Here is a 57,671-nt window from a genome sequence, read left to right on the forward strand (position 1 = left end):
GCTGCAGCTTGCCCTTCTTTTCGATGTAGGTCTGGTCGGGCCCGTTGACCATGATGTCGGACACGTCCGGGTCGTTGAGCAGCTCTTCGAGCGGGCCGAAGCCGAGGAGCTCGTCGATCAGCACCTTTTCCAGCGCGAACTGTTCGCGCCGGTTGAGGGTGACCTTGAGCTCGGCCAGCACCTCGAGGATGATCGGACGGAATTCTTCCGACAGCTCGTCCTTGGTCAGCGTCGCGGCAGCCTCGGGATCGACGCGCTCGAGCAGGCGCGGCAGCACCTGTTCCTTGATCTTGTGGACCGATGCTTCGAACCCGCCGATCTGGCTGCTTCCATCATGGACCTGGTTGGCGCGGTCAGCCAGGCGCGCCATCGCGTCGCCCTTGTTCGGATTGTCGAACGGGTCACCTTCTCCGGGCAGCGGCGGAAACTGTTCGCCGCCCGGCGAGGCGGGCTTCGCCGCCGCGCCGCCGCCCTTCATCGGGCGCGCCACGCCGAACGACGGACGTGCCCCCGGGGTCATCCCTCCGGGTCCGTTCCTGCGTCCGAAAGCGCTCATCTCAGACCCCCAATTCCTGTAGAAATGCGCGGGGCAGGAAACCCCGCCGCCGTTCGCCGGTTGCCAGCCGGGACTATCGGCAAATGGTAAACAAGTGGGTAAAGTCGCAGCGAACCGGTGAACCGGGGCTCCGCCCGCGCAAGCCGGTTCGCGCCGAGATGCGCCTTTTCATCGGAACGCGGAAAGCTTATCGGCAAGCCTCGGTCGGGTAACGGGATTTTTCAAAAAATGTGCGGCATCATAGGCATAGTTGGCAAGGACCAGGTCGCCGACCGGCTGGTCGACGGGCTGCGGCGGATGGAATACCGCGGCTATGACAGCGCCGGCCTGTGCACCGTCGATGGCGGGCAGCTCGTCCGCAGGCGGGCCCAGGGCAAGCTCGCGAACCTTGTCAGCGAGCTCGCGGCGCATCCGGCGGCCGGCACGATCGGCATCGCGCACACCCGCTGGGCGACCCATGGCGCGCCGACCGCGAACAACGCGCATCCCCACGCGACGGCGCAGGTCGCCCTTGTGCATAACGGGATCATCGAGAACTTCCGCCCCCTGCGCGACGAGCTGATCGCCGACGGCCGGGTCCTTGAAAGCGAGACAGACAGCGAGGTGGTGGCCCACCTCGTCAGCCGCGAGGTCGAGAACGGCGCTTCCCCGGAAGACGCGGTCAAGGCGGTACTGCCTCGCCTCCGAGGCGCCTTTGCGCTGGCCATCGCGTTCCGCGACCGGCCCGACATGCTGATCGGCGCGCGGCTCGGCTCCCCGCTGGTGATCGGCTTCGGCGAGGGGGAAACCTACTTCGGGTCCGACGCGCTCGCCCTCGCGCCGCTGACGCAGCGCATCGCCTATCTCGACGAAGGCGACTGGGCGGTGATCACCCGCGAAGGCGCGCAGGTTTACGATGCCGCCAATTCCCCGGTCGTGCGGGAGATCACGACCTCGGGCGCGTCGGCCGCGGCGGTCGAGAAGGGCAATTACCGTCACTACATGCTCAAGGAGATCTACGAGCAACCCACAGTGGTGGCGCAGACCCTCCAGAGCTACATCCACCAGGCGGAAAACCGGATGGCGCTGCCGCAGATCGATTTCGACCTGTCGGCCATCCGCCGGGTGACTATCGTCGCCTGCGGCACCTCCTACTACGCCGGCATGGTCGCGAAATACTGGTTCGAGGCGTTCGCGCGCGTGCCGGTGGACATCGATTTCGCATCCGAGTTCCGGTACCGCGACCCGGTGCTGGAGGAGGGCGGCCTCGCCCTGTTCATCTCGCAAAGCGGCGAAACGGCCGACACGCTGGCGGCGCTGCGTTACTGCAAGGCGGCCGGACAGACGGTGGCAGTCGTCGTCAACGTGCCGACCAGCTCGATGGCGCGCGAGGCGGATCTCCTGCTGCCGACCCATGCCGGCCCCGAGATCGGCGTCGCCAGCACCAAGGCGTTCACCTGCCAGCTCGCCGTGCTCGCTGCCCTCGCCGCGCATCTCGCGGTGAAGAAGGGGCGCATGGACCGGAACGAAGAGCACGAGGTCGTGCGCCATCTGCTCGAAGCGCCGGCCGCGCTCAATGCCGCGCTCGATCATGACGATGATATCGCCGCGATGGCGCATCTCGTCGCCCCGGCGCGGGACGTGCTCTATCTTGGACGCGGGCCGGACTTCCCGCTCGCTCTGGAAGGGGCGCTGAAGCTCAAGGAGATCAGCTACATCCACGCCGAAGGCTATGCCTCAGGCGAAATGAAGCACGGGCCGATCGCCCTTATCGACGAGGCGGTGCCGGTCATCGTTCTCGCGCCCAGCGGGCCGCTGTTCGAGAAGACCGTATCGAACATGCAGGAAGTTCGCGCGCGCGGCGGCAAGATCGTGCTGATTTCCGACGAAGAAGGGTTGGCCGAGGCGGGCGAGGGATGTCTTGCCACGATCGCCATGCCGCGCGTCCATCCTCTGATCGCGCCGCTGGTCTATGCCGTTCCGGTGCAGTTGCTGGCCTACCACGTGGCCTGCGTCAAAGGCACCGACGTCGATCAGCCGCGCAACCTCGCCAAGTCGGTGACCGTGGAATGACCGATCGATATGGTCCGGGAATTTCCATTCGATAGTTAATCCCGGGTTAGCGGGGCGCACCCGTTTTTCCCATTCCACTGCCGTGGTTTACCGGGCTCTAACCTTTGCCGCGCTAATGCCGCGGAGTGAACGAGCCGAAACTTCCTGTGCCCGCGGCGCCCGCAGAGATGCCACTTCTGGCCGTCCTTGGTCTGCGCGACCCTGAGGGGAGCGACTGGAGCCGCCTGCGCGGGCTTCAGTACGCGCAGCTGACCCGCACCCAACGCTGGCGAATCGTCGTCCACGCAGTGTGTGCCATTCTCACCATCGCGCTGTTCGCGGGCAAGGCGCCGACCTTGCTGCTCGTCACCTTCGTAGCCGCGCTGCTGGGGTCGATGGTCATCACGCTCCGCTCCAATCACGGGGTCAGCACCAGCGAGCGGCCGCGCGTGACGCGCGCCGAGCTGGACGAGAAAGCCCGCGCGGCGGCCTGCGTCGCGGTGGCGTGGTGCATTCCCATGCTGGGCTTCGCAAGTTTCGCCGGCGACGCGGAAAGGGCCGGGCTCGGCCTGCTGATCGCGGTGCTGCTCGTCGGGTCCTCGCTCGCGCTCGGGGCTGCCCCGCTCGCGACCATCATTTTCGGCGCGATCACCGGCTCCGTCACCATCGGCAGCTTCCTCTGGTTCGGCCAGTTCCCGCTGGCCCTGGCGATCGCGATGCTGCTGGTGACGGTGACTTACGGGGTCGCTTCGGTGGCGCGCCTTCACCTCGCCGCGTGCCTTGCCGAGGCGGGGGTGGCGGAGCAGAGCGAAGTGGTCTCGCTGCTTCTGCGCGAGTTCGAGGAAAACCAGGCGGACTGGCTGTGGCAGATCGATACCAACCGGATGATCCGCGGCGCGTCGCCGCGCCTGGCCTATGCGCTTGGACGCCCGGTCGAGGAGGTCGAAGGCAAGCCCTTCCTCGAGATGATCGCGGGTGAAGCCTGGGAAACGGGACAGTTCCCCGCCTCGCTGCACGACCTGGCCGAGCGGCTGAAGCGGCGCGAGAGCTTCTCGAACCTGCTGGTCAAGGTGGCCATCGGCCGCGAGCATCGCTGGTGGGAGCTTTCCGGTACCCCGATGCTCGACGATAACGGGGCCTATCTCGGCATTCGCGGCGTCGGTTCCGACGTTACCGAACAGCGCGAATCCAGCGAGAAGATTGCCTATCTCGCCCGCTACGACACGCTCACCGGCCTGCCCAACCGCCTGATGCTGACCGAGGCGCTGGGCGACGCGCTGCGCTATGCGGAACAATGGCGCACCCGCTGCGCGTTCCTGATGATTGATCTCGACCGGTTCAAGGCGGTCAACGATTCGCTCGGGCACCTGATCGGTGACAAGCTGCTTGCCCAGGTGTCCGCCCGCCTCAAGGCGCTGATGGGCGAGAACGAGCTGTGCGGCCGGCTCGGCGGCGATGAATTCGCCATCGTCATCCGCGATGCCTCTGAGCGCGGCTGCGTCGAGCGGGTGGCGAAGAACGTCATCGCGCGCCTGTCACAGCCTTACGAAGTGGACCACCACACCCTCTATGTCGGCGCATCGGTCGGTTCGGCGATCGGCCCGCGCGACGGCAAGACCGTCGAAGAACTGATGCGCAACGCCGACCTCGCGCTGTACCGCGCGAAGGACGACGGCGGCAACGAGCACCGCAGCTACGAGCCGCTGCTTCATGCCAACGCCGAGGAGCGCCGCCAGCTAGAGTTCGCGCTGCGCCAGGCGCTGGAGAGGCGTGAGCTGGTGCTCAACTACCAGCCGGTGGTGGACGCCACTTCGGAATCGGTCGTCAGCTTCGAGGCGCTTGTGCGCTGGAACAGCACGGACCACGGTCCGATCAGCCCGGGCAAGTTCGTCCCGATCGCGGAGGACACCCGCCTGATCGTGCCGATCGGCACCTGGGTGCTCGAGCAGGCCTGCCGCGAGGCGACCCGCTGGCCCGAGCACGTCCGGATCGCGGTCAACGTATCGCCCGAGCAGCTGTTCGAGCCCGATTTCGCCACCACGGTCGTGCGTGCGCTTACCGCCAGCGGGCTGGAGGCGCGCCGCCTCGAGCTGGAAGTCACCGAGAGCATTTTCCTGCGCGATGCGAGCGTCGCCCGCAGCTCGCTGGAGCAGGTCATGGCTTTGGGCTGCACCGTCGCCCTCGACGATTTCGGAACCGGCTATTCCTCGCTCGGCTACCTGCGCAAGATCAAGTTCTCGACCATCAAGGTCGATCGCAGCTTCGTGACCGGCGCGGCGCAGGACAGCAAGGAAAGCCTCGCGATCATCCGCGCGGTGGTGGCGATGGCCGAAAGCCTGGAGATGTCGACCACGGCCGAAGGCGTCGAGAGTGCCGAGGAAGCCGACATGATCCGCCGTCTCGGCTGCACCAAGATCCAGGGATATTACTTCGGCCGTCCGATGCCCGCCGAGGATGCGCTGCGGTTGTTCCGGCGCAGGCCCGCGGTTCCGGAGCGGCTGCGCGCCTGATCGTTCAGGCGGCGACCAGCGCGTTCACCGCGCTTTCGAACAATGCGCGCCCGTCGGTGCCGCCGAGCTCAGGCTCGATCGCGCGCTCCGGGTGCGGCATCATGCCCAGCACCGTGCCGCTGTCGTTGAGAATGCCGGCGATATCGTGCTGCGATCCGTTGCAGGCGTCGAGGTAGCGGAAGGCCACGCGTCCTTCGCCTTCAAGCCTGGCGAGCGTCTCGGCATCGGCGAAATAGTTGCCGTCGTGGTGCGCGACCGGAAGGCTGATCGTCTGCCCTGCCTCGTAGCCGGCAGTAAAAAGCGACTGGCTGGTTTCGACCCTCAGTGGCGCCGCGCGGCAGGTGAAGGTGAGCTGCGCGTTGCGCATCAACGCACCGGGAAGCAGGCCGGCTTCGGTGAGGACCTGGAACCCGTTGCACACGCCGAGCACCGGCACCCCGCGATTGGCCGCGGCGACGACTGCGCGCATGATCGGGCTGCGGCTCGCGATCGCTCCGCAGCGCAAGTAGTCGCCATAGGAGAATCCACCCGGAACGGCGATGAAGTCGAGGCCCGAGGGCAGGTCGCTGTCGCCGTGCCACACGCGCAGCGCGGCGGAACCCGAGACCTTTTCCAGCGCCACTGCCATGTCCCGGTCGCAATTGGAGCCGGGGAAGGTGATCACGGCCGCGCGGAACGCCATCACGCGGCCTCCAGCTTCTCGATGCGGTAGTTCTCGATCACCATGTTGGCGAGCAGCTTGCGGCACATCTCGTCGAGCGCCGCGTCGGTCGTCTCGTCCGCAACCTCGAGATCGATCTCGCGGCCGATCCGGACGTCCTCGATCCCGGCGAAGCCCAGGCCTTCGAGCGCATGATGGACGGCGCGCCCTTGGGGATCGAGCACCCCAGGCTTGAGGCTGACGTGAACGCGGACTTTCATCGGACGGGCCCTTGGTTTGGCGGCGGGGAACCCGCGCAGCCTATGGCGAATACGGCGCAAAGGAACAAGGGGCGCGCGTCATTGTCTCGGGGCGGGTAGGGCCAGCACCTCGACGGCAGCGCCGAGACCGAGGTAGCGCGCTGCGGTCGCCTGCAATTCGATCGGGTCGATGGAGCGGATGACATCCTTTGCCGCAAGGAAGCGGCCGATCCGGAAACCTTCGCTCTGAGCCCGCGCGGCAAGCTGGAGCCAGCCCGCGTTGCTCTTGAGGGCGTTGTCGTAGGATTCCAGCAGCGGGTGGCGCGCGCGTTCCAGCGTGTCGTCGCTCACCGGCTCACTCGCAAGGCGCGCGACGACCGAGGCGATCGCGGCTCGTGTCGCATCGAGGTCGGCCACGTCGACCGAGGCGGTCAGCGCGAACGTGCCGTAGCCCCGCCAAGCCCGCGAGGGTGCGCTGCGGACACCGGGCGAATAGGCCTTGCCCAGCTTTTCGCGGATCTCTTCCGTCAGTTCGATCTGGGCCACGCGCTCGAGCAGTTCGAGCCGCTGGACCTCCGCCGCGTCGCTGTCGTCCGTCGTGGGCCAGGTCAGGCGCACCAGCGCCTGGTCGGGCTCCCCGGTATGGAGGACGCTGCGCGGGGCCCGGTCGGCGGTGAAGGGCCGGTCGCGGGCATCCTCGCGCGGGAGGAAATCCGGTTCGCGGGCGGGGAGGGCGCCAAGCGTCTTGCCCACCAGGGCGATGGCTTCCTCTTCGTCGAGGTCGCCGACCAGCGCGAGTTCGATCGCTCCCCGCTCAAACCGGTCTGCGAGCGTATCGCGCAGATCGGCATAGCGCAGTTTCTGGTAGGCGATGCTCGGCTGGACCGTGAAGCGCGGGTCGTCGTCCGACAGGATCCCGCCGATCGCGGCATCCAGCGCACTCGCCGGCGTCGCGTCCTTGCGCAGGAACCAGTTCGCCATCTCCCGCCGGTAACGGACCTCTCCTTCGCGGCGGAAACCGGGATCGGTGAGGGCGGCGGCCAGCAGGTCGAGCTGCAGCTCCAGATCGCGCGGAGTGGTGATTCCGCCGCTGACGAAAGTGTCGGCCCCGGACGCCAGGTTCAGGGAAACCGAATGGCCGGCGAGCAGCGAGGTCAGCTCGTCCTGCGAATGCTTGCCCAACCCGCCCGATGGCAGGCTGCCGACCATCGCGGTGGCCAGCGGGCGCTCGGCAGTGGCGAGCAGGTCTCCGCCATCGAGATTGAGCTGGAAACGAATGCGGTCGGCTTCCAGGCTGGTGCGTTTGAGGTTGAGCCGCACACCGTTTGCGAAGCGCACCTCGCGGATGCCCGTGCGCGGCTCGACCGTGTCTGCGACGACCGTGCCGGGGGTGCCGAATTCGGTATAGGCGAAGGAGCCGGTGGGGGCGGCAGTGGGAGCGGATATCTTTTCGGCCATCAGCTCGTCCCACGCGGCGCGCAGGGCCTTTGCGCCCCCCTCGGGCGCGACCCGGCCCTGGAAGCGGATCAGCGGATCGTCCAGCGGCGCGGCGTCGGCCCTGAGCGCAGCCAGAACTGCCTCGGGGGTGATCGCCGGGGCGAATTCCTCAAACCGTTCAAGCGCGCTCCTGGGGGTGGCCGGCACCAGGTCGTTATCGAGCAGCTGCTCGACAGCGTTTACCAGGACGGCGTTGCTGCGCGTGTCTGCCGACCGCGCGGCGTTCTCCTGCGCTTGCCGGTTTCGCGCGACCTGCTCGGCCATTTCGGCCGGCGAGAACCCGTAGGCGAGCGCGCGCCGCCACTCGCGCACCGCTGCGACCAGGCCCTGCCGCCACTTGCCATCGAGCGCGTCGACGATGAAATTGGTCGCGCGCCCTTCCTTGAAGATGTGGCCCGTCCCGAAACCCGCACCGCGGTAGGGCGCATCCTCGCTGCGGGCGATCGTCTCAAGCCTCCGGTTGATCGCCGCATAGCCGATCCCTTCGAGCAGGTTCTGGCGCCGCTGTGCCACCGTGTCGGGTTCATCGGTCCACGGCGAGAGACTTGTCACGGTCACTCGCTCTGACAGCGCCGGGTCGAGGTATATGTCGGTTTCGCCGCGGCGGCCCAGGTTCACTGGACCAGCATCGGGCTCCGCTGGCGCGGGCGGGCCGGACCAGTCGCCGAAACGGGCCCGGATGGCGGCTTCCACCTGCGGCACGTCGATCGCGCCCACCACCACCAGCACCGCGTTCGACGGCACGTAGGCGCGGCGGTAGAAGCCGCGCAAGCGGGCCGCGTCGGCCGCCTGCAGCGTCTCCTCCGTGCCGATGGGCAGGCGCTGCGGGTAGCGCGCACCGGGCGCCACGAACGCCCACTCGTCCTCGGTCTCCTTGAGCGCGTAGTTCGTCCGGTCGCGCTTTTCGGCCAGCACGACGCCGCGTTCGCGCGCGATGGCCGCGTCGGACAAGGTCAGCTCGCTCGCAGTTTCGCGCATCAGCATCAGTGCCGTGTCGAGAAGCTTCGGATCGGCACGCGGCAGGTCTAGCTTGTAAGTGGTGCTCTCGAACCCGGTCGAAGCGTTGGTGTCTGCGCCGAAAGCGAGTCCCTCGCGCTCGAGCAGCTTCACCATCTCGCCCTCGGGCACATGAGCCGAGCCATTGAAGGCCATGTGCTCGACGAAGTGCGCGAGCCCGCGTTCTTGGTCAGTTTCCTCGAGCGAGCCCGAGCCGATCCGCAGGCGGACCAGGACCGTCCCCTCCGGCGTATGGTTCTCTCGCAGGACGTAGCGCATCCCGTTGGGGAGCGTCCCGAAGGTGAAAGCCGGATCGACCGGAACGTCGCTCGTTTCGAAGGCCCAGGCGGGCGGGCCCGACTGTTCCGCGTGGGCCGGGTAGGCGAGAAAAGCCGCAAGTACGAACAGGATGGTGCGGTGCATCCGCTCTCCTTGCCGCGACATGCTGAACCGGGCAACAACCGCCCTGATGAACCTCGACCTCGTGTACAATCCGGCCGCTGGCAGCTTTCGTCCGGCAAGGCTGGCGGAGCTGGTCCGCGCGTTCGAGGGACGGGGAGCGACGGTCGCAGCCTTGCCGACCGCGGCCGAGGGCGTGCGCCTTTCGGGTTCGGCCGACCTCGTGTGCGTCCACGGCGGCGACGGGACGCTGCGCGACACCGTGCAGGCGCTGGGTGCGCGCGCGGGGGAGGTGCCGCTGTGCATCGCGCCGGCGGGCACGATCAATCTCGTCGCGCGCGAACTCGGCTATGGCCGCGATCCGGAAGCGCTGGCGGAACAGGTCATGGCGGCATGGCGGCGGGGCCCTGAAACCTGGGTCAGGGCACCGCTTTATGCCCTGGGCGACCTGCCGGTCGTCTCATGCCTGTCCATCGGGCCGGACAGCCACGCCGTCGCGCGCGTTTCGTCCGCGCTCAAGCGGCGGATCGGGCGCTTCGCCTACGTGGTGGCGATGCTGCAGGTCCTGCGCCAATGGCCGCGCCAGGCGATGGCGCTGTCGGGCGAGCTGGCCGATGGCACCCCCTTCACCTGCGAGGGGGCGGCTGTGATCGTCAGTCACGGCGCGCTGTTCGCCGGACCTTTCCGATTGTCGCCCAACGCGGCTCTCGCAGCGGATTCGGTGGAACTGATCGTCCTCAACCGGCCTTCGCGACGCGGGGTCGCGCTGTTCACCGCGGCGGCGTTCGCGGGCTGGCCCCTCGACCGCCTGGGCCTTGCAACCTTCCGCAGCGTGCGCCGGGTGGCGTTCGACCGCTGCGTTAGCCCGGTACAGGTCGACGGCGATCACATGCCCGATTGCGCCTATGCCATCGGGCCGACCGGGATGACGCTGCGCTACGTGATCTGAGCGGTCACTTTTTCGGCTTGGGAGACGTCCGCAGGCGCGAGCGGTGGGCGCTCATGTCGAATACCTCGCCCGGCGTGTTGTCGTCCTGCAGCAGGCCGAGCCGGCGGGCGACTTCCTGGTAAGCCTGCTCCTCGCCGCCGAGATCGCGGCGGAATCGGTCCTTGTCGAGCTTTTCGCCGGTGGCGATGTCCCACAGGCGGCACCCATCGGGGCTGATCTCGTCGGCCAGGATCGTGCGGCTGAAATCGCCGTCCCAGATGCGCCCGAATTCGATCTTGAAGTCGATCAGGCGGATGCCGATCGCGGCAAACATGCCGCACATGAAATCGTTGATGCGGATCGCCATCGACGAGATGTCCTGCATCTCTTCGTGGCTCGCCCAGTTGAAGCAGGCGATTTCCTCCTCGGAGACAAACGGATCGCCCAGCGCGTCGTCCTTGTAGCAGTATTCGATCAGCGTGTGCGGCAGCGGCTCGCCTTCCTCGATGCCGAGGCGCTTGGTCAGCGACCCGGCGGCGACGTTGCGCACGATCACCTCGATCGGGATGATCTCGACCTGCCGCACCAGCTGCTCGCGCATGTTGAGCCGGCGGATGAAGTGCGTCGGGATGCCGATGTGCGCGAGCCGGGTGAAGACGTGCTCGCTGATCCGGTTGTTTATCACGCCCTTGCCGTTGATCGTGCCCTTCTTCTGGGCGTTGAAGGCGGTGGCATCGTCCTTGAAGTACTGGATCAGCGTGCCCGGCTCGGGACCTTCGTAAAGGATCTTGGCCTTGCCTTCGTAAACCTGGCGGCGGCGGGATGACATGGTGCGCTTCCTTCGGGAGCCGTGAAATAGACGCGCGCCGGCGGGCGGGTCGCGGTGACGCGCGCGGCCGGGGCCGGTGGCGGGGGCCATAGGCAAAAGCCGGTGCGAAAGCAATTGCGCGGGGCGGGCGCTTCCGGCGGGAGCGTCAGACCGGTTCGAGCGCGTAGCCTGCCGATCGCAGGGTGCGCACCGGGTCCTCTGCGCCAGGCACCGCGATGGCCACGCGAAGGCGCCGGATGTGAACGTCCACGGTCCGCTCGCTGACGTCGCTTTCGCGGCCCCATACGGCGTCGAGCAACTGGCTGCGCGAGAACACGCGCGAAGGATGCTCCATCAGATGCTTGAGCAGCCGGAACTCTGTCGGTCCGAGGCGGAGCTGGCTGCTGCGCCGTTCCACCCGGTGCGCGACCGGATCGAGGCTCAGGTCCCCGACGACCAGCGTCTCGCCGGCCAGCGCGGGCCGCACGCGGCGCAGGACGGCGGCAACCCGGGCGAGCAGCTCGCGCGGGGAAAACGGCTTGGTCAGGTAGTCGTCCGCGCCCGTCTCGAGGCCGCGCACCCGGTCTTCCTCTGCCTCGCGCGCGGTGAGCATGATTATCGGCACCCGCGCGGTTGCCGGGTCGCGGCGCAGCCGGCGGCAGACCTCGATCCCGCTGGTGCCTTCGATCATCCAGTCGAGGATGACGAGATCCGGAGTCTCCTCGGCAGCGAGCATGAGCGCCTCATCGCCATCGGCGGTCGCGCTGACCTCGTAGCCTTCCTGCTCGAACCGAAATTCGAGCAGTTCGGCGAGCGAGGCGTCGTCCTCGACCAGCAGGAGCCTGGGCGCGGGCATGGCTCAGGGATCGGGCGGGTAGGTGCCGAGAGCGGCGAAGTGGACCATTTCGGCGACGTTGGTCGCATGATCGCCGATGCGCTCGAGATTGCGGGCGATGAACAACAACTGGGCAGCGGTGCTGATGGTCGCCGGGTTCTCGACCATGAAGCTGACGAGGTTGCGGAAGATGCTGTCGTAGAAGGCGTCCACCTTGTCGTCGCGCTCGATCACCTCGAGCGCGAGGACCGGATCGCGCGCGGCGAAGGCGGTGAGGACGTCATGCACCATCGATGCGGCGATGTCGGCCATCGCGGGAAGCAGAGTCATCGGTTCGAACGGCCCGCGCCGGTCGATGCCGCCGACGCGCTTGGCGATGTTCTTGGCGTAGTCCCCGATCCGTTCGACCACGCCGCCGATCTTGAGCGCGGCGATGATCTCGCGCAGGTCATCCGCCATCGGGGCGCGCAGGGCGATTGTGCGGATCGCCAGCGCATCGACCTGCGCCTCCAGCGCGTCGAGTTGCTTGTCGCGCGCGACCACCCCTTTGGCAAGCTCCTCGTCGCCCTTGATGAGCGCCTGCATCGCCTCGCTGATCGAAAGCTCCGCCAGACCGCCCATCTCCGCGATCAGGCCGCGCAGGCGGGTAATGTCCTCGTCGAACGCCTTGACGGTGTGCTCAGCCATGATCAGCCGTACCTTCCGGTGATGTAGTCCTTGGTCCGCTCCTCGCGGGGATTGGTGAAGATGTCAGAGGTGTGGCCGTATTCGACCATCTTGCCCAGGTGGAAGAACGCGGTCCGCTGCGACACGCGCGCGGCCTGCTGCATCGAGTGGGTGACGATGACAATCGCGTAGCGGCCGCGCAGCTCGTCGATCAGCTCCTCGATCCGGGCGGTCGCGATCGGATCGAGCGCCGAGCATGGCTCGTCCATCAGGATCACCTCGGGCTGCACGGCGATGGCGCGGGCGATGCACAGGCGCTGCTGCTGGCCGCCGGAAAGCGCGGTGCCGGAATCGGACAGCCGGTCCTTCACTTCGTCCCACAGGCCGGCGCGGCGAAGCGATTTCTCGACGATGGCGTCCAGTTCGCTCTTGCCTTCGGCGAGGCCGTGGATGCGCGGGCCGTAGGCGATGTTCTCGTAGATCGACTTGGGGAACGGGTTGGGCTTCTGGAAAACCATCCCTACTCGCGCGCGCAGCTGCACGACATCCATCTTCGACCGGTAGATATCCTCTCCGTCGAGCTCGATGCAGCCTTCCACCCGCGCGCCCGGGATGGTGTCGTTCATCCGGTTCAATGCGCGCAGGAAAGTGGACTTGCCGCAGCCCGAGGGGCCGATGAAAGCGATCACGTATTCGCTGTGGATGTCGATCGAAACCGAATCCACCGCCTGCTTCGCGCCATAGAACACCGACACGTCGCGCGTGCGCATCTTGGCTTCGGGGGAGGGATTCGTCTCGGTCACCATTTCTTCTCGAACTTGTTGCGCAGGTAGATCGCCACCCCGTTCATCAGCAGCAGGAACAGCAATAGCACGATGATCGCCGCGCTGGTGCGCTCGACGAAGCCGCGGTCGATTTCGTCCGACCACAGGAAGATCTGCACCGGCAGCACGGTAGCCGGATCGGTGAAACCGCCCGGCGGCGTGGCGACGAAGGCGCGCATGCCGATCATCAGCAGCGGCGCCGTTTCGCCCAGCGCGCGGGCCATGCCGATGATCGTGCCGGTGAGGATGCCGGGAAGCGCCAGCGGCAGGACATGGTGGAACACCACCTGCACCGGCGAGGCGCCCAGCGCCATAGCGCCGTCGCGGATCGAGGGCGGCACCGCCTTGATCGCGTTACGGCCCGCGATCACAATCACCGGCATCGTCATCAGCGCGAGCGTCATGCCGCCGATCAGCGGTGCAGAGCGCATGTGGGGGAACAGGCCGAGAAACAGCGCGAGACCGAGCAGGCCGAAGATGATCGAAGGGACCGCTGCAAGGTTATTGATCGACACCTCGATCAGGTCGGTCCAGCGATTCCGCGGCGCATATTCCTCAAGGTAGAGCGCTGCCAGCACGCCGATCGGGAAGGCGAGGGCAAGGGTGACGATCATCGTCAGGATCGACCCCTTGAGCGCGCCCCAGATGCCCACCTGCTGCGGGTCGGTCGCGTCCGAGCGCGCGAGGAAACCGCTGTCGAAGCCGGTAGCGAGCTGGCCCTTGGCCTCGAGCGAGCGGGCAAGAGGTTGCAACTCGCGGTGTCCGTCGCCGCGCAGGGCTGCGGCGAGGCTCTCTGTCACAGGCAGTTCGAAAACGTGGCGGCCCTGTAGCAGCGAGGGGTCGGCGGCGATCTTCTCCGCGACGATCCGCCACCCCTGCGGATTGATCTCGCCAGCCGCCGCCTTGCCCAGCGCACGTTCGGCGCTGAACGAGACGACATCCGCCAGGCCTTGGCCCTCGAGCGCGCGGACGATGGCGTCCGTGTCGGAAACGCCAGCAGGCACATTGAGCGCCACCGAGGCAAAATCGACCGGCACCTGCAAGGTGGCGCGCTGGAAGCCGCCGATGCCGTTGAAGGTCATCGTCGCGAGCAGGAACACCAGCACCGCCACCGAGAACAGGATCGCTCCCAGTCCCGCCAGCCTGAACCGTCGCTCGGCCGCATAGCGCTTCTTCAGCCGCGCTTCGAAGGCGGGCGAGCGGGTGGTGCCGGTGCTATTCATATGCTTCCCGGAAGCGCTTCACGACACGCAGGGCGATGAAGTTGAGCGTCAGCGTCACGAGGAAGAGCACGAACCCGAGCGCGAAGGCGCTGAGCGTCGCGGGGTGGTCGAAGCTGCCTTCGCCGGTCAGCATGGCGACGATCTGGAAGGTGACGGTCGTCATCGATTCGAGCGGGTTGGCCGACAGGTTCGCCGCCGCACCCGCGGCCATCACCACGATCATGGTCTCGCCGATCGCGCGGCTGACCGCGAGCATCACGCCCGCGACGATGCCGGGAAGCGCCGCAGGGACCAGCACGCGGCGGATCGTCTCGTTGGTGGTCGCTCCCATCGCCAGGCTGCCGTCGCGCATCGACTGGGGCACGGCGGCGATGGAATCGTCGGCCATCGAGGAGACGAAGGGGATGATCATGATGCCCATGACGAGGCCGGCTGCGAGCGCGCTTTCGCTGGAGGCGTTCGCCACGCCCAGCGATCGCGCGACATCGCGCACTAGCGGGGCGACCGTCAGCGCCGCGAAATAGCCGTAGACCACGGTCGGCACGCCGGCGAGAATCTCCAGCGCGGGCTTGAGCCACTTGCGCCAGCGCGGGCTTGCATACTGGGTCAGGTAGATCGCGCTCATCAGGCCGAGCGGAATGGCGACGATCATGGCAATTATCGCGCCGATGTAGATCGTCCCCCAGAAAAGCGGCAATGCGCCATAGCGGCTGGGATCGACCGCTTCGGCGCGGGCCATCGGATCGGGCGCCCAGTGCGTGCCGAACAGGAAGTCGATCGGGCTCACCATGCCGAAGAAGCGGACGGTCTCGAAGACCAGGCTGATGAAGATGCCGAGGGTGGTCAGGATCGCCACCAGCGAGGCAAGCACCAGCGCGACCATAACCGCGCGCTCGACCCGGGTGCGGGCAGCGAAGTCCGGCTTGAGGCGGAGGAACGCCCATGCGCCGCCCGCAAAGGCCGCGACCAGCAGGGCGGCGAGGCCGATCGCCTCGAACCGGCCGATCGCCGCGCGGAAGGGCTCTATCAGCGCACGCGCGGCGGGGTTGAACACTCCTGGAGCAGCACCGGTCGCCGCCGCCCGCGCTTCGGCGAGCATGGAATCGCGCAGCATCCCGAACGGCGGCAGCGACGCGGCCGCCGGGTCCGCCAGAACCGACTGCAGGACGAGTTGCGGCATGACCGCGTTCCATACCAGCGCGACCAGCAGCGCGGGCACCAGCACCCAAAGGGCCACGTACCAGCCGTGATACCCCGGCAGCGCTGCGAGCCGCACTCCCGGATCGGCGCGGCGGAAACTCCATGCGCGCGCGCGTGCCGCCAACCATGCGGTCAGCCCCAGCCCGAGGGCCAGCAAAAGCAGCAGGCTCGGCGACATCGCGAGTGGACTTAGCTTACTTCAGCCCGGTTGGCGAAAGCGGAGTGAAGCTCTTTGCCGCTTCGGCGCTCTTCGCTTCGACTTCGGGAGTAGCGGCGACGAGGCCGATCTTCGCCAGCGGCCCGTCCTTGGCCCACGACTTCGCCCATTCGCCCACGAATTCGCGCAAGCCGCGGATCGCGTCGAGGTGCGCGTTCTTGACGTAGATGAACAGCGGCCGCGCGCCCGGGTACTTGAAGCTGGCGATGTTGTCGTAGGTCGGTTCGACCCCGTTCATCGTCAGGCCGTTGAGCTGGTCGAGATTCTCCTCGAGATAAGAATAGCCGAACACGCCCATCGCATCGGGATTGCTCTCGATCTTCTGGACGATGAGGTTGTCCTGCTCGCCCTGGTCGACATAGGCGCCGTCGTCGCGCACTTCGGTGCAGACCTGCTCGTGCTTGTCCTTGTCGCTGTCCTTCAGCGCCTTCATTCCGGCATCGGCGTCGCAGCCCTTGCTCAGGATCAGTTCCTTAAGCGCGTCGCGCGTGCCCGAAGTGGAAGGCGGGCCGTAGACGAGGATCGGCTTGGCCGGCAGCGAGGGATCGACGTCTTTCCAGGTCTTGGCGGTCTGCGGCTTGCCATACGGGTTGGCCGCGAGGGCCTTGTATACGATCTCGGGGGTCAGGTTCATGTCAATCCCGCCCTTCTTCGAGGCGAACGCGATCCCGTCGAGGCCGACCTGGATTTCGGTGATGTCCTTGACCCCGTTCTTCTGGCACTTCTCGAACTCGCTGGCCTTCATCCGGCGCGAGGCGTTGGCGATGTCGGGCGTGTTGGCGCCCACGCCCTGGCAGAACAGCTCGATGCCGCCGCCGGTGCCGGTCGACTCGATGATCGGCGAGGCGAAGCCGCTGTTCGAGCGGACGAAGTTTTCCGCCACCACCTTGGCGAACGGATAGACGGTGGAGGAACCGACCGCGCGCACCGAATCGCGGGTGCCTTCGCTCGTGCCTCCGCCGCCACACGCCGCCAGTGCCACGGTGCCGAGCAGTGCAAACAGGATGTTACGGTTGCGTGTCATGAGAAACCCCTTTGGTTTCGCGCTAGCTAGCGGCCCTGTGTTACAGTTTGACGACACGATCGTGACGGCGGCATCCGAAAAAGGGCGGATGTGCGTCAGGAGGCGATGGGGAGCCTTACGGTCACCGTCGTCCCTTCGCCAACACGGCTGGCTATATCGAGTCGCCCGCGGTGCCGTTCGACGATGTGCTTGACGATTGCGAGCCCCAGACCCGTGCCCCCCGCCGCGCGGCTGCGGCCGGGATCCACGCGATAGAAGCGACGCGTAAGGTGCGGGATGTGCTGCGAGGGGATCCCGTCGCCCCGGTCGCGCACTTTCAGCACCGCCATCCCGCGCCCGTCGTTCTCCACCTCGACCGTCACCTCGCTGTCCGCCGCGCCATACTTGAGCGCATTGTCGACGAGGTTGCGGACCAGCTGCTCGAGCTGCTTCGGGTCGCCCAGCACCGCAAGCGGGGCGGCTTGTCCGCCCAGGCGCAGGCGGTCGTGCCGCGCGGCCCCTGCGCTGTCGCGGGCAGCACGGCCCGCGAGTGCGACGAGATCGACATGCTCGCGCGGCTGGTCGTGCTTTTCCGCTTCAATCTGCGAGAGCGACATGAGGTCCGCGACCAGCTCCTGCAGGCGCCGGGCCTCGCGCAGGACGATGCCGAGGAAGCGTTCGCGCTGCTCGGGCTCGATCGTCGCGCTCTTGTCGATCAGCGTCTCGACATAGCCGATGATCGAGGCGAGCGGGGTGCGCAACTCGTGGCTGGCGTTGGCGACGAAATCGGTGTGCGCGCGGCTGATGTCGATCTCGGCGGTGCGGTTGATCAGTTCGACCAGAGCGAAGCGGTCGCCGAACGGCTGGCGCGACATCTGCCAGCTGCTCTGCGGCCCGGTGAGGCCCTGGATCGTCGCGCTGCCTCCGCTTGTCCTGTTCAAAAGGTCGACCGCTGCCGGATGGCGCAAGGCGACCCGGGCGTCCTGGCCTATGATGTGCGGCCCCAGCGTCTCGCGTGCGCCGGCATTGGCGACGATCACGCGGTTGCCGTCGAGAATCACCGTTGGCAGGCCGGAGTGTTCAACTAGATCACGCATCCCTTCGGGTGTGAGCGCGATGCCGACGTCCGTCCGGGCGGCCGTTGGCGCGGGCGGCGGTTGCACCAGCCACAGCGTCGCCAGCCAGACGAGGACCGTCGCGGCAGCCACAAGCAAGCTCGTGCCGGCCAGCGCGAGGCCGATTCCCGCCACCACTGCGATGAGGACGCCCGCGAGAGGCAGGGTGCGGCCTTGCTCCATGAAGGGCTGCCCTAGCCGCGCCGGAACCGGCGGGCCAGCGCTATCCGGCTTCGCGCTCGAGCTGCTCGCTAGCTTCCAGCCAGCGCGCCTCGGCGTCCTCGAGCTCTTTGGAGACGGTCGCCTTGCGCCGCGCCAGCTCACCCATGGTCAGGGGGGCTAGCTCGCCGTGGTCCGCCTGCGGCTCCCACATCGCCCGGTCGATCGCGCTGGCCTGTTGCTGCAGGCGGGCTACCGTCTTTTCGGCTTCCAGCACCGCGGCCCGTGCGCGCTTGGCGGCTTCGCGGTCGCGGCCCTTGCCTTTGACCTTCTTCGCCGGACGTCCGTCTGGATCCGCCTTCGGCTGGTTACGGCCCAGCACGAAGTCGATGTAGTCCTCCATGCTGCCGGGGTATTCGGCGGCCGTGCCGTTATCGACGAGGATCAGCCGGTCCGCCACGAGCTCGACCATGTGCCGGTCGTGGCTGATGAGCAGGACCGCTCCCTCGTAGTCGTTGAGCGCCTGCACCAGCGCCTCGCGCGCATCGACGTCGAGGTGGTTGGTCGGTTCGTCGAGTACCAGCATGTGGGGCGCGTCGCGGGTGATCAGCGCCAGCGCAAGCCGCGCCCGCTCGCCGCCCGAAAGCTTGGCGACTTCGGTCGTGGCGCGGTGCCCCGAGAAGCCGAAACGGCCGAGCTGCGCGCGGACGGCGGCGGGCGTGCGCCCCTCCATCACGCGGTTCATATGCTCCAGCGGGGTGGCGTCGGAGGCCAGCTCCTCGACCTGGTACTGGGTGAAGTAGCCGACCTTGAGCTTGCCCGAGACCTGCATCTTCCCCTCCATCGGAGAAAGCTGCGAGGCGAGCAGACGGGCGAGCGTGGTCTTGCCGTTGCCGTTGCGGCCCAGCAGCGCGAGCCGGTCGTCGGGGTCGATCCTCAGGTTGAGACGCCGCAGCACGGGCGTGTCGCCATATCCGACCGCAGCGTGATCGAGCGTGATCAGCGGCGGGCGCAGCTCGTCCGGGTTGGGGAAGTCGAAGCTTAGGCTCGGGTCTTCCATCAGCGCGGCGATCGGCTGCATCTTGGCCAGCATCTTGGCACGCGACTGCGCCTGCTTGGCGGTGGAGGCGCGGGCGCTGTTGCGGGCGACATAATCCTGCAGGCGTGCCCGCTGCGCATCCTGGGACGCCTTGGCGGCGGCAAGCTGGGCGGCGCGCTCGGCCCGCTGCCGCTCGAAGGCGTCGTAGCCGCCCGAATAGACCGTGAGCTTGCCGCCTTGGAGGTGGAGGATCGTGTCGACCACGTTGTTCAGCAGGTCGCGCTCGTGGCTGATGACGATCAGCGTTCCGTCGTAAGCCTTCAGGAAGCTTTCGAGCCAGAGCGTCGCCTCGAGATCGAGATGGTTCGAAGGCTCGTCGAGCAGAAGGATGTCGGGCGCGGAGAACAGCAGCGCGGCGAGGGCGACGCGCATCTTCCAACCACCGGAGAAGCTGTCGAGCGGCTGCGCCTGCATCGCCTCGTCGAAGCCGAGCCCGCCGAGGATGCGCGCCGCCCGCGCCGGGGCGGTGTAGGCGTCGATCGCCATCAGGCGCTCATGCACATCGCCCAGGCGGTCCGGGTCCTCGCAGATCTCGGCTTCCGCCAGCAGGGCGGTGCGCTCGACATCCGCCTCCAGTACCGCTTCGAACGGTGTCCGAGAGCCGCTGGGGGCTTCCTGCGCGATGTAGCCGAGCCGGCTCCGGCGCGGCATCTCGATGCTACCGTCGTCGGGTTCGATCTGGCCGATCAGCGCCTTCATCAGGGTCGACTTGCCCGCGCCGTTGCGGCCGATCAGGCCCACGCGCGCATTCGTAGGGATTCCCGCGCTGGCATCGGCGAGGATGGTATTGCCGCCGAGGCGCACCGTCAGGTTCTTGATCGTGATCATGGCGACGCGCCCCTAGCAGCCCGTGCCCTTTCACCCAACCGGCGAATAGGACATGCGCTCAGACGGTTAAGCTGGCGCGGAAACGCGGCTTGAGGAGGGCGATGGCGGCGGCGAGTAGCGCGGCGAGCAGCGCCACCGCGAACACGCTGCGGTAGCCAAGCGCGGCGAGACCGAAGACCTGTGCGACCTGAGGAATGGCCAGCACCGCCGCATTCACGCCCATTGTCACGCCGAGGATCACCGGCAGAGCACGGTTGCGCGCCTTGACGTGGCGGCCGAAGGAGCGGTCGGCGAGCACGAGGATCAGCACCGCTACGACGAGGCCCGCGAAGCAGGTCGCGCGCAGGAGCGGTTCAGCCATGCGGGACGCGGTCGCCCAGGCTCCCAGGGCCAGCACCAGCGCCAGCGCAGCGCTGCCCTGCGCCGCCGCCCAGATCGCCATGCCACGGGTTACGAGCGGGCTGTCCTGTGCCCGCGGGGGCCGTGCCAGGACGTCGTCATCCGCCGGCTCCGCTTCGAAGCCGAGCGAGCAGACCGGATCGATCACCATCTCGAGCAGCGCGATCAGAACGGGCCCGAGGATGATCGGCCAGCCGAGCAGCAGGGGCGCGATCGCCAGGCCCGCGATCGGCAGGTGCACCGCGAAGATGAAAACCGCTGCCTTGCGGATGTTGTCGTAAATCCGCCGGCCGAGCGCCACCGCGCTGACGATCGCGCCGAAATCGTCGTCGAGCAGGACGATGGCCGATGCCGCGCGGGCGACGTCGGTACCGCGCCGCCCCATCGCGATGCCGATGTGGGCAGCCTTGAGCGAAGGGGCGTCGTTCACCCCGTCGCCGGTCATGGCGACGACTTCGCCGGCGGCCTTGAGCGCGCGGACGATCCGCAATTTCTGTTCGGGCATGACGCGTGCGAACACCCCCACTTGGCCGATGCGCCGGGAGAGCTCGATGTCGTCGAGCGCCGTGATCTCGTCGCCCGACATGGTTTCGCCAGCGCGAATGCCGGCCTGGTCGGCGATCGCCCGGGCGGTTGCCGGGTAGTCTCCGGTGATCATCACCACCCGTATGCCGGCGTCCTGCAACTGCGCCACCGCGGCGGGGACCGCCCCGCGGATCGGGTCCGCCAGCCCCACGAGCCCGCGGTAGGCGAAGGCGAAGCCGTGCTGCGAGTCCGGCAGGGTGCCGGGAGGCGCGCTCCCCTCGGCCAGGGCTAGCACGCGCAGGCCCCGCGCGGCCATGTCGCTTGCCATGCGCTCCATCTCCCGCCGCGCTGCGGGTTCGAGGTGGCACAGGTCCGCGATCGCCTCGGGAGCGCCCTTGGCGGCGACTACCATGTCGGGCTTGGCCTCGTTCGACCAGACCTGCGACATCGCCAGGAGTCCGGGCGCCAGCGGATAGAGCCGTTCGGCCGACCAGCCCGCGCCCCGGTGATCATCGAGGGACGCGCCCGGGTGCTTGCCTGCCAGGTCGTGCAGCGCCTTTTCCATCGGGTCGAACGGCTCTGCCTGACTCGCCAGCATGCCGAGGGTCGCAAGCCGCACGTGGGCATCGGAGGGAAGGTGCGTGGCGGGCGTGGGGCGATGGCGCTCCCCGCCCGGCAACCAGAGCTCCTCCACCTCCATCAGGTTCTGGGTCAGGGTGCCTGTCTTGTCGGTGCACAGGACTGTCGCCGCGCCGAGCGTCTCAATGGCCGAACCGCGCCGGGCGAGCACCCGTGCGCGCGACATGCGCAAGGCGCCGATCGTCATGAACAGCGCGAGGACGACCGGGAGTTCCTCCGGCAGGAGCGACATGGCAAGCGCGATTCCTGACAGGATGGCAGCCAGCCAGTCGCCGCGCAGGAAACCGAACAGGAGCACTGCGGTCACGCTCAAGACGATGCCCGCAACGGCGAACCAGCGCACCATCCCGCGGGTCTGGGCGATCAGGCGCGGAGTTTCACTCTCAAGGGTGGCGAGCGACTTGCCGATCGCGCCGATGCGGCTGCGGGACCCGGTCGCCGCGACTTGCATCAGCCCGGTTCCGCGCACCGCGAGCGTGCCGGAGAAGGCATAGGGCAGATTGTCGCCGCCGGGGACGGGAGGCGGTGCGATGGTCGACGGCTGCTCTGCCGCGACCTTGGTCACCGGGACGGACTCGCCAGTGAGGAGCGCTTCATCGACTTGCAGGGCGTTTGCCTCGACAAGGAATCCGTCGGCGGCGATCCGGCTCCCTTCCGCGATCTCCAGCAAGTCGCCGCGCACGATCTCGCGTGATTCGATAACCACTCGCCGTCCGTCGCGGATCACGGTGGCGCGCGGCATGGCCAGGTCGCGCAGCGCCTCGACCGCCCGCTGTGTGCGCACTTCCTGGACCAGCGAGATAGAGATCGTCAGGAGGACGAAGACGAGCAGGATGATCGCCTCGCCCGGATCGCCGAGCAGCAGGTAGATCGCGCCGCCCGCCAGCAGCAGCAGAAGCATCGGCTCGCGCAGAACGCCCGCGAAGATCGCGAGGGCCGAGCGGTGCGAAGCGTCGGGAAACTCGTTGGCCCCATCTTGCGCAAGACGCGCAGCAGCCTCCGCTGCGGTCAGGCCGGGATGTCCAGGCTCGCTCATCCCAGCGTGCGCGCCAGGTCCTGCCGGAACGAAGGGTGCGCGATCTCGATCAGCGCCTCGGCGCGCTCGCGCAGGGATTTGCCCTTCAGGTCGGTCCAGCCGAATTCGGTGACGACGATTTGCGTGTCGTTGCGCGGCGTCGTAACCGGCCCGGTCAGCTGCGGGACGATGCGCGAAACCGTGCCGTCCTTCGCGGTCGAGGGGCAGCAGATGATCGACTTCCCGCCTGCCGATGCCGCGGCGCCCCGCACGAAGTCGAGCTGCCCGCCCGATCCGCTGTACTGCCGGCCGGTTACGTGTTCGGAATTGCACGCGCCGCTGAGATCGACCTGCAACGTCGCGTTGACCGAGACGACTCCCGGATTCTTGGCGATGTGGCGCGGGTCGTTGACGATGTTGACCGGCGCGGCGTGGAAGGACGGATTATCGTCGAGCAACTCGTAAAGCGCCGCGTCTCCCATCGCGAAAGTGAACACGCTGCGTCCCGGATAAGTGACCTTTCGCCAGTTTGTGACCGCTCCCGAACGGACCAGCGCCGCAAGGCCGGGCGCCAGCAATTCGGTATGGATGCCGAGATCGCGCCTGTCCTGCAGCAGGGCGCAGACCGCGTCGGGGATGCCGCCGATGCCCATCTGCAGGCACGCGCCATCCCCGATCATCCCGGCAACGGTCTGTGCGATGGCGCTTTCTTCCGGGGAGGGCTGGCGCGCTTCGATTTCGGCTAGCGGAATCGAATGCTCCACGATCGCATCGACTTCGGAGATGTGCAGCATCGCGTCGCCGAACACGCGCGGCATGTGGGGGTTGACCTCGACGATCAGCCGCTTCGCGCTGCGGGCGGCGGTAGAGCCGTAATCGTTGCCGACCCCGAAGGTGAACCAGCCGTGCCGGTCCATTGGCGATACGGTGACGATGAACGTATCGAGCGGCACCCGCTCGCTGAGCAGACGGGGCGCTTCGCTGAAGGCGACCGGGACGAATTCGATCGGAGGGGCTTCTCCGCGTGCCTCCGCCTCGCGCATGATTGCCCGCTCCACGCGCGAGAGGAACATGCAATGCGGGCTGATCCGGTCGAGCAGGTCGTAACGCAGCACCGTCCGCGCCGCATGGTCGAGCGAATGGAAATACCATAGCTTGAGATCAGCGACTGCCCCGGCTTCGACCCGGTTGGCGAGCGCCTGAAGAAGCGCAGGTGGCTCGGCCACCGCCATGCCCATCGCGATGTGCGCGCCCGAGGGGATCGCGGTGACGGCCTCCTCGGCGGTGACGAGCTTCAGGCGGTATTCCTCGTTCATGAGCAGTCCGGTGGGCCCTCCCGCATCGCCGCGCACTGGGGAACTCTACTTAAGGCAGACGCGGCAGGACAGGGGCGTCCGTATCATTCCCGATGGGGGGAGGCTGCGGCCCGTTCTATCGGCGGACGATGGATACGGATTTCGGGAGCCATTCGATGAACGTGCAGTCATGCGGGCAATTGCGTATCGTCATCACAGGCGGAGCCCGCGGCATCGGGGCGGCCACGGTTCGCCTGCTGGCCGAGGGCGGAGCGAAAGTTCTGGTCTGCGACGTGCTCGACGGCGAGGGCGAACAGCTTGCAGCCGACCTGGGAGACAATGTCCTTTACCGCCATCTTGACGTCACCAGCGAGAGCGAGTGGGCGCCGGCCGTGGCGTTCGCGCAGGAGCGGTTCGGATCGCTGAATGCGCTGTTCAACAATGCCGGCGTGCTCGGGCTGGGCAGCGTGGCCGAGTGCAGCGCGGCAGATTTCCGCCGCATCGTTGAAATCAACCTCGTCGGCGCATTCCTCGGCATCCGCGCCTGCGCCCCCGCGCTGAAGGAGGCAGGCGGCGGAGTGATCGTGAACACCTCGTCGATCGCGGGACTGCAGGGCTATGCCAACCTTGCGCCCTACGTGACGAGCAAATGGGGTCTGCGCGGGCTCACCAAGGCTGCTGCGCTCGATCTCGCAGCCGATGGGATCCGCGTGCTGTCGCTGCACCCGGGGCCGATCCATACGCCGATGACTGCGAACATGCCCGAGGAAGTCGCCGCCGCGCAGCCTATTCCCCGCTTTGGCGAGCCCGAGGAGGTCGCCCGGATGGTGCGCTTCATGTTGACCGAGGCCACGTATTCGACCGGCAGCGAGTTCGTAGTCGACGGCGGGGCGGTAAGCGGTCAGGTGCTCGCGCTCGAGCGAAACGGCGGCGGTCGGTAGCTTTCACCAGGACCATAGAGGATGACCCTTTCCCTTGCCGTTCACGGCGCCGCCCGGACCGTAACCGGCTCCTGCATCGAACTCATCGCAGGAAAGTCACGCATCTTGCTGGAATGCGGCCTGTTCCAGGGCTCGCGCTCGCTGGAAGCGCTCAACCATGAACCGTTCGATTTCGATCTGAAAGGCATCGACGCCGTGGTGCTGAGCCACGCCCATATCGATCATAGCGGCCTCCTGCCGCGGCTGGTGGCGGAAGGCTTCACCGGTGCGATCTGGTGCACCGTGCAGACCGCCGACCTGCTCGAATTCATGCTCGCCGATGCCGGGCGCATCCAGGAGTACGAAGCCGAGCGGCGCAACCGCCGCCGCGACCGGGCCGGGGAGACTCCGTTCGAGCCGATCTATACCGAGGAAGACGCGCTGGCTGCCTGGCGCGCCGCGCGCCCCGTGGCGCTGGAGGAATGGTTCGAACCCGCCCCCGGTTTCCGCGTGCGCCTGTGGAACGCGGGCCATATTCTCGGCTCCGCATCGGTCGAGGTGGAAGCGGAAGGCGTGCGCCTGCTCTATTCGGGCGATCTGGGGCCGGAGAACAAGGCGTTCCATGCGCATCCTGCATCCCCGGCCGGATTCGATTTCGTCATCTGCGAAGCCACTTACGGCGACCGGATGCGCGAGCGCGTATCCATTGAGGATCGGCGGCGGCTGCTCGAAGGCGAAATCCTCGCCGCCCGCGCACGTGGCGGCAACCTGGTGATCCCCAGCTTCGCGCTGGAGCGCACCCAGGAACTCCTGCTCGACATCGCCACCCTGTCGAGCAGCCAGCGGATCGGGCAAGCGATGGTGTTCGTCGATTCCCCGCTCGCCAACCGGGCCACCGACGTGTTCCGCAAGTACGCCAGTGAGCTGGAGGACACGGGCGGGCGCGACATCTTCGGCCATCCATCGATCCGTTACGTGAATGACGTCGCCGAATCGATGCGGCTCAACACCCTCTCGGGCGCGATCATCCTCGCCGCCTCTGGCATGTGCGAGGCGGGGCGCATCCGCCATCATCTGTTCTACAATCTGCCGCGGCCGGATTCGACGATCCTGTTCGTGGGCTTCCAGGCCGAAGGTTCGCTCGGCCGGGTGATCCTCGAGGGAGCAAAGCGCGTGCGCATCTCGGGCCGCGACGTGCGCGTGCGGGCACAGGTGCGCCAGATCGACAGTTACTCGGCCCACGCCGACCAGGCAGGGCTGCTCGATTGGCTGCAACAGCGCATCCCGATCGCGGGCAGCCTGTTCCTCGACCACGGCGAAAGCGCTTCTCTCGAAGCCTTGCGGCGCGAGGCGCAGAGCCGCGGTGTCGCACAGTCCATCATCATCCCGGAGAGTTGGGCGAGCGGTACGAGCTCCGACCCGGGGAACCCGCGCGGCGCACGAAGACGGGCCTGCCCGAGCGCCAGCAGGCGGTCGGGCGCGATTGGCAGAACAGCTATGCCGATCTCGCCGCGAACCTGAAGTCGCGGCTGGCGTCGATCCGCGATGCCAAGGCGCGCCAGAAGGCGATCGCAGAGATGCAGAAGGTGCTCGACAGCTACACCGAGTTCAGAAACGGCAGGAAGAAGGCTTGAGACCCGTCAATCGCCTGCGCCGGATATCGGACCGAGCGCCCGCGCGATACCTTCGGCGAGTGCGGACGAGACGTCTATCGCATTGCTAGGGTGCGCGATCGTATTGGTGCTGACGACCCGCCCAGCGCCTGCGGCCCGGAGTTCCTCGTAGCTCTCGCCGGCAAAAATAGGGTGCACCACGGCACAGACCGGGTCGTTGAAGCCTCTTTCGCGCAGCAGCCGCACCGCCTCGATCAGGGTCTTTCCACTCGAGGCAATGTCATCGACGATTACCGGTGTTCCAGTCGCAAGTTCGTTCAATCCCGCTGGGTCGATCGTGACCGAGTACGGTCCGCTGCGAACTTTGCGCAGGATGGTCGCGCGGCCTCCGGCGGCCTGTGCGATGCGCCCGGCCCACTGCGCGCTTTCCTCGTCGGGGCCGACGATCACCGGATTTTCCACCTCACGCGCGACCCAGCCCGCAATTGCCTCGCTCGCGCTCACCGCGACGGCAGGTATCGAATAGACCCCCGCAAGATCGGGCAGGCGGTGGAGGTGCGGGTCGGTCGTCACCAACCAGTCGAACCGCGCGGACAAGACCTCGCCGAAGATCGCCGCGCTCACCGCTTCGCCCGCCCTGAAGGCAATATCCTGCCGCATGTAGGCTAGATAGGGCGCGACCAGCCCGACCGAGCGGGCGCCCTGCTGCCGCGCGGCGCCGGCGGCCAGCAGCAGCGGCACGAGCTTGGCGTCAGGGCGGTCGAGGCTGCACAACAGCGCGACGTCCCGGCCCTCCACCGGGGATAGCAGCCGGACATGAGACTCCCCGTCCGGGAAATGCGACAGCGCCAGTTCGCCCAGCGCGTCAGCGGTGTGCCCCACCAAAGCCGTAGCAAGGCCGGGCGCGGCGGACAGCTCGAACAGCAGCATCGTCATGCTTCTGTAAGTTGCAGGATGCGCGCGTTCGCGGCGGCGAATTCGAGCGCGTAGGCCAGTTCGCCCGGTGTTTCCGCGTGAACCGTGAGCAGCGGCTGGCCCCTGGAGATTTCGTCACCCAGCTTGACGTGGATGCGCACGCCCGCCGAAGCGGCGGCAGGCGCTCCTGCGAGCTTGGCCAGCTTGGCCAGAAGGCGGTTGTCGATCGACGCGAGCCGGCCCGCCTCCGGGGCGACAAGATCGTGGCGGAGCGGGGCGACCGGCGGCTCGCGGAAGCCCCCTTGCGCGGCGCAGATGGCAAGGAATTTGCGCAGCGCGCGTCCATCGTCGAGGATGGACGCGGCAAGCGTCTGCCCGGCTCCCTGTTCTGCCGCGCCGCCCAGCTCCAGCAATTCGCCTGCCAGAAGGAGCGCACGCGTGCGCAGGTCGGCCGGAGCGGAGTTCTCGCAGCGCAGTACCGCCAACACGTCGTGCGCCTCCAGCGCAGGGCCAATCCCGTTGCCGACCGGCTGCGAACCGTCTGTGACGATCGGCCGCACATCGAGCCCCACTTCCTTGCCGACCAGCGTGAGGAATTCGCTCAGCTGGCTCGCGTCTTGTGGGCTGCGGACCTTTGCGGTGGGGCCGACGGGAAGGTCGATCAGCACGTGGGTGGATCCCGCCGCCAGCTTCTTCGACAGCACCGAGGCGACGAGCTGGGCCGAACTGTCGAGCCCGACAGCGCGTTCGACGCGGATGATGATGTCGTCCGCCGGGCTGAGGCCGACATTGCTGCCCCAGACGACGCATCCTCCCTCGCGCTCGACGACCTTGCGCATTGCGGCAATGTCGAGATTGACCGGCGCCATCGTCTCCATCGTGTCGGCCGTGCCGGCCGGCGAGGTGATCGCGCGGGAGGAGGTCTTGGGTATGGTCAGGCCTGCCGCGGCGGCTATGGCCACGAGCAACGGGCTGGTCCGGTTGGCGGGCAGTCCCCCCACGCAGTGCTTGTCGACGATCTGGCGGCCGGGCCAGGTCAGGCCCTCGCCCACTTCCACCATTGCCCGGGTCAGCGTGACCATCTCCCCGAAATCGGCCTGGTGGCTGGAGAAGGCGGTGATGAAGGTCGCCAGCTCGACATCGGAATAGCGTTCGGTGGCGACGTCGCGGATGATCGACCGGATCTGGTCATCGTCCAGCCGGTGACCGTACACTTTGGCCCGCACCGCGCTCATCGAGGCCACCGGAAGCGGATGGCGCAGATTTACCGGCGTGCCGTCCGGAACGTCCAGGTGTGACCATACATCTTCCGACAGCCCGACCTCGTGCTCCCCGATAAGGCCGTCCGACACCTGGTACATCGTCGCAAGCGCGCTGCGTCCGCCGGCCACCAGTTCCACTTGCGCCCGTGCGGTGAAGCCCACTGATCGCGCGATGGGACAGTCGGCATGGAGCAGCACGATGGGCTCCTGCTGTGTTTCGAGCCGCAGACGGCGCGTGCGCAGCACCACCGAGGATTGAACCGCGTCATGCATGGACGATCCTTCCATCGAGCAACTCGATCCGCCGCGGGCACTGCGCGGCGATGTGCGCGTCGTGCGTCGAGATAAGGAAGCTGCTGGAAAGGCTGTCGTTTATCGAACGGATGAGGGCCATGACCTCGTCGGCGGTCTGGCGGTCGAGATTTCCCGTCGGTTCATCCGCCAGCACCAGCACCGGGTCGTTGATCAGCGCGCGCGCGACCGCGACGCGCTGGCGCTGTCCCCCTGACATGGCCGCAGGCCGGAAATCGCGCCTTTCGGCCAGACCCATCGCGTCGAGCAGCTCGCCAGCCTTCGATCGCATCGGCGCGGTCTCGCGCCCGGCGGCGGCCGCGGCGGGCATCATCACGTTCTCGATTGCGGAGAGGTCGGGCAGGAGGTGATGGAACTGGAACACGAAGCCCAGGTACTTGCTGCGAAATTCGGTCCGCTCCGCTTCGCTGGCCTGCATTAGGTCGGTCCCGAGCATTTCGTGGCTTCCCCCTGAAGCGCGCATCAGGGTGCCGAGGATCGACAGCAGCGTGCTTTTGCCTGAGCCGGAGGGACCGAGAAGCGCGGCCATCTCCCCTTCCGCGAGCTGCAGGTCGATGCCCTTGAGCACCAGCGTCTCGGCTTCGCCATCGCCGAAGCTCTTGGTGAGCCCGCTCACGGTGAGGATGGTCCCGGCGCTCACGTGCCGATCGCCTGCACCGGATCGATCCGAGCGGCGTTGCGCGCGGGGAGGATCGAGGCGAGGACCGCTGCCAAGGTGGTCAGGCCGATGGCGAGCAGAAAATCGCCTTGGCCGCGATCGATCGGCAGCCCGCCGCTGGCGACTTCGGTGACAGGCGGAAGCGGGAGCAGCGCAAGCCAGGCCGCCAGCGCCCCGAACAGCGCTCCGACCAGGCCGATCAGCGTTCCCTCGAAAACGAAAATCGAGACGACCAGGCTCCGGCTGGCGCCCATTGCCCGCATGATGCCGATTTCCGCCTGCCGCCTGACGATCGACAGCAGCATCGCGCTGGCGATGCCGACCACGATGGTGACCAGCGAAAACGCCTTGATGATCGTCCCGGTGCGCGCTTGCGCATCGAGACCTTCGAACAGCTGGCTGTTGTCCTCTGTCCAGGCCGTAGCCTTGAGCCCGGTCGAACGGCGCAGGCGTTCGGCGACGGCAGGCGCGGCGGTCGCCGGCGCGACCTTGATTTCGATGCGGGAGATGCCGGTCGAAAGGTCGAACAACGCTCGCGCGGCGGTGAAGTTCATGTACACCGCCTGCCGGTCCGCGCTGGCGATGCCGAGGGCGAAGATCCCGCCGATGCGGAAGCTTCGCGCGCGGCCACGGTCGGAATTCAGCCGCACCACCTGCCCGACGCGCAACCCCAGATCGCTGGCAAGGCGGCTGCCGATAAGGATGCCGTCCGCCGGGAGATTGCCACTGCCCTCGACTATCGCGTCCCCGATGTCGGCAATGACGGAAAGCTTGCCCGGCATCACCCCGATCACCCCGACGGGGGCAACTGCCTGTCCGCGCTCGACAAAAGCCGATCCGCGTATCTGCGGGGAAACCGCGGTCACCCCGGCGGTCTGCTCGATGATCGGCACGGCTGGCTGCCAGATGGCAATCTGCTCGCGCCGGCCGAGGTCCTTCTGCACCGCTACGTGGCTCTGCGCCCCCGCAACGAGCGCTACCGGATCCCGGTCCGGCATCTCCAGCACGATGTGCGGGATGCTGCCCACCGTTCGCAAGGTGAGCAGCGTCGCCAGGCCGCCGATAAGCGCGCTCATGAAAATGAACACGCTGACGCCCAGCGCGACACCAGCCATGAGCAGCGCAGTCTGGCCGGGATGGGACAGCAGGTGGCGCACGGCCAGCTTGGCGGCGTAGCGGTTCACCTCAATCGGCGATCCGCACCCGTTCGCCCGGGCTGGCGGCTTCAGGATCGGCAAGAACGCGCTCGCCCGCCTTGAGCCCGCGTGTCACGACCACTTCCTCGGCCGGCCAGTCGATGAAGGCGATGGGACGCGTGGTCACGACCCCGTCCTCGTCAACGACCCTTACCGCAGGCGCGCTCCCGGCCTGGACGATGGCGCTGCGCGGGATTGTAATCGCGTCCTTGCGCCGCTCGATCACGAGATTGACTGTCACGGTGAGGCCCGATGGAGCCTGCAGCGGGTTGTCGGTCAGCGCGATCCGCACTTCGCGCGCGCCGGTCGCCGGATCGACTCGCGGCGCGATGGTCAGCACTTGCCCGCGAAATTGGCCGGGTTGTCCGGTAACGTCGATCACTGCTTCCATGCCGGGGCGGATGTCGGCGGCGTAGATCTCGTCCACTTCGGCGGACACTTCGGGGCTCGCGAGGTCGGCGAGATGGTAGATGACGCTCTCTGGCCCGACGGTCTGGCCGGGATCCACTGGACGGTCGAGGATCACGCCGGAGAACGGCGCCCGCAGCACCCGCCGGTCGCGCAGTTCGCGGGCCTGGACCACCGCCGCGCGCCTTCGCTTCAGCTCGCGCTCGCCTTCTACTACCGCGAGCCGCCTGGCCTCGACCTCCCGCTTCGCCGCGAACTGGCCCAGCGCCTCGAAGCGTGCAAGATCACGCCGGGCCTGTGCCACCGTAGCCTGCTGCGTCTGCACCGAAGCCTCCGCTTCGGCGATCGCAGCCGTCTCCGGGGCGTCGTCGATCCGCGCCAGGACCTGGCCTTCCGCAACGCGATCGCCCACGTCGAAAGGCAGCAGGACTAGCTCTCCGCCGAGGGAGGGGCGCACGTCGATCTCCAGCCGGGGGCGAACCCGCCCGTTGACGGCGAGCACCCGCTCGGCTGGACCCCGCTTCACCAGGAGCGCGCGGACCTCCTTGTCCCGCGGGATCAACAGCCAAAATGCCCCCGCAGCCACGGCCACGGCGACAATCACGACCAGCAATTTGCGCAATACCGCGGTGTTCATCCGGCGGCACCTTATCAGGTGGCGGCCATCTCAATAGCGCAAATTCGCAAACCTCTTCGACCGGGCAGGACCGATTTACGCGGCGGCGGTTGTTTCAGGCTGCCGCCCGCGATGAGACTGGGGGATTCTACTGATTTCCTCGCGCCCTGCGGAGCTTGAACGTGACCTTCTCGCGAAGGGCAGCCTCTCGATGCACGATACCGAATTCCAACCCGAAGCATCCGAAGGGGCGCTGGCCTTCACGGGGCAGGATCTCACCAAGATCTACCGCACCGGCGAAACGGAAGTGGCAGCGCTGCGTGGGGTGGACATGTCGATCGTGGCGGGGGAGATGCTGGTGCTGCTGGGCCCGTCCGGCAGCGGCAAGTCCACTTTCCTCAACATCACCGGGGGGCTGGATCGCCCGACCTCGGGCAAGCTGTTCTACCGCGATCTGGAACTGACGGCGCTTTCGGAGCGGGAGCTGACGCGTTTCCGGCGCAGGCACGTCGGCTTCATTTTCCAGTTCTATAACCTCATTCCCAGCCTCACCGCCGAGGAGAACGTGCGGCTGGTCACCGACATCGCCGAAGCGTCGATGAGCCCGGCCGAGGCGCTGGCGCTGGTCGGGCTGGAGGACAGGGCGGCCCACTTTCCCGCCCAGCTATCGGGAGGAGAGCAGCAGCGGGTCGCCGTCGCGCGCGCCATCGCGAAACAGCCTGCCGTGCTGCTGTGCGACGAGCCGACCGGCGCGCTCGACAGCGCCACCGGCGTGCGGGTGCTCGAGGCGATCGAGCAGGTTCATCGCGCGCTTGGGACGACGGTGGTCATCATCACTCACAATGCGGGTATCGCGGCAATGGCTCACCGGGTGTTCCATTTCCGCGATGGCGACATCGTACGCATCGAGGTCAATCAAAGCCCGGTCGAACCGGGCGGGATCCAGTGGTGAGCGCGCTCCATCTCAAACTCTTGCGGGATCTGTGGAACCTGCGGGGACAATCGTTCGCCATCGCAGTTGTCCTCGCTGCCGCGAGCGCGACTTTCATATTGTCGCTGGGCGTTCACAGGTCGCTCGTCGAAACCCGCGACGCCTACTATTCGGCGAACCGGTTTGCCGAAGTCTTCGCCGACCTGACCCGCGCCCCGCGCTCTGTCGTCGAACGGGTCGCCCAAATCCCGGGTGTCCAGAGAGTGGACGGCCGTATCCGGCAGTATGCGACGCTGGATTTCCCCGGCCGGGTCACGCCCGCGCGGGCATTGATCAACTCGATCGACGAAACCGGTCGCGACCGCCTCAACCTGCTGACGCTCAAGGAGGGGCGCCTGCCACGGCCCGGGGCCAGCAGCGAAGTGGTGGTCGACCAGACTTTTGCAGAGGCAAACGGACTGCGGCCCGGCAGCGTGCTCGGCGCGCAAATCTATGGCCGTCGCGAACAATTGCGCATCGTCGGCATCGGCACGGCGCCCGATTACATCTGGGCGCTGGCGCCCGGCGATCTCACCCCGGACGAGAGCCGCTTTGGCATCTTCTGGATGGGCTCGCGCGCTCTCGAGGGGCTGACCAACCGGACCGGTGCTATCAATTCGCTGGCGCTGACGGTCCAGCGCGGAGCCTCGATCGACGACGTGATCCGCGCGGTGGACCACCTGCTCGCGCCCTACGGAGGGACCGGCGCCTACACTCGCAAGGATCACATATCGCATGCCTTCCTCGAGAACGAGCTGACCCAGCTGAAGGTGATGACGACGGTGATCCCGCCGGTGTTCCTCCTGGTTGGAACCTTCCTGGTCTACATCGTGCTCAGCCGGCTGATAGCCACGCAGCGGACCCAGATCGGCCTTCTCAAGGCGCTCGGGTACACCGACCTGGCGATCGCCGATCACTATCTCGGCTTCGCGCTGGCGATCTCGCTCCTCGGAGCCGTTCTGGGCGGGCTGAGCGGCATCTGGCTGGGACGCCAGATGACCGAGCTTTACGGCCAGTATTATCGCTTCCCCTTTCTGACCTACCACATCGCGCCGGAGGTGATCGTTGGCGCTTCGGCGCTCTGCGTCCTGTCGGCAGGCCTCGGATCGCTCGGCGGATTGCGAACCGCCTCCCGTCTTACGCCTGCGGTCGCCATGTCGCCCCCGCCGCCCCCGACTTACCGGGCGGGCCTGGTCGAACGTCTCGGAAGGGCCGGCGAATTCAGTCCGATCGGGAACATGATCGCGCGTCACATCGCTCGGTGGCCGGGCCGTTCGGCAGTCACCGTGTTCGGCGTGGCGCTCGCGGCAGGATTGCTGTTCGCGACCATGCAGTTCCTCGATTCGAGCCGCGCCATGCTCGACGGATTCTTCTTCCGTGCCCAGCGGCAGGACATCACGGTCGGCTTCACCGAGCCGCTCAACGAGGCGGCCCTGCACGAACTTAGGCAGGTTCCCGGCGTCCTGCGAGTGGAGCCGGGCCGCGGGATCCCGGTGCGGATGGCCTCGGGCAATCACACCATGCGCACCGTGATCGAGAGCAGTCCCGGGGATGGCGTGCTGTCAGCCCGGATCGATGCCGGCGGATCGGAAATCCGGGTCCCTCCGGCAGGCCTGATGCTGAGCCGCCGGCTCGCCGAAAAGCTGGGCGTAAGCGCGGGCGATCATGTCAACGTCGAGCTTCTCGGCGGACGCCGGACTGCCCGTCCCCTCCCCGTCGCCAGCGTATTCGACGAATTCGTCGGGGAGCGCGCGTACAGTTCCACGGCTACCGCGATGTCGTTGGCGCGCGATGCGTCGCCGGTCGGCATGGCCCTGCTGCGGATCGACCCAGCGATGAGGGATAGCGTGATCGAGGCGCTCAAGGAGATGCCTCGGGTCCTCGGCGTGACCGAGCGGGCGGCGGCGCTGGAAAAGTTCGAGCAGGTCATCGACGAAAACATCTTCACGATGCTGTTCTATTACATCACCTTCGCCTCGGCGATCGCGGTGGGTGTCGTCCATAACAGCGCGCGCATCCTGTTTTCCGAACGGGCTCACGAACTCGCCACGCTTCGTGTGCTCGGTTACCAGAGCAGCGAGGTGGGGCTGGTTCTGATGGGCGAGATCGCGTTCCTTATCGTGGCTTCGGTGCCGCTTGGCTGCCTGCTCGGCTATGGACTGGCGCAACTGATGACCGCGATGTTCAGCTCGGACCTCTTCCGCCTTCCGTTCGCTCCCCTGCGTTCGACCTATGGCTGGTCGGTCGTCATCGTCCTCATCGCAGGCGTGCTGACCGCGCTGGTGGTACTGCGGCGGGTGTTCGGCCTCGACATGGTCCGTGTCCTGAAGGCGAGGGACTGATGGCTGGCTGGCTCAAGCGCTGGCGCTGGGCGGCGCTGGTCGCGGCGCTCCTCGTGGCAGGCTTTGCATACGCGTTCTGGCCGCAGGCGCAGACGGTGGACGTCGCTACGGTCACACGGGGCCCCCTGGCGGTCGGCGTTACGGACGACGGCGTGACCAGGGCGGAGGATGTCTACATCGTTTCGGCTCCGGTGACCGGGTATATTTCGCGGGTCGAGGTGGAGGAGGGTGACCTGGTCGCCAAAGGGCAGGTCATCGCCCGCATGGCGGCGGCGCCAACGCCCCCTCTCGATCCCCGCAGCGTGCGCGAACTCACGGCCTCGATAGCGTCGGCGGAAGCGGCAAGGGCTGGAGCGGAGACCGCGCTCGGCCAGGCGCGGCGCGACCTTGCCCGCGCGCAGGAGCTCTCCAACCGCGGGTTTCTGCCCCGCGCGCAGCTCGAGGCGGCGCAGACCCGGGTGGCCAGCGGCCAGGCACTTCTGGCGCAGAGCCGTGCCGAGATCGCGCGCCTGAAGGCGCTGCGCGACACTGGAGGCGGCGTTGCTTCCGGCGCGGCGGTCGCGGTGCGCGCTCCGGCGAGCGGCGCAGTGCTGTCCCTTCTTTCCGAAAGCGAAGGGGTGGTCCTCGAAGGAACCCCGATAGTCACCATCGGCGATCCGCGCCGGATAGAGGCAGTGATCGACCTGCTTTCACGTGAGGCGGTGCGGGTCAGTCCGGGAGACAGGGTGGAGTTCACCCAATGGGGCGGTGACCGGCCGCTCACGGGCCGCGTCGACCGGGTGGAGCCCGCGGGCAAGCTCAAGGTATCGGCCCTCGGCATCGAGGAGCAGCGGGTTAACGTGATCATCCATTTCGATCCGGACTCCGCGGTCAGGGCCGCGCGGCTGGGCCACGGCTACCAGCTCGACGCCACGATCATTCTGTGGAGCAGCGCAGATGCCTTGCGAGTGCCCATCGGCGCGCTGTTCCGCAATGACTCGGGCCGCTGGAGCGCATTCGTGCTGGACGGCGGACGTGCCCGGCAACGGGAAGTCCGGATCGGCCATATCAACGAGGATTTCGCCGAGGTGCTCGGCGGATTGAAGCAAGGCGACAGAGTGGTGCTCAATCCGGGCAGTTCGATCGAGGACGGCAGCCGGGTGACCGCGCGCTGATCCCGGCGCGCGGCGGAAACCCCGGGTTTCGCTATCTCTGTATCGTCGCGTCCCCGGCAGCCGCCCGGGCCGAACCGCGCGAGTTTCTTTGCCACGGCCAGCATCCCTCGATTTCCGTTTCGAGCGAGAAGCTCAGGAAAGTCCGGATGACGATCACTATCGCCAGAAGGCCGACGCTCTCGAAGGTCAGAGGGGCGGTGATAGTGCCGATGATGTCCGCCCCGACGAGGAGTTCGAGGCCAAGCAGGATGCCGCGTCCAAGGTTCGCGCGGTAGCGCTCGTACGCGCTGCGCCAGTCGGAATTCCGGCCGTCGCGGACGAACCACGCACTCGCGAGGGCCACGCCGGCGAGAATGATGAGAACGCCGCCGATCTCGAGGCCCCGCGCCAGCCACTCGATATATGAATGGACCTGCTCCATGCTTCATCAAGCGTGCGCTGGAGCGGAATGTTCCGCGCGGAATGACTGCCAACCCGGCAAGCGGGACTGCTCTCTGGCCGCCAATTCACGCCCTCTCGAAACTTTCCGGGGCCGCCGCGCATTGGTTTTTCAGGCGCGCCGGCAGGGCAGGCAAGGGGGTTCATGGAGCAACAGGCACTCGTCATCGCCCTGGTGGGTGTGCTGGGCATCGGCGCGCAGTGGATCGCCTGGCGCACCGGCTGGCCGGCGATCGTGTTGATGCTGGCCGCCGGTTTTCTCGCCGGCCCGGTGTTGCACGTCTTCGACCCTCGCGCCGCGTTCGGCGAGATGCTCACCCCGATGATCTCGCTCGGCGTGGCCCTGATCCTGTTCGAGGGCGGCCTCAGCCTCGACTTCCGCGATCTGCGGGAGGCGGGCGATGGGGTCTGGCGGCTGTTCCTGTTCGGAATCCCGCTTGGCTGGCTGCTGGGTTCGGTCGGGCTGCATATCGCCGGGTTGGTGTGGCCCGTGGCGATCCTGTTCGCCGGAATCCTCGTGGTGACGGGTCCGACAGTGGTCATTCCGCTGCTTCGACAGGCGAACATCCAGCCGCGCCCCCGCGCCATCCTGAAGTGGGAGGCGATCGTCAACGACCCCTTCGGCGCACTGTGCGCCGTGATTGCCTACGAATATTTTCGCCTCTCGGGAAATGGCCAGACCCTGTTCGAGGTGGTGCCGCCGATGATCGTCGCGGCGGTGCTGGCAGGAGCGCTCGGCTACCTCGCCGCGGCGGCCATCGCCTACCTGTTCCCCCGGGGGCTGGTGCCTGAGTTCCTGAAGGTGCCGGTGCTGCTCGTGGCCGTTATCACCGTTTTCGTCGCCGCCAACCTGATCGAGCATGAGGCCGGTCTTATCTCGGTGACGATCATGGGCGTTTCGCTCGCCAACATGAACGTGCAGTCGCTGCGTTCCATTCATCCGTTCAAGCAGAACGTCGCGCTGATCCTGGTTTCCGGGATTTTCATACTGCTCGCCGCGGGATTGAAGTTCGAAGAGCTTCGCTATCTCGAATGGCGGTTCGGGCTCTTCGTCCTGGCGCTGCTTTTCGTCATCCGCCCCGCCACCGTCCTCCTGAGCCTGCTCGGCAGTTCCGTGCCATGGAACGAGCGGCTGTTCCTGGCCTGGATCGCCCCGCGCGGCATTGTGCTGGTGGCGATAACAGGCCTGTTTGCCCTGCGCCTGACCGAGCTGGGGTACTCCGATGGCAACATCCTGGTCGGACTGAGCTTCGCGGTCGCGGTGACGACCATCGTCGCCCACGGCTTCACCATCAATCCGGTCGCGCGTTTGCTAGGGCTGAAGGGTACTGCCCGGCCCGGCCTGCTGATCGTGGGGGCAACCGACTGGACGGTGGCCCTCGCCAGGCAGATGTGCGAGCTGGACACGCCGGTCATGGTGGTGGACTCGAGCTGGGAGCGGCTTGCTCCGGCTCGGCAACAGGGTCTCCCGTTTCACCACGGTGAAATCCTGAACGAATCCACCGGCCACGATCTGGACCTGTCGGGCTTTCAGATGCTTGTCGCGGCCACCGATAACGAGGCTTACAACACCCTCGTCTGCAACGAGTTCGCCCACGTCCTGGGGCGCGATGCCGTGTACCAACTGGGCGATGAAGGCGACGAAGGCGATCCCCGCAGCCTGCCCCAGTCGCTGCGCGGACGGGCGCTTTTCCGGTCCGGGCTGGGGGTGGAGGAAGTGGACGAGCGCCAGCGCCAAGGTTGGGCATTCCGCAAGACCCGCCTCAGCGACCAGTTCGGCTTCGAGGACGCCAAGGAAGCGCTTCCCGAAGCGAACCAGATGCTTCTGCTGGTCAAGCCCAACGGCAACCTGCGCGTCTTCTCTCACGCTTCCCAGCCGACGCCGCAGGCCGGGGACACGATCGTGTCGTTTTCGCCGCCGCAACCGCGATCTTCTCCAGTCGCGAAGCAAGACCCTGACAATGGGAAGACCAGAAAGCAGGTGCAGACGATATGAATCCGCAAGCCTTGATCCGCATGCTCGCTTGCGCGTTGATGGCAGGCGCTATGGCCGGGTGCGATCGCGCACCCGATCCTTCGCCCTCAGAGCCCGCCCGAAGCGACGCCACCCCGGCGCAAGAAGCCAAAGCCTCGATCATCCGGCCCGATGTGGAGCCCCGGGCCGAGCCTGCTCCGGCGCTGACCCCGCTGAAACTGAGCATCGGATTCGGCGATGGGGGTTCGGAATTGTCCGAGGCTGCGATCGCCTCCCTCGAGGAGGCGCTCGCTTCCCGGCAGATGAAAGCGGGCGGGCGGATCACTGTCGGCGGGCATAGCGACTCCGCCGGCAGCGACGCCGCGAATCTCGACGCTTCCCGCAAGCGCGCCGAGGCGGTCCGCGGTTGGCTCGTCGCGCATGGCATAGCCGAAGATCGGATCGCGATCGTCGCCTTCGGAGAGCAGAACCCGGCCGCGCCCAATGCACTCCCGGACGGCCAACCAAACCCGGCCGGGCGGGCGATGAACCGGCGGGTGGAGATCGAGGTCGCGGTGGCCGGCGAACAGGCGCCGCCGACACCGGCAGAAACCGGAACGCTGATCGACGAGCTTGCAGAGTGAGGGCAGGCCGTCGCCATGCAGAGCTGGATGAATAGTGGTGCCTCGGGGCGGATTCGAACCACCGACACTGCGATTTTCAGTCGCATGCTCTACCAACTGAGCTACCGAGGCAGGCACTGCGCGCCGGACCATCGGGGGCCGGGCGGTTGGCGAGGCGGCGCTATGGCCAAGGGCGCGCGCCTTGGCAAGTGGTCAATGCGCTTGCTTCAATCGCGCGGCGCGATGTCCAGCGTGCGGTCGATCTCCTGGGGGTCGGCCGGCGGGCCGGGCACGGCGTAGCTGTCGGAGAACCAGCGGACGAGATCACGGTCCTTGCAGCGGGTGGAGCAGAACGGTGCATGGGCTTCACTGCGCGGCTTGCGGCAGATCGGGCAGGGGCGTTGGCTGGCGGTCATCGCGCGACGATCTGGGCATGGCCCGCCGCCAGCGCAAGCGACGGATCGGCCGAAGTGCGCACTTCACGGCCCGTGCGCCGCTCCAGTTCAACGAGCCAGGGCTCGGCGAGCGTGGCGATCACGGATGGATTCGCGTTGAGTTCTAGCGCGCCGGCCCCTTCGAGCGCCTCGGCACGGCGCAGCAGCATCCTGGCCGCGGCCCCTGCCGGCTCGAATCGAAGGCGATGGAGCAGCGAGGGGCCTGCCTGCCGAGCGACGACCTGCACGAAGCCGAAGCCGTTCATCGCGGTGCGCTCGTGGTCCCATTCCCCCAGTGCCGTGCTAAACACCGCATCCACCGCCTTGCGGTCATCGCGCGCCGCGAGAGTCGGGAAATCGATGCCGATCGAGCCGGAGAGGTCGAACCGGCGGATCGCCCCGGCCAGCGGCGGGATCGCCGCCAGCGCGAGTGCGCGCGGAGGAAGCAGGCCGTCGATATCGACCAGCGTCATGGCGGGAGTGGGCGCGAACGTGAGAGTACCCCCCGTGAAGGGAACGATGCCGTCCCACGCTTCGCTCCAGATCTCATCCCATGCCCCATCCGGAAACCGGCGCACCACTGTTGCTCCAGGCAGGCTATTCGCGAGCATGGGGGCGGGGCGGGGCTCGGTTGCCGAGGGACGCGCTTGTGCCGGCTTGCCGCGACCGCGTTCGCGCAGCGCGGCGCGCGTCACTTTCAATCGAAGGGTAGCGCCTTCGCTGGCGCTGCTGGGCAGGCGATCGACTACGGCTTCCTCGCCGCATTTAAAGCGGGCACGGCCACGCGGCGCGCCGGCTACCCGCTCGACGAGCACGGCATCGGCCACCATCCCCGCCTCTAGGGCACCGGGCCAGCGCATCCGTGCGGCGATCGCGCGCCCTGCGGCATAAAGAACCGCGCGCTCCTCGCCGATGCCCTGCTCGACGAGCCAGCCAGCCGCGCTCTCCTTCACGGGATGGCGAATCCTGCGGCCCTGAGCAGCGCGCGGGTTTCGAACAGCGGCAGCCCGACGACCCCCGAATGGCTGCCGCCGATCCACGCGATCAGCCCTTCGGCGGCACCCTGAATGGCATAGCCGCCCGCTTTGCCGTGCCACTCGCCGCCGGCAAGGTAGGCCGCGATCTCTTCGGGCGAGAGGCGCTTGAAGCGAACCTGTGTCTCGCTGAGCCGCTCGCGCATGGTGCCGTCGGGCGCGCGCAGGGCAATGGCCGAAAGCACGCGGTGGCGGCGGCCGGAGAGCAACTCGAGGCACTGGCGCGCAGTCGCCTCGTCCTCCGCCTTGGGCAGGATGCGGCGACCGGCCGCGACAACCGTGTCACCCGCCAGCACGAACGCGTCCGGACTGGCCGCGGCCAGCGCCTTTTCGCGCGCCATTCGCACCGCGTAGTCGCGCGGCAGCTCAGCCTTGCGCGGCGTCTCGTCTATGTCCGCCGGAGCGACCGTCGCTTCGCGCAGCCCCAGGCGGGCGAGCAGCTCGCGGCGCCGCGGGCTGGCGGATGCGAGGATGAGATCGGGCATTGCGCCCGCTTCTTACTGCGGGCCCGGCCCGCCGCGCCCCGGCATGAAGCGGTAGGTGATCCGCCCCTTGGTAAGGTCGTAAGGCGTCAGTTCGACCAGCACTTCATCGCCCGTCAGCACGCGGATGCGGTTCTTGCGCATCTTGCCGGCGGTATGACCCAGGATTTCGTGACCGTTTTCAAGCTCCACCCGGAACATCGCGTTGGGCAGCAGCTCAACCACTTTCCCACGCATTTCGAGGAGTTCTTCTTTGGCCATGCGGTTTGTCGATATCCCGGTCGCTGATCTTGAATTGGTGGCGCCCCATAGACGCCGCCGCGGCAAAAGGGAAGCGTGACGCCGGTCAGCTGCGGGAAAGCTTTGCGCGACAAAAAGTTACCCGAGCGCGACTTGCCCCCGACGCTTGCTTCGGCAAGGCAAAAGGCCGGGGAGGGAAAGTTGAAGATCGTTTGAAAAGGAAGAACTTGTCCGTGCGTCGCCTCCATCCCGTTTCGCTCGCCGCGCTCGCGCTGACTGCCCCCGCCTGGACCGGCACCGCGCTGGCGCAGGATGCGCCCGCGATTGCGCAGGCCGATGCTCCCCCGGTCGACCAGTCTCCCGGCGAGGGCGAGATCGTGGTGACCGCCACCCGCTTGCCCGGGCAGGTACAGACCGACAGCCCGCCGATTCTCGAACTGGATGAGCAGCAGGTCGCGGCCTACGGCGCGGCTTCGATTGCCGACCTTGTCGCGCAGCTCGCGCCGCAGACAGGCTCGGGCCGCGGGCGCGGCGGTCGGCCGGTTTTCCTCGTCAACGGCCAGCGGGTATCGGGCTTCCGCGAATTCAGCCGCTTTCCGCCCGAAGCGATCCGCAAGGTCGAAGTGCTGCCCGAGGAAGTCGCGCTCCAGTTCGGCTATCCGCCCGATGCGCGGGTTATCAACTTCATTCTCAAGGACAACTTTGCCTCACGCACGATCGAAGCGGAATACGGGATGCCCACGCGTGGCGGCACCAGCACCGCGCAGGGCGAGGCATCGCTGCTCACCATCAACGGCCCGCGCCGGATCAATGGCAGCGTCGAGTACACCCGGACCAGCCCGCTGACCGAGGCGGAGCGGGGTGTCATCCAGACGCCGGGCACCGATCCGACCGTTCCCGGTGACGCAGACCCGGCGGACTACCGCACTCTCGTCGCGCGCGACGAGAAGGTGGAGGCCAACGCGACTTTCACCACCGGCCTGGGCGAGATGGGCTCGGGCAAGCAGTTCACCCTCAACGGAAACGTCACCCGTGACGTCCGAACCTCGCTCTCGGGCCTCGACACGGTGCTGCTGACATCGCCGTCGGGGGACCAGGCGCTGCGCACGCTCGACGCCGATCCGATCAGCCGGCGCACTACCACCGATACCTATTCGCTTGGCAGCACGTTCAACGCGCCGCTGGGCGACTGGCGCTATTCAGGCACGCTCGACGCCAGCCGGACCGACAGCGACAGCCGGCGCGACCGGCGCCGCGATACGGCGGCGCTGGCCGCAGCGGCCGCAGCGGGCACGCTGGCGATCGACGCTCCGCTGCCGTCGGTCGCGGACGCCGGGTTCGACCGGACGCTCAGCCGCGTCTGGTCGGCTTCGCAGAAGAATACTCTCGCCGGGTCGCCGCTGATCCTGCCGGGCGGGGAGGTGAACGTCACCCTCGATGCCGGGTACGACTGGACCCGGATCGAAAGCCGCGACAGCCGCGCGGCGCTGGGCGAGACGCAGCTCACTCGCGGCGATCTCAACGCCGGGGTCAACCTCAACCTGCCGATCGCCAGCATGCGCGAAGGGTTTCTCGATGCCATCGGCGACCTTTCGCTGAACCTGGGGGCGGGGATCGACCACCTGTCGGACTTCGGTACGCTGACGGACTGGAACGTGGGCACGACCTGGAAGCCTGCCGAGCGGCTCGCGCTCAAGGCCAGCTACATCCAGCGCGAAGTGGCACCAGGCCTGAGCCAGCTGGGCGGGCCGGTGATCCTCGACGTCAACGTTCCAGTGTACGATTTCACGACCGGCCGGACCGTGCTGGCCAATGTCACCTCGGGCGGCAATCCCGATCTGCTGGCGGAGACCCAGCGCGACTTCAAGCTGTCCGCGAACTACGATCTCGACTGGTTCGACCGGACCAACCTCGTCGTCGAGTACTTCAGCAACAGGTCGAGCAACACGACCGAGGCTTTCCCGCTGCTCACCCCGGCGATCGAGGCGGCGTTCCCCGACCGCGTAACCCGCGCATCGGACGGGACCCTGCTGGCGATCGACCGGCGGCCGGTGACGTTCGCCGAGCGCAGCTCTTCGCGCATCCGCTACGGCATCAACATGTCGGGCAAGCTGGGCAAACCGTCGCCCGAAGGCGAAGGCCAGGGACGCGGCGGCCGATTCGGCGCCATGATGGGCATCGCGGCGCCTTCGCAGCCGGCGCCCGCCAGCGGCACCGGCGGCGGGTTCGACCCGGCGCGCTTCGGTGAGATGCGGACCAGGTTCTGCGCCGCGCCCGAGGGTCAGGCGCCCGATCTGTCGGGGCTGCCCGAGAGGATGCTCGAACGGCTGAAGGGAGAGGACGGACAGATCGATCCCGCCAAGGTAGCCGCGCTCAAGGCCCGCTTCTGCGCGGCCGACGGGGGCGGAATGCGGACGTTCGATCCGGCTCGCTTCGCCGCGCTGCGCACCGCGCTTGCCTGCGGCGTCGAGGGCAGCAATGCCGATCCGGCGACCTTGCCGGCGGAAATCGCCGACCGGCTCAAGGGGCCGGACGGAACGATCGACCCGGCACGCCTCGCCGAATTCCGTAGCCGCATCTGCGCGCTGCCCGCGGACGGCAGCGGCGGGACCGGTGGGCGCGGGGGCTGGCGCGGCCGGGGCGGGCAAGGCTCGCCTTCAGGGGAGCAGGCCGCGGGCGGCGGACGACAGTCTGGCGGCGGAGGCGGCTTTGGCGGGCGCCGGGGCGGCGACGGACAGGGCCGCTGGAACCTCTCGCTCTACCACACGATCGAGCTGCGCAACCGGGCGCTCATTGCCGATGGCGGACCCGAGCTCGATCTCCTCGCCGGCGACGGGCTGAGCGATGGCGGCGTGTCGCGCCACAAGGTCGAGCTGGAAGGCGGCGTGTTCCGCAAGGGCCTGGGCGCACGCTTGAGCGGCAATTACCTGTCGGGCACCACCGTGCGCGGAAGCGGGTTGCCGGGATCTAGCGACCTGAAGTTCGGCGATCTCGCGACGTTCGACCTGCGGCTGTTCGCCAACCTCGAGCAGCAGAAGTGGCTCACTGGCGGGGGCGAACCAGGCTTCTGGAAGGGCGCGCGGCTGAGCTTCCGCATCGACAACCTGTTCGACGCGCACCAGCGCGTGACGGACGTGAACGGGCTGGTTCCCCTGCGTTACCAGCCCGGGCTGATCGATCCCGTGGGACGCCGGTTCGAGATCGAGTTCCGCAAGATGTTCTGATTTTTCAATCCTGTCGCATCCTTACAGCGATTCTCCGCGCGGCGGCTTTACATCCTCCGCGCGGAGGGGGAATCGCATGGATCCGATAGCATTGGGGTTGATCGCGGCGGCGGCCGCCATCGTGGCGCTGGGGTGGTGGCTATATCGCCGCAAGGTTGTCGCCGCCGAATTGGCCGCGGGAACCTGGAGCAGCGTGCCGGGCACCATTCACGAAGCCTCGGTCAGGGAAGATGTGACTTGGGACGCGCAGAACGAGCGGGTCTCCGAACTCATTCCGGTCGTGCGCTATGCCTACAGCGCGAACGGGCGCGAATACGAAGGCGACCGCGCGTTCCTGTCCCGTGCCAAGTTCGACAGCGACGCTGCCGCCAAGGCCTGGCAGGGAACGTGCAAGCCAGGTCCCGCGACAGTATGGTTCGATCCGGCCGATCCCGCAAAGAGCGTGTTGCAGATCGACCGTCCGTCCAAAGGCGGATTGTTCGTGGCCGGCGTGTTCGCAGTTATTCTGGTAGGGGTGGCGCTGGCGCTTTAGCTGCGGCTAAAGCGCGTCGCCTGCCGCGACGCCGCTCGCCCAGGCCCACTGGAAGTTATAGCCGCCGAGCCAGCCGGTCACGTCGACTGCCTCGCCGATCGCGTAGAGCCCGGGCACGCGGTGCGACGCCATTGTCCTGGATGACAGTTCGGCGGTGGAAATGCCGCCCACCGTGACTTCGGCCTTGGCGAAGCCCTCGGTGCCGGTTGGATGGAAGCGCCATCCGGCAAGCTGCGCCTCGGCGGCATTCAGCGCCTTGTCGGTTGCGCCGCCCAGTTCCGCGAGCGGCGGGAGCCGGTCCGCCAGCGTCGCCGCGAGGCGCTCCGGCAGGGCATCGCGCAGTACGCTGCGCAGCATCGTGCGCGGAGCGGCGCGCTTCGCCTCGGTGAGCCATCCCGGCGCGCGGCCGGGCAGGAAATCGATGGCCACTGCCTCGCCCGGTCGCCAGTAGGAGGAGACCTGCAATATCGCCGGTCCCGACAGGCCGCGATGGGTGAACAGCGCCGCCTCGCGAAATCTCGCCTTGCCCACGCTGGCGACCACATCGGCCGAAACGCCCGACAGTTCGCGGAACAGCACGTCGCCGCCGCCCAGCGTCAGCGGCACCAGCGCCGGGCGCGGCTCGACCACCTTGAGGCCGAAGCGGCGCGCCAGGTCATAAGCGAACCCGGTCGCGCCCATCTTCGGGATCGACGGGCCGCCGGTGGATATGACGAGCGCGGGCGCGGTGTACTCGCCGATGCGGAAGCGGCCGTCGCCATGCTCCACTTCGCCGACGTCCACGCCGCAGCGCACCTCGACGCCGCCTTTCTCGCACTCGGCAAGCAGCATGGCGACGATCTGCCGCGCCGAGCCATCGCAGAACAGCTGGCCGAGGGTTTTTTCGTGCCATGCGATGCCGTGGTTCTCGACGAGCTGGAGGAAATCGCCGGCCGTGTAGCGGGCGAGGGCAGACTTCGCGAAATGCGGGTTGGCGGAAAGATATCGGTCAGGCGCAGTGTGCAGGTTAGTGAAGTTGCACCGTCCGCCGCCGGAAATGAGGATCTTTTTCCCCACCGCCTCCGCGCGTTCAAGCACAACCACTCGCTTGCCGCGCTGGCCGGCGCGCGCGGCGCACATCAGGCCGGCGGCGCCTCCGCCCAGAATGATCGCATCGTATTGCACGCGCGGTCCCCTACCCCTAGCTGCGGGATATGTCGCGCGCTGAAGCCGGAACCCCCCACGATCCCCGCGGCAAGGAACGCTTCAACGAGGATCGTGCGACCTACACCGTCAAGGGCGCCGGCGCGCAGCCCGATCTGGAGGCAGGCGTCGCCGCGATCCGCGAGACGGTCCGCACGCTGAAGCCCAAGCCCGGCGTGTACCGGATGCTCGATGCGCGCGGTGAGGTGCTCTATGTCGGCAAGGCGCGCAGCCTGAAGGCCCGGGTGGCGAACTACACTCAGGTCAAGGCGCTCTCCAATCGCCTTCGCCGGATGGTCAGCCAGACGAGGGCGATGGAAATCGTCGTGACCAATTCGGAGGCCGAGGCGCTGCTGCTGGAAGCGCAGCTTATCAAGCGCTTCCGTCCGCCCTACAACGTGCTGCTGCGGGACGACAAAAGCTTCCCCTTCATCCTCCTGCGCGCCGATCACGCATTTCCGCGCATCCAGAAGCACCGCGGCGCGCGGCGGTCCAAGGGTAACTACTACGGCCCCTTCGCCAGCGCCGGCAGCGTCAACACCACCATCAACGCGCTGCAGAAGTTGTTCCTCCTGAGGAGCTGCACCGACAGCTTCTTCGCGCGCCGCGACCGGCCGTGCCTGCTCTACCAGATCCGCCGCTGTTCTGCCCCTTGCGTCGGGCGGGTGGACGAGGCCGGCTATGCCGAGCTTGTCCAGCAGGCCAAGGACTTCCTCTCGGGCAAGTCGGCGGCGGTGCAGAAGAAGATCGAGACGCAGATGGCCGAAGCCGCCGCCAACCTCGATTTCGAGAGCGCCGCAATGCTGCGCGACCGGCTGCGCGCCGCGACTGCGATCCAGGGCAGCCAGGCGATCAACGCGCAAGGGGTGGGCGATGCCGACGTATTCGCGCTCGCCTCCAAGGGCGGGCAAATGGGCATCCAGGCGTTCTTCGTGCGCGGCGGGCAGAACTGGGGCCACCGCGCGTTCTTCCCCAGCCATATCGAGGGCGAGAGTGAGGAGGACGTGCTGGCCGACGTACTCGCGCAGTTCTACGAGGAAGTGCCGCCCCCGCGCACCATCCTGCTCGACCGCGCGCTGCCCGAGCAGGACCTGCTGGCCGAGGCGCTGTGCGAGGCGACCGGCCACCGGGTGGACATCAGCGTCCCCCAGCGCGGCGACCGGCGGCGGCTGCTCGCCCAGGCCCAGCGCAACGCGGTCGAGGCGCTGGAGCGGCGCCTCGCGGAAAGCGGCACCAAGGCGAAGATCATGCGCGAGCTCGCCGAGTTTCTCGAGCTGCCCGAGCCGCCCGACCGGATCGAGGTGTACGACAACAGCCACATCCAGGGCGACAAGGCGGTCGGTGCGATGATCGTCGCCGGGCCCGAAGGATACCGCAAGGGCCAGTACCGCAAGTTCAACATCCGCGCCGCGCAGACGAACGACGACTTCGCGATGATGCGGGAGGTGATGACCCGCCGCTTCGCCCGCGCGCTGGAGGAAGACCCGGACCGCGACAGCGGCAACTGGCCGGACCTGGTGCTGATCGACGGCGGCAAGGGACAGATGTCGAGCGTGAAGGACGCGCTCGAGGAGCTCGGCATCGAGGACGTGAACCTCATCGCCATCGCCAAGGGCCCGCACCACGGGCGCGAGGGGCGCGAGGTGTTCCACTTCCCCGACGGGCGCGAGAAGACCCTGCCGACCAACTCGCCGCTGTTGTTCTACCTCCAGACCCTGCGCGACGAGGTCCACCGCTTCGCCATCGGCGCCCACCGGGCCAAGCGCAGCCGGGCCATCACCGCCTCACCGCTCGACGAAATCCCCGGCATCGGTCCTGGCCGCAAGCGCGCGCTGCTGCTCGCATTCGGCACAGCGGGTAAGGTGCGGGCGGCAGCGCTGGAAGACCTGAAACGCACCCCCGGCATCAGCGAGGGCGTGGCGCAGAAGATTTATGATTTTTATCATCCGGCGGGGTGAGGGTAGGCCTTCGGGCCTACAGGCCTTGGCGAAGAGCGTCAGCGTTCTGCCAAGCGAATGATTTTCCTACAGGTCCGCGCCCCGCTAGGCTCGCATCGGCTCCTTCATACCGTCGATCGTCCCGCCCCCCGCGCCGCGCAATGGAGGGTGCGTTCTTCCGCATGATGCGCGTGCCCGGGAGGGCTGTTGGCGCGTCGCCGAGTTTCAATACAGGACAGTGGTCCATGTGGTCCGCGGTTCAGGCCCGCGCTTGCGAAACTGAACAAAAGGGCGCCGGATCGCTCCGGCGCCCTCCCTTGGTGATATCCCCGGACCGGGAAAATCAGGCCTGGCGCGTGCCCGACATCGGCATCGATCCGAAGGCGCCGGCGTTGACCGAGCCGGTCAGCGTATCACCGTCGACGGTGGCGCTGCCTTCCAGCTTCATCGGCATCGGCACGGTCATGTTCATCGTCCAGGTCAGCTTGTTGCCGTCGATCTTGCCGTTCTCGACGTCCATGCTGCCCATCGCCCCGGCGTTCTTGCCGGTGAAGGTGCCGTCTCCGTTGTCGGTGACGGTGAACACGCTCTTCTGGTCGCCCATCGGGGTCTTGGTCACGCAATCGTAGCTGCCGGCAACTGACATGGGAGATCCTCTCTCTGTGAAACGGTTTATTCGACTGTCGCGGTTTATTCCCCGCTACTGACACCGGTGTCAACGGGCAGGTACGTGATCGGCAGGCCCAGCTTCGCGAGCTGGCCGTCGATCACCTTGCGGTCGCCCACCACCACGATCGTCAGGTCGTCCCCGCCGAGATACGTCCTGGCCGCGGTATCGATCGCGCCCGTCTTCACCGCGCGGTAGGTCTCCGGCAGCTTGGTGTAGTAGTCGTCCGGCCGCCCGCGCGCCTGCAGGTCGAGCAATGCCCGCAGGACCTGTGCGTTCGTCTGGAAGCGGTTGGGCAAGCCGCGGATATTGCCATCGGTCACGCGGTTGAACTCGGTCGCGTCGACGCCTTTGCCGCCGCCAGCGAACTGGCTCATCGCGTCGAGGATCAGGGCGATGGAATCACCCGTGCGGTCGGACTGGACCGGCGCGCTCAGGGTGAACAGTCGCTGCCCTTGCGGAGCGGTGACCCCGGTGCGCACCCCGTAGCTCCAGCCTTTCTCCTCGCGGATCAGCAGGTTGAGCCGCGAGAGGAAGCCATCGCCGAGCACCTCGTTGGCCAGGTCGAGCGATTCCAGGCCGGCGGTCCGGCCCGTCACGGGCAGCAAATGCCCGGCGTAGATGACCGACTGCGGCGAGTTCGGCCGGTCGATCACGACCAGCCGCTTCTGCCCCGAAGGGGTCGGAGCGGTCAGATTCTTGGCAGGCGCTGCGCCCTCCGGCGCCGTCCACTTGCCGAAGGCGCGCTCGAGCTGCGGGAGGAGCTCGGCCATCGCGACGTCGCCCACCACCGTGATCCGCGCGGTATCGGGACGGAGCCAGCGGCGGGCCTCGGTCGCGAGGCCCTCAGCGGTCACTTGCGAAACCGCCGCGGTCGTTCCGAGCGCGCCGACCGTGCCGTAGGGGTGGTCCGGCCCGTAAACGAGCGGAGCCAGCGCCCGCGCGGCAAGACCCTGCGGCGAAGCCAGCTGCTGCGAGATGTCGGCCAGCCGCTGGTTCTTCAACCGCGCCACGTCGTCCGGGCGGAATGCCGGGTTCAGGACGATGTCCGCCATCAGATCGAGCGAAGGCGCCAGGTTGGCGGAAAGCGCGGACAGGATCACGTCATCATAGTCGAGCGAAGTGCCGGTCGAAATATCCGCGCCCAGCCGTTCCTGGTCCTCGGCGATGCGGGTGGCGTCGCGGGTCGTGGTGCCTTCTTCCAGCGCCTTGACCATCAGCGAATGGACCCCGGCGCGCGCCGCGCCATCGGCCGCGTAGCCCGCATCGAAACGCAGATCGACGATGACCTTGGGGATCGCGGTGCGCCGGGCGAGCTGGACGGGAATGCCGTTGGAAAGGGTCGCGCGTTCGATAGCGGGGAAAGTCAGCTCTCCGACGTCCGCGACGGGCGGAATTGCGATCGGCGGCGATTTCGCGATTGGCGGCGCGGGTTTGCGGGCATCGGGCGCGGGGGCGGGAAGGGTATCCTCATCGCCCCAGCCGCCCATCTTGGCGCCATCTTCGGTCCGCGTGCCGGGGACGACGGCCAGCTTGAGCGGCGGGCGCGTCAACCAGCGCTGCATGGCGTCGCGCACCTGGGCCGGAGTCAGCGCGGCAATGGCCTCGAGCTGTTTCTTGTAGTTTGCCGGATCGTCCGAATAGAGCAGTCCCTCGGCAAGGGTCGCGCCTTTCCCTCCGAAACCGCCGACTTCCTCGAGCGCGCCGATCTGGCCGGAAACGATCTGGGTAGCTGCGCGAACCACTTCATCGGCGGTGGGGCCGGTGGCCACGAAGTCGCCAATGACCTTCTCGAAGGCTGCTTCCGCCGCGGCACGATCGATCCCCGGCTTCACGTCCAGATCCGCCTGGAGGAAGCTGAGCTTTTCATGTTGCTGGTTTCCGGCCGAGACGCGAACCGCCAGCTCGTCACCGCGCACCAGTTGGTTGTCGAGACGCGAACTCGCCAGACCACCGAGAATGTAGAGGCCAACCGCCAATGCAGGCGCATCGGCATCATTGATGCCAGGGCCGGTCCAGACGCGGCTGATCCGGGTCACGGGAACCTGGTCGGTCATTTCGCGCGTGACCGGCGCGGATAGTGAGACGACCGGCGCTTCGACTTGCTGGACTTCGGGGCCGCGGGGAATGTCGCCGAACCACTTTTCAACCTTTGCGCGCGCGGTCGCGGTATCGATGTCGCCGGCAAGCGCCAGAACCACGTTGTTCGGGGCATAGTTGTCCCGGAACCAGGCGCGCACGTCGCTCAGGCTGGCGGCGTCGAGATCGGCCATCGAGCCGATCGTCGAGTGACGGTACGGATGGCCCACCGGCAGCAGCCCGTCGCCAATCGCATATTCGACCAGCCCGTACGGCTGGTTATCGCCCTGGCGCTTTTCGTTCTGCACCACGCCGCGCTGCTTATCGAGCTTGTCCTGCGTCACCGCGCCCAAGAGGTGACCCATCCGGTCCGCCTCCATCATCAAGGCCCGGTCTAGCGCGCCGGTAGGCACCGTCTCGACGTAGTTGGTGCGATCGTACCACGTCGAACCGTTGGTCGAGGTCGATCCCGCAGCTTCGAGCGGAATGTCGAAGTTCTCGACGTTTTCGCTCCCGCCGAACATCAGGTGTTCGAAAAGGTGAGCAAACCCGGTCCGCCCACGTGGCTCGTTCTTCGAGCCGACGCGGTAATAGAGGGTGACGCCGACGACCGGACTCTTGCGGTCGGTATGGACCAGGGTGGTCAGGCCATTGGCGAGAGTGAAACTTTCGTACGGTATCGAAACCTGGTCGACGAGTTGCGCAAGTGGCGCCGCGCCCGGCGCCGCGACCGGAGCAGGCGCGGTTGCGGCCAGCTCGGGCGCCGGTGCGGTGGCGCAGGCAGCGAGCGCAAGCGCGAGCAGGCTGGTCGAAGCGAAACGAGCGATCATGTTGGTCCCCAGACAAAAATTCGGCAGAGCGATCGGTTGTCCGACTAATTTCAATCGGCGCGGTGAGTCACGAGCTTTCGACTAACGGCATTCGCCATCGTATCAGCGCGGGTGAAATGGACCGGCTTGAGCTTGTGCTGGATGAACAGGCCCGCCTGATCGGTGAAGTGTACGCTGCCGGGCCGGGTCGTGGCGGCCCCGAAGGGCTGGATCGACCGGCTCGCGACCGGCTTGCCGGGTGCCCACTCGATGAACATGACGAAGCTGTCCCCATGCTTGACCTTGAGCCGTCCATCCTCGTCGACGTCCCACAAAGTCGATGCGCGCAAGGTATCGCTGCCGCCGTCGAGCGGAAGGTCAACCGCAAATCGCCCCGGACCGCGGCGGAGGCGGAGGATGTCCTGCAGTGGGGGATCGAGGCGGCCAAAGTGCTCCATCAGGTGCGCACTTGCCGTGTCGAGCAATTCAAGCGGAGGAGTCGGCGGCTTGCCCGAGTAGTCATCGCCCATCGGCTTGCGCATGACCAGCACGGCCAGGGCATCGGCGGCGCCGGCGCCATCCGCGTTGAGGTCCCAACTGGCCATCAATCGCTGTGCCGCCACGAGGCGGGGATTTCCGCGAACGTCCAGCGCTGCGATCCCGTCGAGCACCTTGCCTACGTAACCTGACCGCTCGTAGCCGGTATCGTACTTGATCCGCTGGAGTTCCGCCCGCCCGATGGGGTTCGTGCCATCGAGCAGCTTCTCGGCGCGGTAGGCGCGGTTAGTCATGCGCTGCTCCACGCCCATTTCGGGTGAGGCGCTGGCAGGCGGCAGGTTGCTACTCTTGCCCGCGGCGACGAACGGGGTGTTGTTCGAATTGAACACGAAGCCGGATGCCGGGTTCACATAGTGCGGAAGGCGATCGAACGGCACCAGTCCGCGCCAGATAAGATCGCTGCGGTCGCCCGGCAGGATGCCGCGCCAGTCGGGGCCTTTTTGCCGCTGCGGGATGGCCGCATTGTACCAATAGGCGATCGTGCCGCTTCGGTCGGCATAGATGAAGTTGGTCGATGGAACCGCCTGGCGGGCAAGGATACCCTCCCATTCGTCGTAAGTTCTCGCGCGATTGAGCGCGTAATAGGCGTCGAGAGTATCCAGCCGCCCCATCCCGCCATAGCGGAAAGCGAATGCGCCGCGGTCGTTGATGATGACGGGGCCGTGGACGCTGCGATAAACTTCGCGGCTGACCGGCAGCACCAGGGGGCCGATGCGAACCGGCAGCAGCACGGCCTTCTTCTGGAGCGGCAGCCACTTGCCGTCGAGGCGATAGCGGGTGCCGCTTGTGTCGAGCGACAGCTTGTACACGTCGACCATGTCGGGCTCGTTGACCGTGTTGGTCCAGCCAAGGTCTTCGTTGTGGCCGAGGAAGGGGAAGGGGCTGCCCGGGAAGGTTGCGCCCGCAAAATGCCAGCCTTCGTCGCTTTGAACCACCAGTTCGTACCACGCCACGCCTCCTTCCCATGGCTGGTGGCTGTTCGAAACGAGACGGGTTACTCCATCATCGGAGCGGCCGGGGGCGATGGCGAAGGCGTTGGAACCGAGATTTGCTGCGCTCTCGCGGCCGGGCAGCGGACTGGCGTTCAGGCGCGGGCCGGGATCGGGCAGCAGTGTCTCGCCCTTCACCAGCGGACCGATGACATTGTTAAGTCCGAAGAAGAAGGGCTGGCGCAACGCAAAGCCGGTTGCGATGTCTTCTCCATTAAGCGGGAAAAGGCCGCCGAGCCGCACTTCGCCAGGATGCGCCGCGGCATAATCGTTGAGACCCGTGGCGTAGGCATCAAGCAACGCGCGGGTGCGCGGTTCGAGTTTCGCATACTGGCGGTTCACGGTTCCCCGCGCATCGAGCAGGGCAAGGACGTAATCGAACTGTGCCCCGTCCTGTCCGGCAAGCGCGCCATAACGCCCGCGCGTCATCGCCGCGACATCCTGCAGGGTGCGGAAATCGTCCTCGGCGTGAGCCTGCGCCACGCCGTACGCCACGTCGGCGTCGGTCTTGCCATAGATGTGCGGCACACCCCATTCGTCGCGCACGATCTCTGCTGTATAAGCGTGCGCGGGGGGAGCCTTGCCGGCCCGAGCGAGCAGCGGTTCCCACACCATCAGGCCGACCAGCGCTGCCAGCGCCAGCAGCAGCACGCCGACCGCAGCGCGGATTGCCCATGTGCGCATTGCGTATTTCTCCCGTCCCACAACCGCCATAGCGGGCGGGAAAATCGTTGCAACCGGGCCTTGCCGGGGGGTGGGCTGCGACCCACCTACTTGAACAATACACCGGCAAACCGGGAAAAAATTGCCAGCGAGGGTTGTGTTGCATTTGCGCAACACCATCTCGGACGGGAAGAGTGAGGGAGCAGTCATGAATCTCGAAAAGTTCACTGATCGCGCAAAGGGTTTCATCCAGAGCGCGCAGACAGTCGCGATCCGCATGAACCACCAGCGGATCACCCCCGAGCACATCGCCAAGGCGCTGCTCGAGGACAGCGAGGGCATGGCCGCCGGCTTGATTACCCGCGCCGGCGGCAACCCGGCGGTTGCCGTGCAAGGCATCGACGCGGCGCTGGGCAAGATCCCGGCGGTGTCCGGCGGCGGTGCGCAGGCGACGCCCGGGCTCGACAATGATGCGGTGCGTGTGCTGGACCAGGCAGAGCAGGCGGCGACGAAAAGCGGAGACAGCTACGTCACGGTCGAGCGGATGCTCCTTGCCCTGACCCTGGCGACGACAACCGCGGCCGGCCAGGCCTTGAAGGCGGCGGGCGTGACCACCCAATCGCTTGAGGCGGCGATTACCGAGCTGCGTGGCGGACGGCAGGCGCACTCCGCCAGCGCGGAGGAGAGCTACGACGCGCTGACCAAATATGCCCGCAATCTCACCGAGGTCGCGCGGTCCGGCAAGCTCGACCCCGTGATCGGCCGCGACGAGGAAATCCGCCGCACGGTGCAAATCCTTGCCCGGCGCACCAAGAACAACCCCGTCCTGATTGGTGAACCCGGCGTCGGCAAGACCGCGATCGCCGAAGGCCTGGCGCTGCGCATTGCCAATGGCGACGTGCCGGACAGCCTCAAGGACCGCAAGCTGATGGCGCTCGATATGGGCGCGCTGATCGCGGGCGCCAAGTACCGCGGCGAGTTCGAGGAACGCCTCAAGGCCGTGCTAGACGAGGTGAAAGGCGCCGAGGGCGATATCATCCTGTTCATCGACGAGATGCACACCCTGATCGGCGCGGGCGCGTCGGAAGGCTCGATGGACGCCGGCAACCTCCTGAAGCCGGCGCTGGCGCGGGGCGAGCTGCACTGCATCGGCGCGACGACGCTCGACGAATACCAGAAGTACGTCGAGAAGGACGCCGCCCTGCAGCGCCGCTTCCAGCCGGTCTTCGTCGGCGAGCCGACCGTGGAAGACACCATCTCGATCCTGCGGGGGCTGAAAGACCGGTACGAGCTGCATCACGGCGTGCGCATCACCGACGGCGCGATCGTTGCAGCGGCGACGCTCTCGCACCGCTACATCGCCGACCGCTTCCTGCCCGACAAGGCGATCGACCTGATGGACGAGGCGGCCAGCCGCCTGCGGATGGAGGTCGAGAGCAAGCCCGAAGAGATCGAGAACCTCGATCGGCGGATCATCCAGCTCAAGATCGAGGAGCAGGCGCTCGGCAAGGAAAGCGATGCCGCGTCGAAGGACCGGCTCGCCGCGCTGCGCGAGGAGCTCGGCAATCTTGAGCAGCAATCGAGCGAGCTGACCACGCGCTGGCAGAACGAACGCGACAAGATTGCCGCCGAAGGGAAGGTCAAGGAAGAGCTCGACGCAGCGCGCATCGAGCTGGAGCAGGCCCAGCGCGAGGGCGATCTCGCCAGGGCGGGCGAGCTGCAATACGGCCGCATCCCCGAACTGGAGCAGCGCCTCGCCGCAGCGCAGGGGCCGGCCGAGAACGCGCTGTTGCGCGAGGAAGTGACCGAGGATGACATCGCCAGCGTTGTCAGCCGCTGGACCGGGGTCCCGGTCGACAAGATGCTCGAAGGCGAGCGCGAAAAGCTCCTCAACATGGAAAAGGTCATCGGCGGGCGCGTGATCGGCCAGGAAAAAGCGGTCGAGGCGGTGTCGAAGGCGGTGCGCCGCGCCCGCGCTGGCCTGCAAGACCCGAACCGGCCGCTGGGCAGCTTCCTGTTTCTCGGGCCCACCGGCGTCGGCAAGACCGAGCTTACCAAGGCGCTCGCCGGCTTCCTGTTCGACGACGACAGCGCGATGGTCCGCATCGACATGAGCGAATTCATGGAGAAGCACGCGGTCGCCCGCCTGATCGGAGCGCCTCCGGGCTACGTCGGTTACGAAGAAGGCGGCGTACTGACCGAGGCCGTGCGGCGGCGCCCTTACCAGGTAGTACTGTTCGACGAAGTGGAGAAGGCGCACTCCGACGTGTTCAACGTCCTGCTCCAGGTGCTCGACGACGGGCGCCTGACCGACGGTCAGGGCCGGGTGGTCGATTTCTCGAACACGCTCATCATCCTCACCTCCAACCTCGGCAGCCAGTTCCTGACCCAGATCGAGGAGGGCAAGGACGTCGAGAGCGTCGAGCCGCAGGTGATGGATGTCGTGCGGGCGCATTTCCGGCCCGAGTTCCTGAACCGGCTCGATGAGATCGTCCTGTTCCACCGGCTCGGCCAGGAACACATGGCCCCGATCGTCGAGATCCAGGTCGCGCGGGTGCAGAAGCTGCTGAAAGACCGCAAGATCGTACTGGAACTTACCGACTCCGCGAAGCGCTGGCTCGGCCGGGTGGGCTACGATCCCGTCTACGGTGCCCGGCCGCTCAAGCGGGCGGTCCAGCGATATGTGCAGGATCCCCTGGCCGAGAAGATCCTTGGCGGCGAGGTGCCGGACGGATCGACCGTCAGGATCGACGAGGGCGAGGGCGGCCTCGCCATGTCGGTCCAGTAAGCCAAAAAAAAGGGCGGCCCCGGGGCCGCCCTTTTCATTTCAGGTTCGCGATGGATCAGAAGGTCTTGTTGACCGACACCGCGAAACGGCGACCGAAGGCATCGTTGATCGAGCCCGGGATGAGGTAGCCATAATAAGCCTGGCCGATGCGATCGAACAGGTTGCTCACCGAGAACGTGAACCGGAAGTCGTCCTGGACGTCGAAGTACACGCTCGCATTCACGGTCGCGTAGCCCTTGTACGCCTGGATCTCGCGGACAGCCTCGGTGCGCGAAGCGATCTGCTTGCCCACGATGTTGGTCGAGATCGAGGTGCCCCAGTCGTCGTTCCAATAGCGGAAGTTCACCTGGCCGGCGAACTTCGGATCGCCGAACACGCCATCGCTCCGCGTCGGCGCCACACCGGTGGTGTCGATCAGGCGGCGGCGAACGTAGAGGCCCGTGCCGCCGATCTCGAACTTCGAGTCACTCGACAGGAACGGCGCGTCGAGGATCCAGTCGAATCCACCCTGGATGCCGGAGAAGAAGATCCGGTTTCCATTGATGAACTGGCTGGTGACCGCCGGGTTGGCCGCGTCATACGGAACCTGCCCCGTCGCGTCGCGACGGATCAGAGAGCAGAACGCGTTGCCGTTTGCCGGATCGCTTGCATCGAAGTTCTCGTTGTCGAAGCAGGCGGAGGCGATCTGCGCCACAGACAGCTGCGTGATCGGCTTCGTGATGTTGATCCGCACGTAATCGACGCTCGCCACGAAGTTCCTGAGGAACCGCGGACGCAGCACGGCCCCGAAGGTATAGCTGTTGGCCACTTCGTTATCGAGGTTCGGGTTGCCGCCCGACAGGCCGGGAACGGTGGCCTGCGAAGCCTGCAACGGCGTCGCGGTCGGGTACTTGGCCAGGAACGCCTCGCAGTTCCGGTTCCGCGTTTCCGGGGCCGGTCCGGCGTTGCGGTTGCCGGCCGAGCAGAGATCCGGGACGTTCGTGAACGTCGGCGAGATCGGCAGGA

The 57,671-nt window shown here is 67.2% G+C and carries 43 protein-coding genes, 1 tRNA gene and 1 pseudogene (2 of these 45 running past the window's edge); 14 read left to right on the forward strand and 31 right to left on the reverse strand.

The features are described 5' to 3' along the window. A protein-coding gene (locus tag IEW58_RS02235) for a TadA family conjugal transfer-associated ATPase (protein WP_188643630.1) crosses the window boundary here: on the reverse strand, positions 1-556 show its 5' end (the start). It extends 953 nt beyond the left edge of the window; only the first 556 of its 1,509 coding nucleotides appear in the window; it begins with the start codon at positions 554-556; its stop codon lies beyond the left edge, outside the window. 228 nt (positions 557-784) lie between these two features. Between IEW58_RS02235 and glmS the strand changes: the two genes are divergently transcribed. Together glmS and IEW58_RS02245 are read left to right on the forward strand one after the other, a co-directional pair. Beyond that, the gene (gene glmS, locus IEW58_RS02240) at positions 785-2,608 is read left to right on the forward strand and encodes a glutamine--fructose-6-phosphate transaminase (isomerizing) (protein ID WP_188643631.1); all 1,824 of its coding nucleotides are present in this window, start codon (positions 785-787) and stop codon (positions 2,606-2,608) included. A 167-nt stretch (positions 2,609-2,775) separates the two neighbouring features. Then, complete coding sequence (locus IEW58_RS02245; RefSeq protein ID WP_188643632.1) at positions 2,776-5,097, forward strand: putative bifunctional diguanylate cyclase/phosphodiesterase; 2,322 nt, start codon at positions 2,776-2,778, stop codon at positions 5,095-5,097. Between the two features lie 4 nt (positions 5,098-5,101). Here IEW58_RS02245 and purQ read toward each other — a convergent pair whose 3' ends face one another. From purQ to IEW58_RS02260, 3 genes are all read right to left on the reverse strand, one after another. Further along, positions 5,102-5,779 (reverse strand): phosphoribosylformylglycinamidine synthase subunit PurQ, encoded by a 678-nt coding sequence (gene purQ / locus IEW58_RS02250; RefSeq protein ID WP_188643633.1) that lies wholly within the window; start codon positions 5,777-5,779, stop codon positions 5,102-5,104. Next, a complete protein-coding gene (gene purS, locus IEW58_RS02255; RefSeq protein WP_188643634.1) occupies positions 5,779-6,018 on the reverse strand; it encodes a phosphoribosylformylglycinamidine synthase subunit PurS in 240 nt (79 codons plus the stop codon). The genes purQ and purS overlap by 1 nt, the downstream gene beginning before the upstream one ends. 78 nt (positions 6,019-6,096) lie before the next feature. After that, a complete protein-coding gene (locus IEW58_RS02260) occupies positions 6,097-8,913 on the reverse strand; it encodes a M16 family metallopeptidase (RefSeq protein ID WP_188643635.1) in 2,817 nt (938 codons plus the stop codon). Between the two features lie 46 nt (positions 8,914-8,959). On the opposite strand from IEW58_RS02260, the gene IEW58_RS02265 reads away from it, so the two are divergent. Further along, entirely contained in the window at positions 8,960-9,838 is an 879-nt protein-coding gene (locus IEW58_RS02265) for a diacylglycerol/lipid kinase family protein (protein WP_229658398.1), read from the forward strand. Positions 9,839-9,842: 4 nt separating this feature from the next. Here the strand turns inward: IEW58_RS02265 and purC are convergent, their stop codons facing one another. The 11 genes from purC to IEW58_RS02320 all read right to left on the reverse strand — a co-directional run bounded on the left by purC (position 9,843) and on the right by IEW58_RS02320 (position 23,688). After that, positions 9,843-10,646, reverse strand: coding sequence for a phosphoribosylaminoimidazolesuccinocarboxamide synthase (gene purC / locus IEW58_RS02270; protein WP_188643636.1), 804 nt, complete (start codon positions 10,644-10,646; stop codon positions 9,843-9,845). A 145-nt stretch (positions 10,647-10,791) separates the two neighbouring features. Further along, positions 10,792-11,481, reverse strand: a complete 690-nt coding sequence (gene phoB, locus IEW58_RS02275; protein ID WP_188643637.1) for a phosphate regulon transcriptional regulator PhoB — start codon at positions 11,479-11,481, stop codon at positions 10,792-10,794. A gap of 3 nt (positions 11,482-11,484) precedes the next feature. Then, on the reverse strand, positions 11,485-12,147 hold the full coding sequence (gene phoU / locus IEW58_RS02280; protein WP_188643638.1) for a phosphate signaling complex protein PhoU: 663 nt from the start codon (positions 12,145-12,147) through the stop codon (positions 11,485-11,487). Positions 12,148-12,149: 2 nt separating this feature from the next. After that, a complete protein-coding gene (gene pstB / locus IEW58_RS02285; protein WP_188643639.1) occupies positions 12,150-12,932 on the reverse strand; it encodes a phosphate ABC transporter ATP-binding protein PstB in 783 nt (260 codons plus the stop codon). Further along, positions 12,926-14,173, reverse strand: a complete 1,248-nt coding sequence (pstA, locus tag IEW58_RS02290; protein WP_188643640.1) for a phosphate ABC transporter permease PstA — start codon at positions 14,171-14,173, stop codon at positions 12,926-12,928. Before pstA ends, pstB begins: the two co-directional genes overlap by 7 nt. After that, entirely contained in the window at positions 14,166-15,551 is a 1,386-nt protein-coding gene (gene pstC, locus IEW58_RS02295) for a phosphate ABC transporter permease subunit PstC (RefSeq protein WP_188643641.1), read from the reverse strand. The genes pstA and pstC overlap by 8 nt, the downstream gene beginning before the upstream one ends. 16 nt (positions 15,552-15,567) lie before the next feature. Next, positions 15,568-16,614 (reverse strand): substrate-binding domain-containing protein, encoded by a 1,047-nt coding sequence (locus IEW58_RS02300; protein ID WP_188643642.1) that lies wholly within the window; start codon positions 16,612-16,614, stop codon positions 15,568-15,570. A gap of 95 nt (positions 16,615-16,709) precedes the next feature. Beyond that, positions 16,710-17,891: a sensor histidine kinase gene (locus IEW58_RS02305; protein ID WP_188643643.1), complete on the reverse strand. Its 1,182-nt coding sequence runs from the start codon at positions 17,889-17,891 to the stop codon at positions 16,710-16,712. 40 nt (positions 17,892-17,931) lie between these two features. Beyond that, a complete protein-coding gene (locus IEW58_RS02310; protein WP_188643644.1) occupies positions 17,932-19,794 on the reverse strand; it encodes an ABC-F family ATP-binding cassette domain-containing protein in 1,863 nt (620 codons plus the stop codon). Between the two features lie 58 nt (positions 19,795-19,852). After that, entirely contained in the window at positions 19,853-22,393 is a 2,541-nt protein-coding gene (locus tag IEW58_RS02315; protein ID WP_188643645.1) for a cation-translocating P-type ATPase, read from the reverse strand. Continuing rightward, on the reverse strand, positions 22,390-23,688 hold the full coding sequence (locus tag IEW58_RS02320) for an acetyl-CoA hydrolase/transferase family protein (RefSeq protein WP_188643646.1): 1,299 nt from the start codon (positions 23,686-23,688) through the stop codon (positions 22,390-22,392). The genes IEW58_RS02315 and IEW58_RS02320 overlap by 4 nt, the downstream gene beginning before the upstream one ends. 155 nt (positions 23,689-23,843) lie before the next feature. Between IEW58_RS02320 and IEW58_RS02325 the strand changes: the two genes are divergently transcribed. Together IEW58_RS02325 and IEW58_RS02330 are read left to right on the forward strand one after the other, a co-directional pair. Then, positions 23,844-24,608 carry an SDR family oxidoreductase gene (locus IEW58_RS02325; RefSeq protein ID WP_188643647.1) on the forward strand — a complete coding sequence of 255 codons (765 nt, stop codon included), beginning with the start codon at positions 23,844-23,846 and terminating at the stop codon, positions 24,606-24,608. Between the two features lie 21 nt (positions 24,609-24,629). Further along, positions 24,630-26,221 (forward strand): annotated as a pseudogene (locus IEW58_RS02330) (MBL fold metallo-hydrolase). Positions 26,222-26,227: 6 nt separating this feature from the next. Here the strand turns inward: IEW58_RS02330 and IEW58_RS02335 are convergent. Genes IEW58_RS02335 through IEW58_RS02355 form a run of 5 tightly spaced genes read right to left on the reverse strand, consistent with a single transcriptional unit; the run spans position 26,228 to position 31,588 of the window. Then, positions 26,228-27,136: a ribose-phosphate diphosphokinase gene (locus IEW58_RS02335; protein ID WP_188643648.1), complete on the reverse strand. Its 909-nt coding sequence runs from the start codon at positions 27,134-27,136 to the stop codon at positions 26,228-26,230. Then, positions 27,133-28,650 carry a thymidine phosphorylase family protein gene (locus tag IEW58_RS02340; protein ID WP_229658399.1) on the reverse strand — a complete coding sequence of 506 codons (1,518 nt, stop codon included), beginning with the start codon at positions 28,648-28,650 and terminating at the stop codon, positions 27,133-27,135. Before IEW58_RS02340 ends, IEW58_RS02335 begins: the two co-directional genes overlap by 4 nt. Beyond that, on the reverse strand, positions 28,643-29,329 hold the full coding sequence (locus tag IEW58_RS02345; RefSeq protein ID WP_188643650.1) for an ABC transporter ATP-binding protein: 687 nt from the start codon (positions 29,327-29,329) through the stop codon (positions 28,643-28,645). Before IEW58_RS02345 ends, IEW58_RS02340 begins: the two co-directional genes overlap by 8 nt. After that, positions 29,326-30,531 (reverse strand): ABC transporter permease, encoded by a 1,206-nt coding sequence (locus IEW58_RS02350; RefSeq protein ID WP_188643651.1) that lies wholly within the window; start codon positions 30,529-30,531, stop codon positions 29,326-29,328. Before IEW58_RS02350 ends, IEW58_RS02345 begins: the two co-directional genes overlap by 4 nt. Before the next feature lies 1 nt (position 30,532). Further along, positions 30,533-31,588, reverse strand: coding sequence for an efflux RND transporter periplasmic adaptor subunit (locus IEW58_RS02355; RefSeq protein ID WP_188643652.1), 1,056 nt, complete (start codon positions 31,586-31,588; stop codon positions 30,533-30,535). 190 nt (positions 31,589-31,778) lie between these two features. On the opposite strand from IEW58_RS02355, the gene IEW58_RS02360 reads away from it, so the two are divergent. Genes IEW58_RS02360 through IEW58_RS02370 form a run of 3 tightly spaced genes read left to right on the forward strand, consistent with a single transcriptional unit; the run spans position 31,779 to position 36,033 of the window. Then, entirely contained in the window at positions 31,779-32,519 is a 741-nt protein-coding gene (locus IEW58_RS02360; RefSeq protein ID WP_188643653.1) for an ABC transporter ATP-binding protein, read from the forward strand. Then, the gene (locus tag IEW58_RS02365; RefSeq protein ID WP_188643654.1) at positions 32,516-34,879 is read left to right on the forward strand and encodes an ABC transporter permease; all 2,364 of its coding nucleotides are present in this window, start codon (positions 32,516-32,518) and stop codon (positions 34,877-34,879) included. Before IEW58_RS02360 ends, IEW58_RS02365 begins: the two co-directional genes overlap by 4 nt. After that, positions 34,879-36,033: an efflux RND transporter periplasmic adaptor subunit gene (locus IEW58_RS02370; RefSeq protein WP_188643655.1), complete on the forward strand. Its 1,155-nt coding sequence runs from the start codon at positions 34,879-34,881 to the stop codon at positions 36,031-36,033. Before IEW58_RS02365 ends, IEW58_RS02370 begins: the two co-directional genes overlap by 1 nt. Before the next feature lie 31 nt (positions 36,034-36,064). On the opposite strand, the gene IEW58_RS02375 is transcribed toward IEW58_RS02370, so the two are convergent. Continuing rightward, positions 36,065-36,454: a DUF1622 domain-containing protein gene (locus IEW58_RS02375; protein WP_188643656.1), complete on the reverse strand. Its 390-nt coding sequence runs from the start codon at positions 36,452-36,454 to the stop codon at positions 36,065-36,067. 162 nt (positions 36,455-36,616) lie between these two features. Here IEW58_RS02375 and IEW58_RS02380 point away from each other — a divergent pair, with 162 nt between their 5' ends. Beyond that, positions 36,617-38,467, forward strand: a complete 1,851-nt coding sequence (locus IEW58_RS02380) for a cation:proton antiporter (RefSeq protein ID WP_188643657.1) — start codon at positions 36,617-36,619, stop codon at positions 38,465-38,467. Beyond that, entirely contained in the window at positions 38,464-39,069 is a 606-nt protein-coding gene (locus IEW58_RS02385; RefSeq protein WP_188643658.1) for an OmpA family protein, read from the forward strand. Before IEW58_RS02380 ends, IEW58_RS02385 begins: the two co-directional genes overlap by 4 nt. A gap of 35 nt (positions 39,070-39,104) precedes the next feature. Here the strand turns inward: IEW58_RS02385 and IEW58_RS02390 are convergent. From IEW58_RS02390 to infA, 5 genes are all read right to left on the reverse strand, one after another. Next, positions 39,105-39,180: transfer RNA gene (locus IEW58_RS02390), tRNA-Phe, on the reverse strand. Between the two features lie 95 nt (positions 39,181-39,275). Then, positions 39,276-39,464, reverse strand: coding sequence for a DNA gyrase inhibitor YacG (yacG, locus tag IEW58_RS02395; RefSeq protein WP_188643659.1), 189 nt, complete (start codon positions 39,462-39,464; stop codon positions 39,276-39,278). Then, positions 39,461-40,435, reverse strand: coding sequence for a ribonuclease E/G family protein (locus IEW58_RS02400; RefSeq protein WP_188643660.1), 975 nt, complete (start codon positions 40,433-40,435; stop codon positions 39,461-39,463). The genes yacG and IEW58_RS02400 overlap by 4 nt, the downstream gene beginning before the upstream one ends. Beyond that, on the reverse strand, positions 40,432-41,001 hold the full coding sequence (locus IEW58_RS02405) for a Maf family protein (RefSeq protein ID WP_188643661.1): 570 nt from the start codon (positions 40,999-41,001) through the stop codon (positions 40,432-40,434). Before IEW58_RS02405 ends, IEW58_RS02400 begins: the two co-directional genes overlap by 4 nt. Positions 41,002-41,013: 12 nt before the next feature. Next, the gene (infA, locus tag IEW58_RS02410) at positions 41,014-41,259 is read right to left on the reverse strand and encodes a translation initiation factor IF-1 (protein ID WP_057883479.1); all 246 of its coding nucleotides are present in this window, start codon (positions 41,257-41,259) and stop codon (positions 41,014-41,016) included. Between the two features lie 212 nt (positions 41,260-41,471). Between infA and IEW58_RS02415 the strand changes: the two genes are divergently transcribed. Both IEW58_RS02415 and IEW58_RS02420 read left to right on the forward strand, forming a co-directional pair. Further along, positions 41,472-44,462, forward strand: coding sequence for a TonB-dependent receptor plug domain-containing protein (locus IEW58_RS02415; protein ID WP_229658400.1), 2,991 nt, complete (start codon positions 41,472-41,474; stop codon positions 44,460-44,462). Positions 44,463-44,538: 76 nt separating this feature from the next. Next, positions 44,539-44,994 carry a DUF3592 domain-containing protein gene (locus IEW58_RS02420; protein WP_188643663.1) on the forward strand — a complete coding sequence of 152 codons (456 nt, stop codon included), beginning with the start codon at positions 44,539-44,541 and terminating at the stop codon, positions 44,992-44,994. A 6-nt stretch (positions 44,995-45,000) separates the two neighbouring features. Here the strand turns inward: IEW58_RS02420 and IEW58_RS02425 are convergent, their stop codons facing one another. After that, a complete protein-coding gene (locus tag IEW58_RS02425; protein ID WP_229658613.1) occupies positions 45,001-46,113 on the reverse strand; it encodes a BaiN/RdsA family NAD(P)/FAD-dependent oxidoreductase in 1,113 nt (370 codons plus the stop codon). A gap of 74 nt (positions 46,114-46,187) precedes the next feature. On the opposite strand from IEW58_RS02425, the gene uvrC reads away from it, so the two are divergent. After that, positions 46,188-48,134: an excinuclease ABC subunit UvrC gene (gene uvrC / locus IEW58_RS02430; protein ID WP_188643665.1), complete on the forward strand. Its 1,947-nt coding sequence runs from the start codon at positions 46,188-46,190 to the stop codon at positions 48,132-48,134. A gap of 322 nt (positions 48,135-48,456) precedes the next feature. On the opposite strand, the gene IEW58_RS02435 is transcribed toward uvrC, so the two are convergent. From IEW58_RS02435 to IEW58_RS02445, 3 genes are read right to left on the reverse strand one after another with little or no spacing between them, the layout of a single operon-like run. Then, positions 48,457-48,759, reverse strand: coding sequence for a hypothetical protein (locus IEW58_RS02435; RefSeq protein WP_188643666.1), 303 nt, complete (start codon positions 48,757-48,759; stop codon positions 48,457-48,459). Between the two features lie 44 nt (positions 48,760-48,803). Beyond that, entirely contained in the window at positions 48,804-51,689 is a 2,886-nt protein-coding gene (locus IEW58_RS02440) for a M16 family metallopeptidase (RefSeq protein ID WP_188643667.1), read from the reverse strand. A gap of 50 nt (positions 51,690-51,739) precedes the next feature. Continuing rightward, entirely contained in the window at positions 51,740-53,899 is a 2,160-nt protein-coding gene (locus IEW58_RS02445; RefSeq protein ID WP_188643668.1) for an acylase, read from the reverse strand. Positions 53,900-54,086: 187 nt separating this feature from the next. On the opposite strand from IEW58_RS02445, the gene clpB reads away from it, so the two are divergent. After that, complete coding sequence (gene clpB, locus IEW58_RS02450; RefSeq protein ID WP_188643669.1) at positions 54,087-56,666, forward strand: ATP-dependent chaperone ClpB; 2,580 nt, start codon at positions 54,087-54,089, stop codon at positions 56,664-56,666. A gap of 55 nt (positions 56,667-56,721) precedes the next feature. On the opposite strand, the gene IEW58_RS02455 is transcribed toward clpB, so the two are convergent. Beyond that, positions 56,722-57,671: the 3' portion of a TonB-dependent receptor domain-containing protein gene (locus tag IEW58_RS02455; protein WP_229658401.1), read on the reverse strand. It continues 2,185 nt past the right edge of the window; 950 of the gene's 3,135 nt are visible here — the last part of the coding sequence; its start codon lies beyond the right edge, outside the window; its stop codon occupies positions 56,722-56,724.

Source organism: Tsuneonella deserti, assembly GCF_014644315.1.
Classification (GTDB): Bacteria; Pseudomonadota; Alphaproteobacteria; order Sphingomonadales; family Sphingomonadaceae; genus Tsuneonella; species Tsuneonella deserti.

Excerpts from the sequence above, each read along its gene's own strand:
- glmS (WP_188643631.1), top strand. The coding sequence starts at position 785 with ATGTGCGGCATCATAGGCATAGTTGGCAAGGACCAGGTCGCCGACCGG.
- IEW58_RS02245 (WP_188643632.1), top strand. The coding sequence starts at position 2,776 with ATGCCACTTCTGGCCGTCCTTGGTCTGCGCGACCCTGAGGGGAGCGAC.
- purQ (WP_188643633.1), bottom strand. The coding sequence starts at position 5,779 with ATGGCGTTCCGCGCGGCCGTGATCACCTTCCCCGGCTCCAATTGCGAC.
- purS (WP_188643634.1), bottom strand. The coding sequence starts at position 6,018 with ATGAAAGTCCGCGTTCACGTCAGCCTCAAGCCTGGGGTGCTCGATCCC.
- IEW58_RS02260 (WP_188643635.1), bottom strand. The coding sequence starts at position 8,913 with ATGCACCGCACCATCCTGTTCGTACTTGCGGCTTTTCTCGCCTACCCG.
- IEW58_RS02265 (WP_229658398.1), top strand. The coding sequence starts at position 8,960 with ATGAACCTCGACCTCGTGTACAATCCGGCCGCTGGCAGCTTTCGTCCG.
- purC (WP_188643636.1), bottom strand. The coding sequence starts at position 10,646 with ATGTCATCCCGCCGCCGCCAGGTTTACGAAGGCAAGGCCAAGATCCTT.
- phoB (WP_188643637.1), bottom strand. The coding sequence starts at position 11,481 with ATGCCCGCGCCCAGGCTCCTGCTGGTCGAGGACGACGCCTCGCTCGCC.
- phoU (WP_188643638.1), bottom strand. The coding sequence starts at position 12,147 with ATGGCTGAGCACACCGTCAAGGCGTTCGACGAGGACATTACCCGCCTG.
- pstB (WP_188643639.1), bottom strand. The coding sequence starts at position 12,932 with ATGGTGACCGAGACGAATCCCTCCCCCGAAGCCAAGATGCGCACGCGC.
- pstA (WP_188643640.1), bottom strand. The coding sequence starts at position 14,173 with ATGAATAGCACCGGCACCACCCGCTCGCCCGCCTTCGAAGCGCGGCTG.
- pstC (WP_188643641.1), bottom strand. The coding sequence starts at position 15,551 with ATGTCGCCGAGCCTGCTGCTTTTGCTGGCCCTCGGGCTGGGGCTGACC.
- IEW58_RS02300 (WP_188643642.1), bottom strand. The coding sequence starts at position 16,614 with ATGACACGCAACCGTAACATCCTGTTTGCACTGCTCGGCACCGTGGCA.
- IEW58_RS02305 (WP_188643643.1), bottom strand. The coding sequence starts at position 17,891 with ATGGAGCAAGGCCGCACCCTGCCTCTCGCGGGCGTCCTCATCGCAGTG.
- IEW58_RS02310 (WP_188643644.1), bottom strand. The coding sequence starts at position 19,794 with ATGATCACGATCAAGAACCTGACGGTGCGCCTCGGCGGCAATACCATC.
- IEW58_RS02315 (WP_188643645.1), bottom strand. The coding sequence starts at position 22,393 with ATGAGCGAGCCTGGACATCCCGGCCTGACCGCAGCGGAGGCTGCTGCG.
- IEW58_RS02320 (WP_188643646.1), bottom strand. The coding sequence starts at position 23,688 with ATGAACGAGGAATACCGCCTGAAGCTCGTCACCGCCGAGGAGGCCGTC.
- IEW58_RS02325 (WP_188643647.1), top strand. The coding sequence starts at position 23,844 with ATGAACGTGCAGTCATGCGGGCAATTGCGTATCGTCATCACAGGCGGA.
- IEW58_RS02335 (WP_188643648.1), bottom strand. The coding sequence starts at position 27,136 with ATGACGATGCTGCTGTTCGAGCTGTCCGCCGCGCCCGGCCTTGCTACG.
- IEW58_RS02340 (WP_229658399.1), bottom strand. The coding sequence starts at position 28,650 with ATGCATGACGCGGTTCAATCCTCGGTGGTGCTGCGCACGCGCCGTCTG.
- IEW58_RS02355 (WP_188643652.1), bottom strand. The coding sequence starts at position 31,588 with ATGAACACCGCGGTATTGCGCAAATTGCTGGTCGTGATTGTCGCCGTG.
- IEW58_RS02360 (WP_188643653.1), top strand. The coding sequence starts at position 31,779 with ATGCACGATACCGAATTCCAACCCGAAGCATCCGAAGGGGCGCTGGCC.
- IEW58_RS02370 (WP_188643655.1), top strand. The coding sequence starts at position 34,879 with ATGGCTGGCTGGCTCAAGCGCTGGCGCTGGGCGGCGCTGGTCGCGGCG.
- IEW58_RS02375 (WP_188643656.1), bottom strand. The coding sequence starts at position 36,454 with ATGGAGCAGGTCCATTCATATATCGAGTGGCTGGCGCGGGGCCTCGAG.
- IEW58_RS02380 (WP_188643657.1), top strand. The coding sequence starts at position 36,617 with ATGGAGCAACAGGCACTCGTCATCGCCCTGGTGGGTGTGCTGGGCATC.
- IEW58_RS02385 (WP_188643658.1), top strand. The coding sequence starts at position 38,464 with ATGAATCCGCAAGCCTTGATCCGCATGCTCGCTTGCGCGTTGATGGCA.
- yacG (WP_188643659.1), bottom strand. The coding sequence starts at position 39,464 with ATGACCGCCAGCCAACGCCCCTGCCCGATCTGCCGCAAGCCGCGCAGT.
- IEW58_RS02405 (WP_188643661.1), bottom strand. The coding sequence starts at position 41,001 with ATGCCCGATCTCATCCTCGCATCCGCCAGCCCGCGGCGCCGCGAGCTG.
- infA (WP_057883479.1), bottom strand. The coding sequence starts at position 41,259 with ATGGCCAAAGAAGAACTCCTCGAAATGCGTGGGAAAGTGGTTGAGCTG.
- IEW58_RS02420 (WP_188643663.1), top strand. The coding sequence starts at position 44,539 with ATGGATCCGATAGCATTGGGGTTGATCGCGGCGGCGGCCGCCATCGTG.
- IEW58_RS02425 (WP_229658613.1), bottom strand. The coding sequence starts at position 46,113 with ATGTGCGCCGCGCGCGCCGGCCAGCGCGGCAAGCGAGTGGTTGTGCTT.
- uvrC (WP_188643665.1), top strand. The coding sequence starts at position 46,188 with ATGTCGCGCGCTGAAGCCGGAACCCCCCACGATCCCCGCGGCAAGGAA.
- IEW58_RS02435 (WP_188643666.1), bottom strand. The coding sequence starts at position 48,759 with ATGTCAGTTGCCGGCAGCTACGATTGCGTGACCAAGACCCCGATGGGC.
- IEW58_RS02440 (WP_188643667.1), bottom strand. The coding sequence starts at position 51,689 with ATGATCGCTCGTTTCGCTTCGACCAGCCTGCTCGCGCTTGCGCTCGCT.
- IEW58_RS02445 (WP_188643668.1), bottom strand. The coding sequence starts at position 53,899 with ATGCGCACATGGGCAATCCGCGCTGCGGTCGGCGTGCTGCTGCTGGCG.
- clpB (WP_188643669.1), top strand. The coding sequence starts at position 54,087 with ATGAATCTCGAAAAGTTCACTGATCGCGCAAAGGGTTTCATCCAGAGC.